The sequence below is a fragment of the Paraburkholderia saeva genome (genome assembly GCF_907164555.1).
In the GTDB taxonomy this organism is placed as follows: domain Bacteria; phylum Pseudomonadota; class Gammaproteobacteria; order Burkholderiales; family Burkholderiaceae; genus Paraburkholderia; species Paraburkholderia saeva.
In genome coordinates, this window is the sequence record NZ_CAJQZC010000016.1 from 55152 (window position 1) to 105659 (window position 50508).

54 protein-coding genes (1 of these 54 cut by a window edge) are annotated in these 50508 nt (G+C 62.3%); 23 read left to right on the forward strand and 31 right to left on the reverse strand.

All coding sequences use genetic code 11. The features are described from left to right. Nucleotides 1-185, forward strand: the 3' end of a protein-coding gene (locus LPA36_RS27775) for an Hsp20/alpha crystallin family protein (protein ID WP_228883715.1). Its footprint begins 223 nt before the window's first position; only the last 185 of its 408 coding nucleotides appear in the window; the start codon falls outside the window, past its left edge; its stop codon occupies nucleotides 183-185. 396 nt (nucleotides 186-581) lie between these two features. Then, nucleotides 582-1145, forward strand: coding sequence for an Hsp20/alpha crystallin family protein (locus LPA36_RS27780; protein WP_228883716.1), 564 nt, complete (start codon nucleotides 582-584; stop codon nucleotides 1143-1145). Nucleotides 1146-1225: 80 nt separating this feature from the next. On the opposite strand, the gene LPA36_RS27785 is transcribed toward LPA36_RS27780, so the two are convergent. Next, nucleotides 1226-1531 (reverse strand): hypothetical protein, encoded by a 306-nt coding sequence (locus LPA36_RS27785; RefSeq protein ID WP_228883717.1) that lies wholly within the window; start codon nucleotides 1529-1531, stop codon nucleotides 1226-1228. Between the two features lie 232 nt (nucleotides 1532-1763). On the opposite strand from LPA36_RS27785, the gene LPA36_RS27790 reads away from it, so the two are divergent. After that, nucleotides 1764-2930 carry a GGDEF domain-containing protein gene (locus tag LPA36_RS27790; protein ID WP_228883718.1) on the forward strand — a complete coding sequence of 389 codons (1167 nt, stop codon included), beginning with the start codon at nucleotides 1764-1766 and terminating at the stop codon, nucleotides 2928-2930. A gap of 7 nt (nucleotides 2931-2937) precedes the next feature. Here LPA36_RS27790 and LPA36_RS27795 read toward each other — a convergent pair whose 3' ends face one another. Both LPA36_RS27795 and LPA36_RS27800 read right to left on the reverse strand, forming a co-directional pair. Beyond that, the gene (locus LPA36_RS27795; RefSeq protein ID WP_228883719.1) at nucleotides 2938-4083 is read right to left on the reverse strand and encodes a succinylglutamate desuccinylase/aspartoacylase family protein; all 1146 of its coding nucleotides are present in this window, start codon (nucleotides 4081-4083) and stop codon (nucleotides 2938-2940) included. 28 nt (nucleotides 4084-4111) lie between these two features. Next, nucleotides 4112-4882: a transporter substrate-binding domain-containing protein gene (locus LPA36_RS27800; protein ID WP_228883765.1), complete on the reverse strand. Its 771-nt coding sequence runs from the start codon at nucleotides 4880-4882 to the stop codon at nucleotides 4112-4114. Between the two features lie 148 nt (nucleotides 4883-5030). On the opposite strand from LPA36_RS27800, the gene LPA36_RS27805 reads away from it, so the two are divergent. Further along, nucleotides 5031-5987, forward strand: coding sequence for a LysR substrate-binding domain-containing protein (locus LPA36_RS27805; protein ID WP_228883720.1), 957 nt, complete (start codon nucleotides 5031-5033; stop codon nucleotides 5985-5987). A 1-nt stretch (nucleotide 5988) separates the two neighbouring features. Here the strand turns inward: LPA36_RS27805 and LPA36_RS27810 are convergent, their stop codons facing one another. The 6 genes from LPA36_RS27810 to LPA36_RS27835 form a co-directional block, all read right to left on the reverse strand. Next, on the reverse strand, nucleotides 5989-7239 hold the full coding sequence (locus tag LPA36_RS27810; RefSeq protein WP_228883721.1) for an MFS transporter: 1251 nt from the start codon (nucleotides 7237-7239) through the stop codon (nucleotides 5989-5991). Between the two features lie 94 nt (nucleotides 7240-7333). Beyond that, nucleotides 7334-8266: a LysR substrate-binding domain-containing protein gene (locus tag LPA36_RS27815; protein ID WP_228883722.1), complete on the reverse strand. Its 933-nt coding sequence runs from the start codon at nucleotides 8264-8266 to the stop codon at nucleotides 7334-7336. 175 nt (nucleotides 8267-8441) lie between these two features. Continuing rightward, the gene (locus LPA36_RS27820; protein WP_228883723.1) at nucleotides 8442-10028 is read right to left on the reverse strand and encodes an alpha/beta hydrolase family protein; all 1587 of its coding nucleotides are present in this window, start codon (nucleotides 10026-10028) and stop codon (nucleotides 8442-8444) included. Between the two features lie 200 nt (nucleotides 10029-10228). Then, nucleotides 10229-11347 carry a diguanylate cyclase gene (locus LPA36_RS27825; protein WP_407674348.1) on the reverse strand — a complete coding sequence of 373 codons (1119 nt, stop codon included), beginning with the start codon at nucleotides 11345-11347 and terminating at the stop codon, nucleotides 10229-10231. A gap of 93 nt (nucleotides 11348-11440) precedes the next feature. Beyond that, complete coding sequence (locus LPA36_RS27830) at nucleotides 11441-12340, reverse strand: YihY/virulence factor BrkB family protein (protein WP_228883725.1); 900 nt, start codon at nucleotides 12338-12340, stop codon at nucleotides 11441-11443. Nucleotides 12341-12453: 113 nt separating this feature from the next. Continuing rightward, entirely contained in the window at nucleotides 12454-13323 is an 870-nt protein-coding gene (locus LPA36_RS27835) for a LysR family transcriptional regulator (RefSeq protein WP_228883726.1), read from the reverse strand. 97 nt (nucleotides 13324-13420) lie between these two features. Here LPA36_RS27835 and LPA36_RS27840 point away from each other — a divergent pair, with 97 nt between their 5' ends. Then, nucleotides 13421-14407, forward strand: coding sequence for a zinc-dependent alcohol dehydrogenase family protein (locus tag LPA36_RS27840; protein WP_228883727.1), 987 nt, complete (start codon nucleotides 13421-13423; stop codon nucleotides 14405-14407). Here LPA36_RS27840 and LPA36_RS29640 read toward each other — a convergent pair. Beyond that, complete coding sequence (locus LPA36_RS29640; protein WP_407674353.1) at nucleotides 14350-14979, reverse strand: [protein-PII] uridylyltransferase family protein; 630 nt, start codon at nucleotides 14977-14979, stop codon at nucleotides 14350-14352. The two genes, LPA36_RS27840 and LPA36_RS29640, sit on opposite strands and share 58 nt — an antisense overlap. Before the next feature lie 163 nt (nucleotides 14980-15142). Between LPA36_RS29640 and LPA36_RS27850 the strand changes: the two genes are divergently transcribed. From LPA36_RS27850 to LPA36_RS27865, 4 genes are all read left to right on the forward strand, one after another. Next, entirely contained in the window at nucleotides 15143-16315 is a 1173-nt protein-coding gene (locus LPA36_RS27850) for a 4-hydroxybenzoate 3-monooxygenase (protein WP_228883729.1), read from the forward strand. Nucleotides 16316-16356: 41 nt separating this feature from the next. Continuing rightward, nucleotides 16357-17190, forward strand: coding sequence for a sugar phosphate isomerase/epimerase family protein (locus LPA36_RS27855; protein WP_228883730.1), 834 nt, complete (start codon nucleotides 16357-16359; stop codon nucleotides 17188-17190). A 290-nt stretch (nucleotides 17191-17480) separates the two neighbouring features. Then, nucleotides 17481-18095, forward strand: a complete 615-nt coding sequence (locus LPA36_RS27860; protein ID WP_228883731.1) for a hypothetical protein — start codon at nucleotides 17481-17483, stop codon at nucleotides 18093-18095. A gap of 306 nt (nucleotides 18096-18401) precedes the next feature. After that, nucleotides 18402-19076 carry a TetR/AcrR family transcriptional regulator gene (locus LPA36_RS27865; protein WP_228883732.1) on the forward strand — a complete coding sequence of 225 codons (675 nt, stop codon included), beginning with the start codon at nucleotides 18402-18404 and terminating at the stop codon, nucleotides 19074-19076. Nucleotides 19077-19131: 55 nt separating this feature from the next. Here LPA36_RS27865 and LPA36_RS27870 read toward each other — a convergent pair whose 3' ends face one another. From LPA36_RS27870 to LPA36_RS27890, 6 genes are all read right to left on the reverse strand, one after another. Next, the gene (locus tag LPA36_RS27870) at nucleotides 19132-19854 is read right to left on the reverse strand and encodes a DUF899 family protein (protein WP_228883733.1); all 723 of its coding nucleotides are present in this window, start codon (nucleotides 19852-19854) and stop codon (nucleotides 19132-19134) included. A 137-nt stretch (nucleotides 19855-19991) separates the two neighbouring features. Next, nucleotides 19992-20357, reverse strand: coding sequence for a hypothetical protein (locus LPA36_RS27875; RefSeq protein WP_228883734.1), 366 nt, complete (start codon nucleotides 20355-20357; stop codon nucleotides 19992-19994). A gap of 184 nt (nucleotides 20358-20541) precedes the next feature. Next, nucleotides 20542-21858 (reverse strand): HAMP domain-containing sensor histidine kinase, encoded by a 1317-nt coding sequence (locus tag LPA36_RS27880; RefSeq protein WP_228883735.1) that lies wholly within the window; start codon nucleotides 21856-21858, stop codon nucleotides 20542-20544. Further along, the gene (locus LPA36_RS27885) at nucleotides 21855-22595 is read right to left on the reverse strand and encodes a response regulator (protein WP_228883736.1); all 741 of its coding nucleotides are present in this window, start codon (nucleotides 22593-22595) and stop codon (nucleotides 21855-21857) included. The genes LPA36_RS27880 and LPA36_RS27885 overlap by 4 nt, the downstream gene beginning before the upstream one ends. Before the next feature lie 8 nt (nucleotides 22596-22603). Next, entirely contained in the window at nucleotides 22604-22726 is a 123-nt protein-coding gene (locus LPA36_RS29480; RefSeq protein ID WP_267478612.1) for a hypothetical protein, read from the reverse strand. Then, nucleotides 22723-23094, reverse strand: a complete 372-nt coding sequence (locus tag LPA36_RS27890) for a GFA family protein (RefSeq protein WP_228883737.1) — start codon at nucleotides 23092-23094, stop codon at nucleotides 22723-22725. Before LPA36_RS27890 ends, LPA36_RS29480 begins: the two co-directional genes overlap by 4 nt. 221 nt (nucleotides 23095-23315) lie before the next feature. Here LPA36_RS27890 and LPA36_RS27895 point away from each other — a divergent pair, with 221 nt between their 5' ends. Continuing rightward, nucleotides 23316-25139, forward strand: a complete 1824-nt coding sequence (locus LPA36_RS27895; protein ID WP_228883738.1) for a cytochrome c biogenesis protein DipZ — start codon at nucleotides 23316-23318, stop codon at nucleotides 25137-25139. Nucleotides 25140-25340: 201 nt separating this feature from the next. Next, entirely contained in the window at nucleotides 25341-25556 is a 216-nt protein-coding gene (locus LPA36_RS27900) for a DUF4148 domain-containing protein (protein WP_228883739.1), read from the forward strand. Nucleotides 25557-25610: 54 nt separating this feature from the next. Here LPA36_RS27900 and LPA36_RS27905 read toward each other — a convergent pair whose 3' ends face one another. Further along, a complete protein-coding gene (locus tag LPA36_RS27905; RefSeq protein ID WP_407674349.1) occupies nucleotides 25611-25934 on the reverse strand; it encodes a transposase in 324 nt (107 codons plus the stop codon). Between the two features lie 17 nt (nucleotides 25935-25951). Here LPA36_RS27905 and LPA36_RS27910 point away from each other — a divergent pair, with 17 nt between their 5' ends. Together LPA36_RS27910 and LPA36_RS27915 are read left to right on the forward strand one after the other, a co-directional pair. Continuing rightward, nucleotides 25952-26371, forward strand: coding sequence for a hypothetical protein (locus tag LPA36_RS27910; protein ID WP_228883768.1), 420 nt, complete (start codon nucleotides 25952-25954; stop codon nucleotides 26369-26371). Nucleotides 26372-26419: 48 nt separating this feature from the next. Next, a complete protein-coding gene (locus tag LPA36_RS27915; RefSeq protein ID WP_228883740.1) occupies nucleotides 26420-27379 on the forward strand; it encodes a porin in 960 nt (319 codons plus the stop codon). A 120-nt stretch (nucleotides 27380-27499) separates the two neighbouring features. Here the strand turns inward: LPA36_RS27915 and LPA36_RS27920 are convergent. After that, nucleotides 27500-28214, reverse strand: a protein-coding gene (locus tag LPA36_RS27920; protein ID WP_228883766.1) for an IS6 family transposase whose coding sequence is annotated in 2 segments (ribosomal slippage) — nucleotides 27500-28028 and nucleotides 28027-28214 — 717 coding nt in all. Because the reading frame shifts where the segments join, the coding sequence is not laid out codon by codon here. A 330-nt stretch (nucleotides 28215-28544) separates the two neighbouring features. On the opposite strand from LPA36_RS27920, the gene LPA36_RS27925 reads away from it, so the two are divergent. Then, complete coding sequence (locus LPA36_RS27925; protein WP_228883741.1) at nucleotides 28545-29006, forward strand: VOC family protein; 462 nt, start codon at nucleotides 28545-28547, stop codon at nucleotides 29004-29006. A 68-nt stretch (nucleotides 29007-29074) separates the two neighbouring features. On the opposite strand, the gene LPA36_RS27930 is transcribed toward LPA36_RS27925, so the two are convergent. The 5 genes from LPA36_RS27930 to LPA36_RS27950 form a co-directional block, all read right to left on the reverse strand. Then, entirely contained in the window at nucleotides 29075-29692 is a 618-nt protein-coding gene (locus LPA36_RS27930) for a LysE family translocator (protein ID WP_228883742.1), read from the reverse strand. A 49-nt stretch (nucleotides 29693-29741) separates the two neighbouring features. Further along, nucleotides 29742-30389: a VTT domain-containing protein gene (locus LPA36_RS27935; RefSeq protein ID WP_228883743.1), complete on the reverse strand. Its 648-nt coding sequence runs from the start codon at nucleotides 30387-30389 to the stop codon at nucleotides 29742-29744. Between the two features lie 190 nt (nucleotides 30390-30579). After that, a complete protein-coding gene (locus LPA36_RS27940) occupies nucleotides 30580-31644 on the reverse strand; it encodes an alkene reductase (protein WP_228883744.1) in 1065 nt (354 codons plus the stop codon). Between the two features lie 85 nt (nucleotides 31645-31729). After that, entirely contained in the window at nucleotides 31730-32053 is a 324-nt protein-coding gene (locus LPA36_RS27945) for an ArsR/SmtB family transcription factor (protein ID WP_228883745.1), read from the reverse strand. A 251-nt stretch (nucleotides 32054-32304) separates the two neighbouring features. Then, the gene (locus LPA36_RS27950; RefSeq protein ID WP_228883746.1) at nucleotides 32305-33111 is read right to left on the reverse strand and encodes a LytTR family DNA-binding domain-containing protein; all 807 of its coding nucleotides are present in this window, start codon (nucleotides 33109-33111) and stop codon (nucleotides 32305-32307) included. 364 nt (nucleotides 33112-33475) lie between these two features. Between LPA36_RS27950 and LPA36_RS27955 the strand changes: the two genes are divergently transcribed. The 8 genes from LPA36_RS27955 (at nucleotide 33476) to LPA36_RS27990 (ending at nucleotide 41834) form a co-directional block, all read left to right on the forward strand. Next, on the forward strand, nucleotides 33476-34342 hold the full coding sequence (locus LPA36_RS27955; protein WP_228883747.1) for an FAD binding domain-containing protein: 867 nt from the start codon (nucleotides 33476-33478) through the stop codon (nucleotides 34340-34342). A 32-nt stretch (nucleotides 34343-34374) separates the two neighbouring features. Continuing rightward, the gene (locus LPA36_RS27960; RefSeq protein WP_228883748.1) at nucleotides 34375-34896 is read left to right on the forward strand and encodes a (2Fe-2S)-binding protein; all 522 of its coding nucleotides are present in this window, start codon (nucleotides 34375-34377) and stop codon (nucleotides 34894-34896) included. Between the two features lie 17 nt (nucleotides 34897-34913). Next, nucleotides 34914-37322 (forward strand): aerobic carbon-monoxide dehydrogenase large subunit, encoded by a 2409-nt coding sequence (locus tag LPA36_RS27965; protein ID WP_228883749.1) that lies wholly within the window; start codon nucleotides 34914-34916, stop codon nucleotides 37320-37322. A 61-nt stretch (nucleotides 37323-37383) separates the two neighbouring features. Further along, entirely contained in the window at nucleotides 37384-38001 is a 618-nt protein-coding gene (locus tag LPA36_RS27970) for an SRPBCC family protein (RefSeq protein WP_267478603.1), read from the forward strand. Nucleotides 38002-38015: 14 nt separating this feature from the next. Continuing rightward, entirely contained in the window at nucleotides 38016-38909 is an 894-nt protein-coding gene (locus LPA36_RS27975) for an AAA family ATPase (protein ID WP_407674350.1), read from the forward strand. After that, a complete protein-coding gene (locus tag LPA36_RS27980) occupies nucleotides 38903-40105 on the forward strand; it encodes a vWA domain-containing protein (protein WP_228883752.1) in 1203 nt (400 codons plus the stop codon). Before LPA36_RS27975 ends, LPA36_RS27980 begins: the two co-directional genes overlap by 7 nt. Further along, entirely contained in the window at nucleotides 40102-41148 is a 1047-nt protein-coding gene (locus LPA36_RS27985) for an XdhC family protein (RefSeq protein WP_228883753.1), read from the forward strand. Before LPA36_RS27980 ends, LPA36_RS27985 begins: the two co-directional genes overlap by 4 nt. Then, complete coding sequence (locus LPA36_RS27990; RefSeq protein ID WP_228883754.1) at nucleotides 41145-41834, forward strand: nucleotidyltransferase family protein; 690 nt, start codon at nucleotides 41145-41147, stop codon at nucleotides 41832-41834. Before LPA36_RS27985 ends, LPA36_RS27990 begins: the two co-directional genes overlap by 4 nt. 138 nt (nucleotides 41835-41972) lie before the next feature. On the opposite strand, the gene LPA36_RS27995 is transcribed toward LPA36_RS27990, so the two are convergent. From LPA36_RS27995 to LPA36_RS28005, 3 genes are read right to left on the reverse strand one after another with little or no spacing between them, the layout of a single operon-like run. Further along, complete coding sequence (locus LPA36_RS27995; protein WP_228883755.1) at nucleotides 41973-42743, reverse strand: ATP-binding cassette domain-containing protein; 771 nt, start codon at nucleotides 42741-42743, stop codon at nucleotides 41973-41975. Next, nucleotides 42743-43732 (reverse strand): ABC transporter permease, encoded by a 990-nt coding sequence (locus tag LPA36_RS28000; protein ID WP_228883756.1) that lies wholly within the window; start codon nucleotides 43730-43732, stop codon nucleotides 42743-42745. Before LPA36_RS28000 ends, LPA36_RS27995 begins: the two co-directional genes overlap by 1 nt. A gap of 8 nt (nucleotides 43733-43740) precedes the next feature. Further along, on the reverse strand, nucleotides 43741-44829 hold the full coding sequence (locus tag LPA36_RS28005) for a sugar ABC transporter substrate-binding protein (protein ID WP_228883757.1): 1089 nt from the start codon (nucleotides 44827-44829) through the stop codon (nucleotides 43741-43743). Nucleotides 44830-45170: 341 nt separating this feature from the next. Here LPA36_RS28005 and LPA36_RS28010 point away from each other — a divergent pair, with 341 nt between their 5' ends. Next, entirely contained in the window at nucleotides 45171-46913 is a 1743-nt protein-coding gene (locus LPA36_RS28010; RefSeq protein WP_228883758.1) for an IlvD/Edd family dehydratase, read from the forward strand. Between the two features lie 36 nt (nucleotides 46914-46949). Here LPA36_RS28010 and LPA36_RS28015 read toward each other — a convergent pair whose 3' ends face one another. The 5 genes from LPA36_RS28015 to LPA36_RS28035 all read right to left on the reverse strand — a co-directional run bounded on the left by LPA36_RS28015 (nucleotide 46950) and on the right by LPA36_RS28035 (nucleotide 50393). Next, complete coding sequence (locus LPA36_RS28015; RefSeq protein ID WP_228883767.1) at nucleotides 46950-47678, reverse strand: FadR/GntR family transcriptional regulator; 729 nt, start codon at nucleotides 47676-47678, stop codon at nucleotides 46950-46952. A 204-nt stretch (nucleotides 47679-47882) separates the two neighbouring features. Continuing rightward, nucleotides 47883-48254: a nucleotide pyrophosphohydrolase gene (locus LPA36_RS28020; RefSeq protein ID WP_228883759.1), complete on the reverse strand. Its 372-nt coding sequence runs from the start codon at nucleotides 48252-48254 to the stop codon at nucleotides 47883-47885. Between the two features lie 93 nt (nucleotides 48255-48347). Beyond that, complete coding sequence (locus LPA36_RS28025) at nucleotides 48348-48647, reverse strand: MFS transporter (RefSeq protein ID WP_407674351.1); 300 nt, start codon at nucleotides 48645-48647, stop codon at nucleotides 48348-48350. Nucleotides 48648-48990: 343 nt separating this feature from the next. Beyond that, nucleotides 48991-49995, reverse strand: a complete 1005-nt coding sequence (locus LPA36_RS28030) for an aldo/keto reductase (protein WP_228883760.1) — start codon at nucleotides 49993-49995, stop codon at nucleotides 48991-48993. 71 nt (nucleotides 49996-50066) lie between these two features. Then, nucleotides 50067-50393 (reverse strand): carboxymuconolactone decarboxylase family protein, encoded by a 327-nt coding sequence (locus LPA36_RS28035; RefSeq protein WP_228883761.1) that lies wholly within the window; start codon nucleotides 50391-50393, stop codon nucleotides 50067-50069. Between the last annotated feature and the right edge of the window lie 115 nt (nucleotides 50394-50508).

Genomic DNA, 50508 nt, shown 5'->3' on the forward strand with positions numbered 1-50508 from the left:
CGCCCGCCGGTCTGCGGTTGCAGCACGCCGAGATCCGGGAACCGCATTTCGCGCGCGCGTTTTCGCTGAGCCCGGACTTCGACACATCGAAAATCGATGCAAACCTGCAGGACGGCGTGCTGAAGCTGACGATTCCGCGTCGCGACGAAGCACGCCCGCGCCGGATCGAGGTGCAGACGAACTGAGCCCGGCAGAGCCGCAACGACGACAGGAGACAAAACCGGTGGCGACCGCGAGGTCGCCACCGCCCGTTCGCGGAGGTGTGGATACAGAACGTCATGGAGGCAGGGTGATGCGGATAAACGATCAGCACATGGGCCGTGCCGGTGCGTCCAGTTCGCAAGCGGCCTGGCCCTCGCGGATGGTGGATATATCGGCCTGGTCACGAGCGGGTGCGATGCCCGTCTGTTTACCGATTGGCATCTGTCGCGTCACGCCCGGGCGGCAGGCGCAGCGCGACGCCCCGCCGCACGCCGTCAGTCTGACTGCAGACGGTGTGTCCAGGGAAGTCGGCAGAAACGTCGCAGTGTGAACGCAAGATGCACATCCGGTTCTCCTGTTAGACCATCGAGGAGCATACGATGAACACCGACCTGAAAAAGTGGAACCCTTTCAAATTTCTCCGCGGTTCAGGACGCAAGCCCGAGGCGGACAGTGCGCAAAGGCCGGCCGACAGCGAACCGTCACGTGTTCCGTGGTCCGACATTGCGCGACTTTTCCCCCGTGATTCGTGGCGTGCGATGGAGGAATTCTTTCATGATCCGTTCGCGGCGCGCGGCGCGCTCGAACGATGGTTTGGCGACTTCAGTTCATCGCGTTTCCAGCCGCGCATCGACGTGGTTGACGAGGGAAAGATACTGCGTGTGACCGTCGAACTGCCAGGCATGGAGCGGGAGGACTTGACCGTTAGCGTCGAGGACGGAGCGTTGGTATTGCGTGGCGAAAAGAAGCAGGATGTGCACAGTGAGGAGGACGGCTGCTATCGGCTCGAGCGCGCATATGGAGCCTTCATGCGCACAATCCCGATGCCGGAAAATGCCGATCCCGACCACGCTCTCGCAAAGTTTGACAAGGGCGTCCTGACGTTGACGGTGCCGAAACAGGAGCAGCAGCGATCCACGAGCCGCACGATCGATATTGGCTAACGTTGGCCGGCGACCTGGCGATTGCGGGCTGAATCAATGGGAGTAGCCCGGGTGGTTAGCGCAGCTGGAAACTACGCATCTCAAAATGCGCGCCGGCCGCCGGTTCGCCAGGCGTGGCATCCGGCCAGAAGATCGGTCAGGTCGCGAATCGTGTCGTCCAGTTCAACGATGTTCTGCAAACTTGCCACGAGAGCATCGCCTTCTTGCCGGCTAGATTGAGAGCCGTGAAATTGCCACGTGCCATCCTCGTCGTCAATCCAGTCGCGTCCGCAAAGGACACCCTTGCTTGCGATAGCTGCGGCGTTTGGTGGGAGCGTGTACGAGGTGCGCGGCCTGCACACTGCGTTTGTATACATATGTTGCCAATAAAAAATAAAACGCAACATATGTTAAATATCGGGTTGCTCCAGTCGAACCCGGGGCGAAGCGCGAAAACGCCGCCCGGGCAAGGCGAAAGGAATTTGATACGGTGCGGGAAACCTTGGCCGTGTCGTAGACTGTCGGTCAACCGGGTGGAAGAGGGCTGTGGCGTCGGGGAAATTGCGCCGCAGCATGGAGCGAAATGCCCGGATAATTCAGACTGGTTTTCAGGTTCAGACTCACATTCAGGTCGAGACGATGTTGAATCCGGTAGCGATTCTTGGCGTGACGGTGCTGTCGGGCGTGATGGCGATGGCTGTGCTCGGCTCACTGCTGAGCGCAGGAATTCCTGGCGTGGGATGCTGGGTGGTCGCGAATGCGCTCTCCGTCGTGGCGCTGATCTTGTTTGCCTTGCAGGGCCACGCGCCCGCGCTGTTTTCAATCCTCGCGGCGAACGTGCTGCTGGCGGCAACCGTGCTGACCGGTCTCGAAGGATTTCGCCGGTTCTTTGGCCATACCGGATTTCCTGCAGCCGGTCTCGCCGGTCTCGTCGCGGTGGGCGCGGGCATTGCGTACTGGACCTGGGTGACGCTGGATTTCAACGCGCGCGTGGCGCTCGTTTCGGCCTTTCATGCGGGTATCGATGCGTCGGTTGCCGTCATCGTGTTGCGTGAGCGGTCGCGTGTTCGCGCGAAATACAGCTGCAACTTCGTCGCGGTGGCGGCAGCGCTCTTTGCGATGGGCCACGCGGCGCGCGGCATGACCTATGGGCTCGGGCTGCTGTCGCAGACAACGCTGCTGCAGGTGTCCGCGATCAATGTCGCGTTTCTGGCGCTCGGCATTCTCGCGTTGCCGACGATGTCGATCGGCATGGTGATGCTGGCTCACGACCAGCTGGCTGAGCGTCTGCGCAAGCTGGCGAGCGTCGACGATCTCACGGGCGCGTTCGCCCGCCGCGAATTTCTGACGCGGGCGGACGCGCTCCTCAGGAGCGCGGAGCGCACGGGTACGCCTCTGACGCTCGCGGCCATCGATATCGATCATTTCAAGTCGATCAACGACCAGCACGGCCACGCAGCGGGCGACAGGGTGCTGATGCACTTCGCCGCGCTCGTGATGGAAGACGTCCGGACCGGCGATGTGTTCGGACGGCTCGGCGGCGAGGAATTTGGCGTGGTTTGCCCAGCGACGACCGCCACGGAAGCCGTCGTCCTCCTGAACCGCTTGCGCGCCCGGCTGGCGGCGTCAGGGTACCGGCTGGGCTCGGGCGCGGTGCTGCACTATACGTTTAGCGTGGGCGTCGACCAGTATCGCGCCGGCGAACCGCTCCCTGCGCTGATGGCGCGTGCCGACGCCGCGCTGTATCTGGCGAAGGCATCGGGTCGCAACCGCGTCGTCGAGGCGGCTCAGGTGGCGGACACGTAAGCCCGCACTATGCCCCGAGCAGCACACCCGTGCGCACTGCGCGCGTACCGGTCACGCGCCCGAGCGGCGCGCCCGCGGTCACGAAGCGGATCGCACGACGCATATAGAAGACGCCGTCCGTATTGCTCCTGATCGTGGTCGTTTCATCGGTCAGCGGATCGACGATGTCGAAGAGTGCATCGCCCGCCCGGATCGTGTCGCCAATCTTCGCGCGATGCACGAGGATGCCGCTAACCGGTGCGTAAAACTGCTCGCTGCCCGCAAGCGGCGTGGCCGGCATGCGCAGTGGCGGCAATCCTTTGGGCTCGCCGCGAATCGCGCCGCGCGACACGAGGTAATCGACAATTGCATCGGCGTCCTGCTGCGCGATTTCATATGACACATCGCGCTGGCCACGGCATTCCACTGTGACCGCCAGCGTGCCGTCTGGCACCGGTTTGCTCGCCGGCATCTGTTGTTGTAGATGCCACCAGATGAGGCTGTGCGCTTCGTCGAACGCCTGGGCGCCGGAGTTGGTTGCGAGCAGCGACGCTTCGGCGCCGAGATAGCGGGCAAGCGGTTCGATCGAAGGCCACGCGGCTTCCGTGGTGTACACGTGCATCACGGCTTCGAGCGAGCAATGCAGATCGATGACGAGATCGGCATCGAACGAATGCTTGAAGAGCGCGAGTTGCAGCGATTCGAATTCCGTCAGCGGCTTTTGCTGCGCCAGTTCTTCGCGCAGCAGATCGCGGATGATGTCGCGATTGCGGTTTGCATCGGCGCCAAGCAGATCCCTGGCGCGTTCAGCGAGCGTTGGAAACTGCATGAAATGGCGGTTGAAGTTCCTGCCGCTCGCAAGATCGAAGCGGCCGACGAACTGCCCCACCACGTATTGACCGAGACCCACCGGATTCGCGACGGGCACGAGCACGATTTCGGCGGCGAGCGCGCCGCGCGCTTCGAGTTCGAGCAATCGCCGTTTGAGCAGAACCGCCGTGAGCATCGCGGGCGTTTCGTCCGCGTGCAGCGAAGACTGGATGTAGATCTTCTGGCTAGCCGAAGAACCGGATTGTGCCGAAGTCGACGCCGAACCCGGCGCAAAGTGAAAACTCACCAGCTCGCGTTGCGTGCCGACGGCGGGTGAAAGAAGGGACGTGGTCTGCTTGTGCATGCGTGTTCCGGTCAGGAAAAGACGGCGCTCAATCGCCGTACGGGTCGAAGTCGAAATAACGGCGAGCGATCTGCGCGTACGTGCCGTCCTTGCGCATCGATGCGATCGCGCCATCCACCGCGGCCTTCAGCGCTGTGTCATCCTTGCGCATGCCGATGCCTACGCCGTGGTCACCCATCGAAAGCGGCTCGCCGATGAACGCGAAGCCCTTGCCCGCGGGTGTACGCAGAAATCCGAAATCGGCTTCGACGGAGCCGAGCAGCGCGGCGTCGAGCCGGCCATTGACCAGATCCTGAAACACTTCATCCTGGCTCTTGTAGGCCGTCACACGCACGCCTTGCGTCGCCCAGTGCGCGAGCGCGTAAGTCTCGAACTGCGTGCCCGACTGCACGCCGATCTGCTTGCCCGCAAGGCTCACTGGCGTGCCGTTGAACGGCGCACCCTGACGCGCGATGAGACGCGACCTGAACTGGAAGAGCTTCGACGAAAACGCGATCTGCTGCGAGCGTTTTTCGGTGATCGCCATCGAAGAAAGGATCGCGTCGATCTTGCGCGCCTGCAGCGCGGGAATCATGCCGGAGAACTCCAGTTCGACCCACTGGCAGTGCGCGTGGATACGCCGGCAGATTTCGTTGCCGAGATCGACGTCGAAGCCCTTGACGCTGCCGTCGGGCGCCTTGGCGTCCATCGGCGGATAGCTCGGGTCGATGCCGAGGCGGATCGAATCGATGTCGCGTGCGTGCGCGCCACTGACGAGCGTCAGCGCGGCAACGAAAAGCGCGAGGGAGGTTTTCTTCATGGCGACCTTGCTGTTGTTCACGGTGAGCCACGACAGGCATTTCATGGCTCCTGAGGGGCGTGAACGCATCGTATGACGCGCGGGTGAATCACAAAAGGCCACTTCGGACTATCATGATCACTTTATGTGATCACGGAACTCCCAGGCAATGGCGCTGACACTGTCCCAGCTACGTGTGTTTTCCGCGGTGGCGCAGCACGGCAGCATCCGGGCGGCCTCGCGCGCGCTGGGGATTGCGCAGAGCGGCGTGACGCACCAGGTGCAGAATCTCGAAATGATGCTCGGCGCGACGCTCTTCACGCGGACCAATCGCGGGATTGCGCTGACGGCGCTCGGGCAGCGACTGCTGCAGCGCGCCGCAACGATACTCGGCGAATGCGAGCGCGCCGAGCAGGAGATGCAGCAGTTGAGCGGCGATTACAGCGGCGAAGTGTCGTTCGGCATGTCCACCGAACCGCTGATCGATGCGCTTGCGCCCGTGCTCGCCGAATATTACGCGCGTTTCGACAAGGTTGCATTGCGTCTGCGAACCGGCACCTCGCGCATGATGATTTCGCGCATTCGCGAAGGCACGCTCGACTTCGCCGTCGCACTTGTTTCGAAGCAGAGCGACACGTCCGATCTTTCCGTCACGACGCTCTATCCGTCCGATCCGGTGATCGTCTGCCGGCGCGGTCATCCGAAAGCGTCGGCGACTTCGCTGGCGGAACTCGCGGACTGCACGTGGGTGGCGACGCCTTCGCCGGGCCAGGCGGGCGATGCGCCGTCGAACCGGCTCGCCGATCTGTTCATCGCACGCGGCCTTAAGCCGCCGAAGGTCATCGCGACGGTTGAGGGCCTGTTCGAGGCGCTGCATCTCGTCACGCAGACCGACTGCCTTTCGCTGGAACCCGCGATCCTGACGCAGCGCGGGCTGTTCGCACACGCGCTTGTCACGATTCCGGTTCGCGAACGCGCGACGCCGCAGGACGTTTGCCTGCTGCAGCGCGCATCGATGCCGCTGACGCCGGCGGCGCAGCAACTCGCGACGATGCTCGTGTCGTACGCGCGCACGCTGCATGCGTCGGGCGAGCCTGGTACGTCGGAAGGTTTGTCGTTCGCGTGATTTACGCGCGGGCCGCGCCGGGCAATCCGGCAGAACGGTCCACGACGGTGTCGTCGATCGGAAAATGCAGCAGCGCGGCGAAGAGACCCGCGATCGCCGTCGCGCCCCAGATCAGCGAATACGAACCCGTCATATCGAAGACGAAGCCGCCAAGCCACGCGCCGAGAAACGAGCCGAGTTGATGGCTGAGAAAGCAGATCCCGAAGAGCGTCCCGAGATGACGCGTGCCGAACACCTTCGCGACGAGCCCACTCGTAAGCGGCACCGTGCCGAGCCACGTGAGACCCATGACGGCGGCAAAGACGGCAACCGAGGCGGTCGTCTTCGGCAGAAGAAAGAACACTGCAATCGCTACGCCCCGGATCAGATAAAGCCACCCGAGCACGTACTGCTGCCGGAAGCGTCCGCCAAGCCAGCCGCACGCCCAGCTGCCGACCATGTTGAAGAGCCCGATCAGCGCCAGCGCGGTCGCGCCTGCACCGACCGGCATGTGGCAGAGAAACAGATATCCAGGCAGATGCGTGGCGATAAACGCGAGCTGGAAGCCGCAGGTAAAGAAGCCGATGGTGAGCAGTCGGTAACCACGATGCCGGCACGCCTCCTTGACGACCGTCCGCAACGAGGTCGTGGCCGCTCCCGATAACGGCACGGCACCTGCATTGCGCCGGTCGAGCAGAAACCCGAGCGGCGCGGCCACCAGCAGCACGAACGCAAGCACGAGCAGCGATGTCGCAATCCCCGACGACTGCCGGACGCTTTGCGCGAGGGGAACCATCAGCACCTGCCCGAGCGAGCCGCCGGCGCTCGCGATTCCCATTGCCACACTGCGCGATTCCGCCGTCGCCGACCGGCCGACGGCCGTGAGCACCACGCCAAAGCTTGTGCAACTGATGCCGATGCCGACGAGCACGCCCATCCCCACCACGAGGAGGGCGGGCGAGGTCGTGAGCGCGGCCAGCGCGAGACCCGCCGCGAACGCCACGGCGCCGAATGCGACCACGCGCGTGCAGCCGTAGCGGTCTGCCGCCGCGCCCGCGAAAGGCTGCGCGACACCCCACACGAGGTTATGCAGCGCGATGGCGAACGCGATGAGCGTGACGGGCACGCCGCGATCGAACGAAAACGGCCCGATAAAAAGGCCGAAGGTTTGCCGCACACCCATCGCGGCGCTCAGGATCAGCGCGGCCGCGACGATCACGAGCGTGGTCTGCGTTTTCAGGGATGCGGCGTTGCTGCGAAATACGGTCGACATCGTTCAGTCCTCCTCGCGCCAATACTGGCAGCGGGCGGCCGACGCATCAAAGGAAAAGATTTCGCCGACACATGAGCCGCGCTCACCTGTCGCGTCACGTGGCGTGCGACGTCCGACCCGGCGTGCAGAGGTTGTCTTCCACCGTTGCGGCTTCTTCGAGGAGCCACGCCCTGAACGCGAAAAGATCGGCGCGCTGGTCTGTGGCCTTTGTGCTCACGAGCCAGTAGGCGGTACCCGCGACGATCACGTCCTTGCTGATCTCGACGAGCGCGCCCGAAGCCAGCTCGCGGTCGACCAGCGGCCGTCTGCCGATCGCGACGCCCATGTCCATCGCGGCCGCTTCATACGCGAGCTGGACGGTATCGAAGCGCAGGCCACCCGACGCGTCGATGCCCTCCGTGTGCGTGCCGTCGAGCCATGCCTGCCAGTCCTCGCTGGCGGAGTCGACGTGAAGGAGCGTCGCGCGTCGCAGATCGATGTTGCCGTCGCCGTCGATGAGCCGTGTACGGTACGTCTCGCTGCACACGGGCACGAGCTGCTCGCCGAAGAGGCGATGCCACGTCGCGCCCGTCGCGGGTTTGCGGCTGAGCCGGATCGCGAAGTCGAAACCATCGCCCGGAAAATTGACGAGGCGTCGCGACGTATCGACGGCCACGTTTGCGTTGGGCCAGCGGCTGCGAAACGCGTGCAGTCGCGGCAGGAGCCAGCGCGATGCGAGCGTGGGTGCGCAGCTCACGGCAATCGTGCGGGGCGTGCGCGCGTCGGGCAGGCGCGCGGTGCCGGTTGCGATCAGCGCAAACGCCTGGGCGATGTAGGGCAGATAGTCGGCCCCTTCAGGTGTGAGCGACAGCCGGCGTGGCTCGCGCACGAAGAGTGCAACGCCGAGCGCTTCTTCGAGACCGACGATCGCGTGGCTGACCGCGCCCGGCGTCACATTGAGCTCGGCCGCCGCGAGCTTGAAACTCTGATGCCGCGCGGCGGTTTCGAAAAACCGGAGCGACGAAAGCGGGGGAAGACGAAGCGGCATTGCATCTCCATCGAGGCGGGATTGAGGCGCGGTGGCGCGCGCATCGCGAACTGACACGACGGGGTGGAGTTTACCGCCGTACATGCCTGCGGCATACGCGGGAGCACCTCTGACTATGCCTCAGATCGACGGGAGACGTGCACGACGCAGCGGGCTCTTCCTCGTTAAAGGCAGTTCAGAACTGCGCGAAGAATGCGCGGGCAGCGACCGTGCAGAACGATGCGACCAGCGAACCGTGATACGCCTGAAGCACGGCCGTTGCGCCGCCATCGGTCGCACCGGCTGCCACGGCCTGCGAGGCGACGATTGCTTTCGCGAGCGCGAAACCCTGCTTGATCGGCGTGTAGACATCACCCGGGCCGGCTATCGGCGAGTCGACATCAAGCACCGTCACGAGTGCCGCGGGCACGTTGGCGTTCGACCAGTAAGCCTGCTCGATGCGCGCGTTGAAGAAGAACACCGTGGGATCCGCCTGGCCTCCGCAAAGCTGGACCGGCACGTGCGGCTGCCAGTTTCGCAGATCGTTTCGTTTGAACGCCTGACGCAACGGTTCTTCGGGCGATGCGGCAGGCAGCATTGCCGTTGTCGCGTTCGGGAACGCGCCATCAGGATGGATCGCGGCATCTTCCAGAACGCGCAGTCGATACGCATTGCGCACGAGGTTGCCCGGCCCGAACCCCGCGGCGAAGAGGCCAGTCAGCACAGGCGGCGCGAGCGGCGGTGCCAGCGGTGGCGTCATCGCATCGAACTGTGAAGCGGGCGACGTGCTGCTGAAGAGGTGCGTAGGCGGCAATTTGCCCGTCGTGAAGAGCGTGTTGAGCGGCTTCACATTCGGCAGCAGGTTCTCGATGCCCGGCGCGTAGTTCGCCTCGTAGAACTCGGATGGCCTGCGATAGATGTTGCCGTAAGCGCGCTGGTAGCTCGTGACGACGAGCGTCGTGAAGAGCGTGGAGCCGAGATTCACTTCGCCTTCGATGAGCGCATCCGCGGTGGCGGCCATCGCGTACGGACCGGAACCTGTCGATGCCGCCGTCACGCGCATGCCCGCAGCCTGCATCGCGCGATGCGTCGCCATCGCGACGTAGCCGCCCTGCGAGTAGCCAGACAGAAAGACCTTGCCGTTTTCGCGCGTCGTCCTGCCCGCCGCCGACGTCGCGAGCACGGTGCGTGCCGCGCGCAGCGAGTCGATCATGTCGGCTGCCTGCTGGTCGCCGTTCAGGTATGGGTGATAGGAGAGCGTCGAGCCTGCGTAGCCCGCGTAATTGCTCGCGACGACGATATAGCCCTGGGCCGCGTACATCGCGGCAATCGCGAGGCCTTCGCCCGCGCCGTCGCCATTGCCGGGATCGGTCTGCGTGATGTCGGCGATGTTGTAGTTACGATACGCCGTGGTGCCGTGCGCGTACATCATGAGCGGGCGCGGTCCGCTACAGGCCGGACTGCCGCCAGGGATCATCAGCGCGGCGCTCGCGATGGTGGGCTCACCTGCGCCGCCAACCGTCAGATAGCGAAGGTAGACCATATCCACGTTACAGACGGGCGTGCCCGCGAGTGCCGCAAGCTGCTGACCGGACGCGTTCGAGGCAAGGAGCGATGAAAACGCTGGCGCGCTCAGGCGCAACGTGGTGTGCTGTTCGACAAGCTGCCCACGGAATACGCAACTGAGCCCGCTACATGCCGGGCCTGCCTGAACATGAATACTGGCGCCGAGCGCCAAAGCGCTCACCAGTGCCAGACTTGCGTTGCGCATTGTCGTCGGCATTCCGGTCCCCGTCTTGTTGGTATTCCTTATCGCCTCAGGAGTATAGGAAACGGACAGACGGTAAGCCAGAAGCCGCGGTCAACGATTGAAGGCGGAAATCGGTCGGGGAGATACGGAAGCGCCTCGCTGACAACGGGCTTTCGGGCGAAGGCTGAAGCGCCGGAGTGATGGATCGACCCGCTGGCGCGCGGTCACCGCGCCTACAACGACAGGCGGCTGTCGGCGCGCGCCATGGATTCCTGTGCGCCGGGCTTCGACATGAAGGTGCCGCGTTCGCCCGCCATGACCACGCAGTCGCGGCCTTTTGCTTTTGCGGCGTACAGGCAACGGTCGGTTTCCATCATCCACGCGGTGAAGTCGGTCATGTCGGGCCGGTAACACGTGAGGCCCGCGCTCGCCGTGCAGCGCAGCGCGCGATCGGGGTTGCCGGTGCGCATGCGCAGGTCGAGCAGCAGCAGCTCGACCATCGGGTGCGCATCGACGAGCTTCAGTCCCGGCAGGATCACGGCGAATTCCTCGCCGCCATAGCGTCCGACGATGTCGCCGGGCCGCAGTGTCATCTGCAGGAAGTGCGCGAAGCTGCGCAGCGCGGCGTCGCCGGCAGCGTGGCCTTCAGTGTCGTTGACGCGCTTGAAGTGATCGAGATCGAGCAGCAGCAGGCAGCACGGCGCGCCATCCGTGCGGCAGCGTTCGAATTCGACGGCGAGGAGGTCTTCCCAGTGGCGGCGATTCCACAGACCCGTCAGCCCGTCGGTGCGGCTCAGGCGCTCCGATTCGCGCGCGTGCAGCGCGAGCTTCTGTGACATACGGTAGGTCGCCCAGCCGAGCGCAAGCGGATACAGCACGAGAAACGGCATGCATGCGATGAGTGTCGGCATCTGCGATTGCATCTCGAACGTGACGCCGAGTGTCGCTGCGCCGATTGCAAAACCGGCGAGATGCGCGACGAGGCCGCGCAGAAAAAGCCGCATGCCCCCGGCAGCGATGTTGTCCATGCTGAGCATCGCGAGAATCAGCACGCACGGCAGCAGATTGAAACGCATCGCGACGACCCACAAGCCGCCGAACATGGAATCGACCATCAGGTTGCAGCGTTCGCCTTGATATGGGACTTGCCAGGCAAGTGCCGCGCGATACGCGAGATGCGGCCAGACAAAACCGTGGAAGACGAGGAGCGCCCACAGCCAGGGGCTCGCGTGCAGCAGGTAAAACACAGACGCAACGCAGAAAAAGCCGATGCCAAGGCCGATTACGCGCAGGCGATATATGCGCCCCGCGAAACGCTTCCCTTTGCCTGCATATCGATTCGTGCTCAACACTGTTCCCGATGTGGGCGGTAGGTTGGGTGTCGCCCGAACGTGGCGCACGTCGATGATTGTATCTGATGCAAGCTTTGTCGGGCGACGATGTTGCTATGTCCGGAACGGCTTTGCTTCGGGCGGCGAAACGGGTGCGCCGAAGCGCTCGTATTCGGCGATCACCTGTGCGCCGAACAGCAGCAGCGTGGCCAGCATCTCGAGGCTGAAGAGCACGACGATCGCGCTCGTCAGCGAACCATAGACGACGCTCACCTGCGAGAGTGTGGCGAAGTACCAGACGAGGACGCGCCGCGTGATTTCCCAGAGCAGCGCCGCTGTGACCGCGCCAATGAGCGCGTGCCTGAGTGTCGGCCGGCCGACCGGCATCACGAGATAGATCGACGTCAGCACGAAAATCTCGCCCGCGAGGCCGAGCAGATAAAGGATCACGCGCGACACGCCTTGCAGCGAAACCGCCTCGCCGCCGATCTGGATATGGTCGGCACCCATCGCCTGCAGGCCGCTGGAGACGAACGTGACGATCAGGAGTCCGACACCGAGGAACAGGATATAGCTGTAAGGCAGGAGTGCCGACCAGAGGAAATGCCGTCGCCGGATGACGACCCGGTGCACGAAGATCACCGACATCGCATTTTCCAGCACGGTGAAGGCAAGCGAGCTGAAGAAAATCATCGTGACGACGAGAAACCAGCCGACGACCGTGCGGTGCACAAGAAAATTCGACAGCTCGCGGACCACGTTGTGCGCCTGTCCCGGCACCAGCCATTCGAGGAGACGCGCTACGGTATCGAGCAACATCTGGCGCTCGAACACGTGTGAGAGCGCGATCACGATCAGAATGAAGAGCGGCACGATGGAAAGCAGCGCGTAGTACGCCACGGCGCCCGCGAGCAGCATGCCCTGATTGGCGCGAAAAGCCTTGAGCGTCTGCCAGACGAACGCAAGCGGATGGCGCGCGATGTGTCTGACGGGATGGCCGGTAGCGTGCTGCATGGCGGCGCGGTGCCTTTTCGGGTGAACGGATTCTCGCTGTCAGGCGTGCAAGGAACGGGCCCGCGCCGTGCCGTGCCGCACGACGACGTCTCCGTGTTATCGCTACCTGCGCCTTAAACGTTTGCGAGATTCCCGACGGTCATGTCGACGAGCGCGCGAAGCCGCGCCACACGGCGCAGATCGCGGTGATAGCCGAACCACACGTCGCGCCCCGGTGGCGCTTCGCCCAGATCGATACGCGCGAGGCCCGGCGTGGTGTCGCCGAGCGGGCACGGCAGCACGGCGAATCCGCCACCTTCCGCGCACATACGCGCCTGCGCGCCCCGGTTATTGCTGCCGAACGCGATCGTCGCGTTCGGCAGCATGCGTTTCATCCACACGACGTCGGGCAGCGCGTCGAACGCGCTGTCCATGCTGATGAGCGCATGACCTGTGCCATCGCCGGCGGCGGGCGGCACGAGATCGCCGCGCCCATATAACGCGTAGTCCATGTGCATCAGCTTGCGCTGGACGACGTCGGGTTCGTCGAACGGCGTGATGCGAAACGCGAGATCGGCTTCCCGCCGGGCAAGGTTGTAGGGACGCGAGTCCGTCACAAGCTCCAGCGACACGCCCGGGTGCCGCGCCAGAAACCGCGCGAACACGGGCGTCAGCACGTGAACCCCGAACCAGTCGGACGACGCGATCCGCAGCGGCCCCGTCAGGCGGGCGTCACTGCCGGCCAGTGCGCGCGTGAAGCCGAGTGCTTCTTCTTCCATGCGCTCGGCGTAGGCGAGGACGGCCGCGCCTTCGTCGGTCAGCACGAAACCGTCGCGGGTGCGCTGAAACAGCATGTGGCCGAGCGTCGTTTCGAGCGCGCGCAGCCGCCGGCCCATGGTCGGCTGGGTCTGCCCCACCTGCCTCGCGGCGGCGCCGAGCGTGCCGGTTCGCGCAATCGCGAGGAAGATACGTACGTCACTCCATTCCGGATAAGGTCCAGTCATTTCTGTATGGCAGACGTGCAGAATCGTTGATTTACATGCGGTAAGGCATGAACGAGTATGGAGACATCTTCTTTGTCCTTCAACAGGAAAAAACATCATGTCCATGCAGGCGCTCGTACTCAATCGTTACAACGGTCCGCTCGAAATGACGACGCTTTCGCGCCCCGAACCCGCGCGCGGCCAGGTGCTCGTGCGCATCGCGGCGAGCGGCCTGAACCCGCTCGACACGAAAATCCGTGCGGGCAGCGCCGCGCACGCGAAACATCCGTTGCCGCTGGTGTTGGGCATCGACCTGGCCGGCACGGTGGAAGCCGTGGGCGAAGGTGTGAGCGCATTCAAGGCGGGTGATGAGGTGTACGGCATGACGGGCGGCGTGGGCGGCATCCAGGGATCGCTCGCGCAGTACGCGGCGGTCGATGCCGACCTGCTCGCGCTCAAACCGGCCACACTGACGATGTGCGAAGCGGCCGCGTTGCCGCTCGTGTTCATTACCGCGTATTCGGGCATCGTCGACCGTGCGCGCGTTCAGGCGGGTCAGACGGTATTGGTGCAGGGCGGCGCGGGCGGCGTCGGGCACGTTTCCGTGCAACTCGCGGCGGCGCTCGGCGCGAAGGTCTATGCGACTGCGAGTTCGCGTGACCTCGATCTGGTGGCGCGTCTCGGCGCCACGCCGATCGACTATCGCGAGCAGACGGTCGAGCAATACGTCGCGACGCACACGCAGGGCGCGGGTTTCGATGTGGTGGCCGATAACGTCGGCGGCGCGACGCTCGATGCGTCGTTTGCAGCGGTCAGGCATTTTGGGCACGTGGTGAGCGCGCTCGGCTGGGGCACGCATGCACTCGCGCCGCTCTCATTCCGTGAAGCGAGCTATTCGGGCGTGTTCACGTTGTATCCGCTGCTGAGCGGCCAGAATCGCGCGCATCACGGAGCGATGCTGCGCGAAGCCACGCGTCTCGTGGAAGCAGGCAAACTCACGCCGCGACTCGATCCGCGCCGCTTCGACATGGCCTCGGCGGAACGTGCCTACGAAGCCATCACGGGCGGTACGGCGCGCGGCAAGATCGTGGTCGATATCGCATGACGACTCCCGGGCTGCGGCGGGCGAAATGGGGAGACGCCACGTTGCACCTTGTGCGCGCATTTCCGGCTGCACGTGTACATTGCAATTGCCTTCCGTAGCGCTAACAGGAAGGCAGGGGAAGGCACCAACCGGGATGTCCCTGCTGCAGGGTTTCCCGGTGTCATCTTTATCGAACGATTGTTCCTGGCGCGGAGGCCAACATGACGATGTCCTGCACGAAAAGCGTGACGCTCCTCTTTGTACTGGCAGCACTGGGTTCCGGATTCGCCGCTCCGGCGATGGCCCAGAGCGCGAGCGATGCGGCCGCAACGATGGCTGCTCCGTCCGCCGCGCAGACGAAGGCGGAAAAGAAGGCTGCGAAGCAGCAGGCGCGCGCGAACAAGAGCGCGGAGCTGAAGGCGCTGGAGGATGCCGGCTACAACCCGTCGCGGCGCGACCCGAACTATCCGGACGATCTGCAGAAGGCGCAGAACAAGGTCAACGCCCAAAAGGCCGCAGGTCAATAAGTCTGGCGATGGTGTTGCGGGCGTGTCGCTACAACGCCCGCGGCGCAATCGCGTCAATCGCAACATGACGGGGGAAGTCGCACGCAAGCAAGCGCCTTGCAGGACGAGAGCCTGATCACATCGGCGTCTATCTCAAAATCGGATAGTGCTTATCCCTGATATCGCGTTGCGCGATACGGGTTGCGTTCGTCACACTGGGTGCAAATCAATACCCATTCAGGAGACAGACATGCGCACTCAGGTTGGCATCATCGGTGCCGGGCCAGCAGGCCTCCTTCTTTCCCATCTTCTTCATCTTCGCGGCATCGAGTCGGTTGTGTTCGAAACACGCAGCCGCGAGCAGATCGAATCGACGATTCGCGCTGGCGTGCTCGAACAGGGCACCATGGACCTGCTCGTCGAATCCGGCGTGGGGGCGCGCATGCAGGCGGAAGGCGCGCTGCATCACGGCTTCGAACTCGCGTTCGAAGGCAAACACCGGCGCATCGATCTTACCGGGCTGACCGGACATTCGATCACGGTCTACGCGCAGCACGAAGTCATCAAGGATCTCGTCGCGGCGCGCGTGGCAGCGGGTGGCGAGTTGCGCTTCAATGTGTCCGATACCTCGTTGCACGATCTCGATACCGCGACCCCGTCGATCCGCTATCGCCACAACGGCGAACCGTGCGAGCTGCAGTGCGATTTCGTGATCGGTTGCGATGGCTCGCAGGGCGTATCGCGTGCGGCGATTCCGCAGGCCTTGCGTCAGGACTATGAACGCGTCTATCCGTTCGGCTGGTTCGGCATTCTGTGCGAAGGCAAGCCTTCTTCGGATGAGTTGATCTACGCGCGCCACGAACGCGGCTTTGCACTCGTGAGTACGCGCTCGGCCAACGTGCAGCGGATGTACTTCCAGTGCGATCCAAAGGACTCGGTCGACAACTGGTCGGATGACCGTATCTGGGCCGAACTGCACGCCCGGGTCGATTCGGATGACGGCCGGAAAGTGGTGGACGGAAAGATCTTCCAGAAGAACATCGTCGGCATGCGCAGCTTCGTATCGACAACGATGCAGTACGGCCGGCTTTTTCTGGCGGGCGACGCCGCGCACATCGTGCCGCCGACCGGGGCGAAGGGCATGAACCTCGCCGTCGCCGACGTGCGGGTGTTGACTGACGCGCTGCGCGCATACTACGACGAGGATCGCAACGACCTGCTCGCGAGCTATAGCGAGACTGCGTTAAAGCGTATCTGGCGCGCCGAACATTTCTCGTACTGGATGACGCGCATGATGCACCGTCTCGACGATGCTTCGCCGTTCGAGCAGCGTCTGCAGGTTGCAGAACTGGAATACGTCACCACGTCGCGCGTCGCGGCGACTGCGATGGCGGAAAACTATGTCGGTGTTGCGCCGGTGTAATCGCAGCGGCGCGTTCCGTCATGCGACTGGAGAGAGGCGACATGACTCGACATGCGCCGCGCGCGCTTTCACTGGCCGCGCTGACCGTGCTTGAACTCAACCCGCCTGCGATGGTGGAATGCGCTTACGCAGCCGGCTACGACTTCGTTGGGCTGAGGCTGATACCGGCAACGGACCACGAGGTGCGGCACGCGATTCTCGGCGATACACCGCTCAGGCGCGAAACGCTCGCACGCCTGAAAGACACGGGCATACGCGTGCTCGACGCGGAGATTCTCCGGCTGAGGCCCGATACGGATGTCCTGGCCTGCAAGCCGATGCTCGACACAGCAGCGGAACTGGGTGCGCGCTACGTGCTGGTCGCGGGCAACGATCCCGATGAAACGCGCACCGCCGAGCGTTTCGCGCAACTGTGCGATCTTGCGTTGCCGCTCGGCCTCGCGCCATCGATCGAACCGATGCCGTGGACCGACGTAAAAAACATCACCCAGGGCGCGCGCATATTGAAAGCGGCGGCACGTCCCAACGCGGGTCTGATTGTCGATCCGATTCACTTCGACCGCGCCGCTTCATCGACGGATGAACTGCGCGCGTTGCCGCGTGAATACTTCGGCTATCTGCAGTTCTGCGACGCGCCCGCCAAACGTCCTGCGGACCTCGACACGCTGCTGTATCAGGCGCGCTGCGAACGCATGGTGCCGGGCGAGGGCGGCATCGATCTCGCGGGCATTCTGCGTGCGCTGCCCGATCACCTTCCCGTCAGCATCGAGGTGCCCACGGCACACTGGGCGAAGACGACGCCAGCCGTCGAACGTGCTCGCAGACTTCGCGAGGCGACGCAGGGTGTCATCGAGCGGGCGTGCACATCACACTGATGTGCGTTCGTCGCGTCGCGGCCAGCATCTCGCATACGGGGTGCACGAGAGCCGCCGCACGTGAACGCGGCCAGTCAGGCTTCTGTAAGCGCGACGTTATTTTTTAAGCGACGGAATAATTCGCGACGCCACGACGTTTGCCAGGCAGGTGTATCGGGTTGACGCTTCCCGATACCGTTCCCGCGCGCCAACGCACCGGAATGTATGGGACTGCCCGTCGTGTAGCCCGACGATCGCACGCGACATGCACGCCAGGCAGGCGCGCGCCTTCATATTTTTCGGAGACGTCCATGTCTATCCGCATGAAACTCGGTGTCACGCTTGTGACGCTATCTTTTGCCGGCGCCGCATTTGCACAGGCACCGGCTGTCAAACCCTCGCGCATTCGCGGCGAAATCGTCTCGGTCGATGGCGACGTGATGAAAGTTCATCGCCGCAGCGGCGATACGGTCTCGATTGATGTCAAGCCCGACGTCGGCGTCAACGCCGTGAAGGCGATGCAGCTCTCCGATATCAAGCCTGGCTCGTATGTGGGGACCGCTGCAACGACCGGCACAGATGGAAAGCTGACCGCCACCGAAGTTGTGGTGTTTCCCGAGTCCGCGCGCGGTACAGGCGAAGGACACTACGCGTGGGACCTGAGCCCCAACAGTTCGATGACGAATGCGAACGTCGACACGGTTGTCGAAGGCACAAGCGGTCGCGATCTGAAGCTTTCGTACAAGGGCGGCACAAACGTCGTGACCGTGCCCGCCAACGTACCCGTGGTTACGTTTACGCCGGCAACCCGTACCGATCTGATGCCGGGTAAAAAGGTCTTCGTCGTGGCGACACCTGCGTCGCAGGGCACGTTCGTCGCCCAGCGTGTGGTCGTCGAAAAGAACGGCGTTGCGCCGCCGATGTAACCAGCCGGTCGTCATCGCATTGCTGGACGGGCTTTATACGCAGCCCGGCCAGCGCCCTATTTCAAGGCAGGTTCACGTCCCCGGGCGCGCCGGTGAGGCCTGCGTGCGGCCGTTCGACTGTTTCTGGCGGAACTTCAATATTGTCTTGAAAGGGGAAACCGAAATCGGGAAAATGGTTTCTTGCCTGCCGGCTGATCGATTATCGGCGCGCCACCGCGCGGGACGATCCGCTTTCCGGCGCTGACCCTGACCTTGATTACGCGCGCTCCACAGGCCGCACACTGCATGACAACCCGAGCGCCACGTGTGAAGAATCGAGCGGACGCCGCGCACGCGCCGGCAGGCCAGCCCGCGTTCGCGCTGCCTCACGTCGATTTCGATGAAGATACGTCAGGACGCATCCTGGCGGCCGCGCGTGAAATCCTGCTGCGCGACGGCTACAGCGGACTCACGATGGACGGACTCGTCGCCGCGCTCGGCATGAGCAAGAAAACGCTCTACGTCCACTTTTCGTCGAAGGACGCGATGGTAAAGGCGATACTCGCCGCGACCGGCGCGACCGTGCTGCGAGAAGTCGGCGAGATTCTCCAGCGTCCGGGTGGATTCGTGGAAAAACTCGATGGCGTGCTGCGTGTCGTCGCCGCGCACATCGGTTCAATCGGCTCCCACGTGCTTGCAGATCTGCAACGCTGCGCGCCGCATCTCTACGACGAGATCGATGCGATCAAGGTGCGCAACATTCCGTTGAGCCTCACCCGGGTACTGGATCTGGGCGTGGAGCAGGGCATGGTGCGCGCGGATATCGATACGGGTTTTCTCATCGAGTACTGGCTGCTCGTCGCGAGAGGCCTGCACGATCCCGCGATGCTGGCGCGCACGCAACTGACGCACGAAGAAGCGTTCAGCAAGGCGCTCGACCTGTTTTTTGCGGGAGCGCTGACCCCTTCCGGCCGCACGCGCGTCAAGGCCCGCGGCGGGTAGCCGCAGGCTGCGCTGCGCCGAGCGGACGCATACGCCCGTCTCTTCGCAGAAGCCCTTATTTCACGGCATATTCCAGTTTCGGGTACCAGTCGGCGCCACGACCTCCCGGCGTCATGTCGAGAATCGTCCACAGGGGCATGGGATCTGGCGCGCCGCGCGGATCGTCGCCAGGGTCGGCCGTGAGTGGTCCCATTTCGTCGCCCCAGAAGTGGCGCACGGTGTCGCCGGAACGGAAAAATACGTTGAACGCGGGATTGTCGTCGCCTTCGGGGTCTTCGTCGGCGTAATCGCGATTGAAGGTGTTGCCGCCGGACGAATACAGACGCAGATGCCGCCAGCCCCGTTCCTTTTTAAACGCGGTGAGGCGCTCAAGCGGCGATCTGGCGATCACAGCGAACGCCACGCGTTGCAGGATGTCGGCCATTTCTCCGTCCAGCGCAGTGAGCAACGACGTGCACATAGGGCAGGGCCGGGACCGCTTCGGGCCGAACATCCAGTTGTAGGTGACGAGCGTGTCGTGCTCGCCGAACATCTGGCGCAGCGTCGTGGGTCCGTACTCGCCTTCGAAGCGATAATTCTCCGGCACGTCGCCACCGGGTGGCAGCGCGCGCCGCCGGGCGGCCACGCGCTCGATATGGCGTCGCAACTCGATTTCTTCCGCGAGCAGCGCGTTGCGTGCTCTCCTGTAAAGCGCGCTTTCGCCGGGAAACCGGCGCGTCGATTGCGCCAGATCCACGGCTGGCTTTAACGTCCTTGCAGAATCCGCTGTTGAAGTCATGAGCGATCCCCTCGTCGGTTAAGGAAATGGGGGCGCGAGGCAGCGGATCGTACCGCTCGCCTCCGTCACCGCCTTCTTTCACGACGAACGGGACATCAGGAATTCGACAACAGATGATCCGGTCCGGTAAAAACGGGTTAATCCGCGATCCGTTTGTCTGCGAGCGCGCGCTGGCAGTCGGCAAGCACGTTGCGGACCAGTCGGGACTGGAAATCGAGGTCGTCGGTATTGAGGATTTCCTCGACGGCGTCGCGTGCCCAGTCGGCGTCGACAAAAGATGCGTGCTGCCGGGCAATATCGACGGCGAGTGCCGACAGTCGGGCGATGCTGAGCCAGTCGGCGGTACGCATGTGCCGGTCGAGCCACTTGTGCGCCGCCTGGACCTGGAAAGACGGCTCGGGCCACGCCTCGTTGAGATACCACGCGCCGAGATTTCCGCAGGCAAGCCAGCAGAGCAACTCGACGCGGTCGCGTGGGCTTAACTGGTGTCGTACATCACTCATGGCGACGCTCGCGGATCTGAATACGGCTCGCGGGTACGCGAACCCTTACCAAAACAATAACACGGCGTAATCCAGTTATGGAGACGCTTTTCCATCCTGTCGTCGGGGTAAACACGCTTTTTGAATGTGTGCTTGCCGACGTTGTGGAGCGTGTTCGACCGGGCCCTCCAGCGCGCTTGCAGCGTTATTGTCGCGGCAGCGTCAGACGCGCCTCAAGACCTCCGCCTGCGCGATTTTGAAGCGAGAGGATGGCGTTCATCGCGAGCGCCAGTTGACGCGCGATGGCAAGACCGAGACCCGTCCCGCCGGAATCGCGGTTGCGCGAAGCCTCGACCCGATAGAACGGTTGAAAGACTGCTTCGATTTCATCGTCGGGTATGCCCGGCCCGCGATCCAGAACCGAAATCGTGACTTCGTCCGGGCGGGACGCGTCGATCACGATGTCGCTTGCGCCCGAATATTTCAGCGCGTTGTCGACGAGATTGCCAAGGATGCGGTGCAGTGCCTGCGGCCGGGCGAGCAGCGATGTGCCGATCCGGCCTTGCAGCGTCACAGTCTGGCCGGCATCCAGATAGTCGGACACCATGCTTTCGAGCAGCGCGTCGGGATCGATGCGGCGCGGCGCTTCCGCGGCGCCATGCAAGGTCCGCGCATAGGTGACGCCTTCGCGCACGAGCGCTTCCATCTCTTTCAGGTCCTGCTGGAATTTGCCCTGTTGCTCGGTGTCGTCCATCAGGTCGGCGCGCAGACGCATGCGGGTAATCGGCGTCTGCAGGTCGTGCGAGATCGCGGCCAGTATCTGGATCCGCTCGGTCATGTAGGTCGAAATACGGTCCTGCATTGCGTTAAAGGCCTTGGCCGCGTGCGCGACTTCGGTCGGGCCGCCTTCGGCGAGGCGCGTCGTTTTCATATCGGGCCCAAGCGTGTCTGCCGCCTGCGCCAGGTCCTTGAGCGGCCGCGTTGCGATGCGCACGGCGAGCCACGTGCACACGCCGAGCGCAATCCATTGGCCCAGCATCGACAAGGGCAACCAGGGCGAAACGGGTATCGCGGGTTGTGGCCGGATGTCGATCGTCAGCGGTGAACCGTCGCTTAAGCGCAGATGCATCTGCAGATGCTCCTGACGGTCGGGCACGGCGTTGACCGTCAACGGATAGCGCTGTTCCAGGCCTCGCGTGATCGCCGCGGCGACGTTCGTGGCCCGCCCGTCTGTGGGCGGCGGTCCGCTGACGCCTGGCCCCAGGATAAAGCTATAGGAGCGGCGCGCAAGCTGCGCCAGCCACTGCGCACGTTCACTGGCAGGCAGGTGATCCAGGAAGGCGACGGAAATGGAGACCTCATGATCGACGTATCCCGTCATCATCGTGGAGAACGCGTCGTCGCGTTCGTAAAGCGTCAGCGAAAACGACAGCGCCTGCGCAACCAGCAGGCCAAGAAAAAGGATCAGGGTCAGCTGCGCAAAAAGGGAGCGCGGCCACCGCGTCCAGCGTGCAGACATCATTCGGTGGACCCCTGCGTGGTCACCGCCACCGACAGCACGTAGCCTTCGCTGCGCAATGTCTTGATGTAGCGCGGTTCACGGGCGCCGTCGCCAAGACGTTGACGCAGCCGGCTGACGAGCAGGTCGATCGAGCGATCGAACGGATCGGGGCGGCGCCCCTGCGTGAGGTTGAGCAACTGGTCGCGCGTGAGCACTCTTTGCGGATGATCGAGGAACACGCGCAGCAGGCGATATTCGCCGCCGCTTAGCGCGACCATCGTGCCGTTCGCATCGAGCAGATGGCGCGCCGTGGTATCCAGCCGCCATTCTCCGAAGTGCAGGAACTGCGCCGACTCGCCAGCCTGCATGTTGGGCGGCAACATACGCGCGCGCCGCAATACGGCCCGCACGCGGGCCAGAAGCTCACGCGCGGCGAACGGCTTGACGAGGTAATCGTCGGCGCCCATCTCGAGACCTACGATGCGGTCGGCTTCTTCGCCGAGCGCGGTCAGCATCAGGACAGGCACCGTACGGAACGGTCCCGCGCGCAGTTCGCGGCAGATCACGAGACCGTCTTCGCCCGGCAACATCAGGTCGAGCACGATGAGATCAGGTGTTTCCTCTTCGAGCAGCGCACGCATCTGCCGGCCACTGGATGCAAGTGATGCACGCAGGCCATTCTTTGTCAGATAGCTGCCGAGCAGCTCGCGGATCTCGCGGTCGTCGTCGACGATCAGAATATGGTCGGGCTTTTCCATTGTCTGGATCAGTAGGTCCGGCGTTTTTCAGTCGGACGGCTGGTGTGGATCAGTGAGCAGCTAAAGGGCGTGCTTAATTCGAACCCGATGCCGCCCGTCAGAAACACGAGCATGGCGACGATACGTTTCATGCGGCCTCCACAACGGAGAGACTCGCTCCGTCGCCAACGGACGATTCGAGCGCGTACACATCGACGCCCTCGATGCAGCCCAGATTCACTCTCCACAGCGTGGGGTTCGTGCGCGTTTGATGAAACGTGTAGATGCCGCAGTGTTTGCAGAAGTAATGCTTCGCCACTTTCGTGTTGAACTGATAGAGCGTCAGCGCTTCCTTGCCGCTGGTGATTTCGAGCGCGTCCGCGGCGAACGAAGGCGACATCAGCGCACCCTTGCGGCGACACAGGCTGCAGTTGCATCGCATGGCCGGCGTCACCGGTGTCTGCACTTCGAATTTCACCGTGCCGCAATGACACGATCCCTTGAGCTTTTCAGATGACATAAGGCGCTCCTCGACGTTTGGAGTCTGCTTTATAGCCGGAAAAACGGCGATGTTTGTATCGCAATGTATCTGTGGTTGAACACGATACACAACATTGCATTTTTCCCCCCGCGCGACACAAGCCCGATACGTCGGCGCGGTCCAATCGGGTCATCGACGCTTTGGGCCGGCCCGTGACCGGCAACGTATCAAGGCGGACCGTCAGCAAAGGAGATCATCACATGTTACTGACTATCCTGGCTTTTTCAGGGGGCGCGCTCACCATTTTGAGCCCTTGTATCTTACCCGTGCTTCCGCTCGTGTTTTCGCGCTCCGATCAGTCGTTTGTACGCAGCGGTTTGCCGCTTCTGGCCGGGATGGCCTTGACGTTCGCAGCCGTTGCAAGCCTCGCCGCGACTGGCGGCAACTGGGCAACCCAGGTGAATCAGTCCGGGCGCTGGGTCGCGCTCGCCCTCTTTGGCGTATTCGGATTGACGCTGTTACTGCCTGCGCTCGCCGACCGTTTGATGCGTCCGCTGGTGAGCGCGGGAAGCCGGCTGACGCTCATTGCAGAGGGACAGGGCGGCAAGCCCCGTATCGTTTCGTCCGTGTTGCTCGGCGTGGCGACGGGGTTACTCTGGGCGCCGTGCGCGGGCCCGATCCTCGGTCTCGTGCTCACCGGCGCCGCGCTGCATGGCGCAAACGCCGGTACGACGTGGCTGCTGCTGAGCTATGCGGCGGGCGCGGCCACTTCGCTCGCGATTGCGCTTTTTGTCGGCGGCCGCGTGCTCGCGGCAATGAAGCGCTCGCTCGGTGTGGGCGAATGGATCCGCCGCGCAATCGGCGCGACGATTCTGTGCGGCGTGGCGGCCATTGCGACAGGTGCCGGCACGACCGTCCTCGCGGGCCTTTCGCAGTCTCCTGCTGGTGGTCTCGAAGCGAAGCTCGTCGAACGATTTTCGGGCGGCGCGGCTCCGGCGAAGGGCGCGGATGGCGTACGCGACGGCGCACAGAAACTCGCGGGCGCGATGCACGCGTTCAGTGCGACGCGCGGCGGTTTCATCCGGCGTATTGCCGCGTCGACCCACGACGTGCCGTTGCCCGTCGAAGGGCGCCTGCCGTCACTGTCCGGCGCGGTCGAATGGATCAATTCGCCGCCACTGACTGCCGAACAGCTGCGCGGCAAGGTTGTCGTCGTTGATGTGTGGACCTATTCCTGCATCAACTGCCTGCGCACATTGCCTTACGTGAAGGCGTGGTCGAAGCAGTATCGCGACAGGGGTCTCGTGGTGATCGGTGTCCATGCGCCTGAGTTCGCGTTCGAACGCGATATCGGCAACGTCAAACGCGCGACGCACGATCTCGGTGTCGACTATCCGGTGGCGGTCGACAACAATTTCGCGATCTGGCGTAGCCTCGGCAACCAGTACTGGCCGGCGCTCTATATCGTCGACGGGGAAGGGCGCATCCGGTATCACCAGTTTGGAGAGGGCGGATACGGCAGGTCCGAACAGGTGATCCAGCAACTGCTGCCCGGAGGCGGACAGACGAAGCCCGTGACCGCGCAGCTAAAAATCGAAGGAAGCGGTACACAGATGGCGTCGGACATGAAGGACGTGCGCTCGGGCGAAACCTATATCGGTTTTAGCCAGGCAGAAGGCTTCGTGTCGCCTGAAGGCGTGCTCGAAAACAGTCCGCGAACCTACTCCACGCCTTCAAACATTGCGCTCAACAACTGGGGTCTCGCCGGCAGCTGGAACATCGGCGCCGAGTACGCAACGCTCGGGGCTGCTCACGGAAAGATCGTGTACCGCTTTCACGCGCGTGACCTGCACCTCGTGCTCGGAACGCAACCCGGCGCGAGGCCGGTGCGGTTTCGCGTGACGATCGACGGCGCGCCGCCGGGAGCCGCGCATGGCTCCGACGTCGCGGCGGATGGCAGCGGCACGATCGACGGTCAGCGTCTCTATCAACTCGTACGCCAGCCGGGTGATATCCAGGACCGGACGTTCGCCATTGAATTTCTCGATCCGGGCGTCAACGCATACGCGTTCACGTTCGGCTGACGCGGCGCTGCGGCCGGGGATTTGTATCGCAATGTACCGGCCGCGCGGCGCGATACACAACCTTGCAAATCCCGCGTTTCGAGACACAGGCCGGATACATCGGCGCGTTTTAATGCATCAACGCCGGATCGAACCCGCACCGCTTTTGGAATGTTTGATACCGGATGTTCTCTCTTAATCATCTCGTTTCAGGAGAGCATCATGAAGACCTTCATCATCGCAGTCGCCCTTGCTGTTTCCGCTGCTTACGCCGCTGATTCCAGCGTGGCCGGCATGGCAAACCCAGCCACGATCCGCGTGGATCAGGCCCCAACGCATTCGCGCACGCGTGCCGAAGTGAAGGCCGAACTCGTACAGGCCGAAAAGAGCGGTCAGCTGGCGTACCTGGACGGCACGCTGTATCGCGGTGGCAACTGACCTGCGCTGGTTTGCGCGCGTTTCCATTCCATCGCAATGCTGCAGGCAAGTCACCTAGTGTTCCGTCCCAGAAATAACTTTGCATAGCCGGGCCACTTTCTGGAGAATGGAATCGGCTGTTGCGGTCCATACGAACGGCCGCTTGTGCTGGTTGTACTGCTCGGTATAACGCTCGATACTGGCAATGAGCTGGCGCACGTTTCTGAATGACCCGCGGCGGATCGCCTGCTGCGTAATCAGGCCAAACCAGCGTTCAACCTGATTCAGCCAGCTCGAGTAGGTCGGCGTGAAGTGCATGTGGTAGCGCGTATGCCTGGCGAGCCACGCCCTGACCCTCGGATGCTTGTGTGTCGCGTAGTTGTTGACGACCAGATGCACGTCGAGATTGGAGCAAGATGATTGACTATCTGTCCTTCGGACTCGCTGTAGTTCTTGCGGTGCCTTGCACGGCAAAAGTAAAATTGCCAGTGAGCATCGCTCGGCCAGAAATATTGCCCAATATAGGTGGGAGATTCGCTATGGCGATCTTTTGGACTTTGAACAATATTCCGGAACTCCGGGATCTGCCGGCGCGGGAGCGACGTAAAGTCTGGAGGCGTGCCTATCACCGGACGTTTAATCACTGGCAGACTTCGGTTGGACTACTCGCCTGCGCTTTACGCGGTGGTTTGGGTAATCGGTTCGGGGCCGTTGTTGAGCATCAGTTCTTCGGGGCGATGATCGGCGGCGGGCTCGGCGGATTCGGATTCTCGCAAGTTGTGATCTATATCGCGCGCTTGCACTATAGAGACGTTTTACTCAGCGTCGTTAAGTAGGCCCGAGTCGAGAAGAACACCGTAACAGTCCTTAAATAAACTGGCGCTATGGTCATAAAAAAACGCAGTCGTCCAAAACTCGTTTGGCTCGTCTTCCTTTATTACCTCGTGCGTATCACCGTCGGCGCCGGCGGCCTTCTTTTGGTATTACATACGGCTTCCGTTTCGCCGCATGCGCGCGCTGCGGTCGAGGGACTAACGTCACTCGGATGGGTGTTGACCGGACTGATTCTGGCACTCCGCTTATCCGGCGCGTTCTCGTTGTTTGCGTTGCGACGGTCTGCGCTCCCGCTGTTTGTCGCGGGAATGTGTCTTAGTATCGTTCACGCGCTAACGCATCTCACTAGTTTCCTCACACAGCCAAGCCGTTCCAGTAGCTTGACTTTGGTAATTGGCTGGACCATCAACCTGTCAGTTTGTCTGTACGTGTATGCTTCGCCGAACTTCGGCGGCGTCACCGCCAGCCTGGAATTCGCACCGGGTGGCGTGGCGGGTCAGGCGCAAGGCGGAACGCGCGAGTCCGCCGTATTGCAGTACGACAACTACGGACTGAAACTCGGCGCCGCCTATTACAACGGACACGACACTAATCCGACTCCAACCAGCGTAGCGACGGGGCTGAACAACAATCGGTTCTACTACGCTGGCGCGCTATACACCATCAACGGCTTTTCTTTTAGCACGTCGTTTAGCAACGGCCGCAATCCTGCCCATTCGAAGACCACCAATTTCGACATGATCTCGGGCGGCTTCGGCTATCGCTTCACGCCGGCTTTCGAACTGACAAGCGGCGTGTACTACATCAAGGATGAGAACAACTCGGCAAACAAATCGACCGAATTTGTGCTTGGCACAGACTACAGTCTTTCCAAGTCCACCACCTTGTATGCGCAGGTAGGCTATGTGGATAACAAGGGAAAGATGAACCAGTCGATCGAGTACGGGCAGCCTGTTGCGCCAGGTGTCGATACGACCGCTGCCATGATTGGCATCCGAAAGCGGTTCTGACACCGACCACTTATGTACCCCGGGGCGGGCGGCGCGCCGACGAGGACAAGGGAGCAGGCGGGCTTTGTGGGCGGGCGTCGCAAGGTATTGTCGCGATAAGGATTACGGAGTGAAGATGATCTAAATAATAAGGAATGCGTATGAAGACAGCGAGTAGAATTGGTCGGCGCGAGTCTGGTCAATAGCGCCGTCTTCCATTTGACCTTTGGCGATCATGTGCATCATCTCGATGCCGGCGAGCAAAATTCGGGCGCAGCGAAATGACTTGAAGCCTGGCATCGGTCGAGTGCGACGCTTGATTGCGCGGTGATCCTGCTCAATCACATTGTTCAGATACTTGTTCTGGCAGATTTTGATTGGCTCTTCACGCCCGGCGTTGAGAGCTTCGAGGGCGGCCAGATTGGCGCCGCTCCTGTCGATCGTGACGGTGTCGGGTTCGCCGTTCCGGGCGATCGATCTCTCGAGGTAGCGCAGGGCGGCAGCCTTGTCACGATGGGCGCGTAGCAGGAAATCGATGGTCTTGCCCGCCTTGTCGACGGCGCGGTACAAATACTTCCATTGCCCTTTGACCTTGATGTACGTTTCGTCGACGCGCCAGCTCTTTCCTACTGGGCGTTTGCGGCGGTGGAACGCTTTCTCCAGTACCGGGCAGTTTGATGGCCCAGCGGTGTACGGTCGAGTGATCGACCGAAATGCCGCGCTCAGCCATCATTTCTTCGAGGTGCCGCAGACTCAACGGATAGGCCACGTACCAGCGCACGCACGTGATGATCACATCGAGCGGATAATGCAGGCGTTTGAGCACTCGGGCCATCGCCGGATTCAAAGTCGTCATCGGGGTTCTGTCGTTCAGCTTGTCCAGCACATCATAGCCGACCGCGTTAGTGCGACAAAACCCGTCAAACAAACCTCAAAAGAGAACTCCTGTCAGGCGGAAGTCATTTGGGGAACCGTCATATTCCCCTTGTGGTTCACCGCGAAGAACTCGCCGGTAAGAGTAGTATTGGTACAGCCTCGGCAGGCGACGTGTCGCGCTACTAATTAATAGACGGATAGCGCAAGCTTACAAAGAGTTTTCATTTTTTTTTTGTTTCTATTGGCCACCCCTGGCCGTATCTTTTCGAGTCTTTTGCGCGTTTTTTTGGAGTCTATTGTGCAGGGACACATGGATGATCCGTTTCGCCGTCCTTCACTGGGCGCGGCGCTCTTCTACAAGGATCCTTTGGTTGCGCTCGAACGGCTGGAGAAGGCGTTTGGATTTGAGCGCAAGATGGTCATCACGGACAACGAAGGGCGCCTCGCGCATTCGGAAATGCGCTTTGGCGACAGCTATCTGATGATCGGCAGCGAATGGGCCGATTACACATCGAGCCCTGCATCGACTGGCGGCAAGAACACGCAATGCCTGCATGTGCACCTGGAGTCCGGCCTCGACGCGCATTGCGAACGGGCACGGTCAGCCGGCGCGGTGATCGTGCGCGAACCGGAGGACCAGTTTTACGGCGACCGCGTGTATGCCGCGCGCGATCCGGAAGGGCATGTATGGAGCTTCGGGCAGACCGTACGCAAGGTCACGCGTGAGGACGCGGAGCAGGCGAGCGGGCTGAAGATCGACGGCTGGGTGTGACGCGTGGAGTGGGCGAGGCCTTTCTGTCAAGCAAGGCTGGCCCCGAACGCACGCACGCTTGCGATCTGTCATGCCTGACGGGTTGCGATAACTGCGGCGGCGCCGGCCATCATCGCCGCGCTGCTGCGATTTGCGATGCCCACGGCGCGCGGGCTCGTCAGGAGCCGGCGCGCACGCACGGCGAGGAGCGCCCACACCAGGTCGGCGGTTACGAGAACGACCAGCATCGTCATCGTCAGCTCGAACCAGGCAAGGACGCCGACGCGCGAAAGGTCGACGATCGTCGGCAATAGCGCGAGATAGAAAACCATGATCTTCGGGTTACCGAGGGTGACCATCAATCCCGCGATGAACATGCGCCACGGTGACCGGTTACCCGGCAGCGCATCCTGCTGCACGTCGGCAGGCGCAAACCACATCTTCCATGCAAGAAAAAGCAGGTAGATGACGCCGACAAATTTCAGCGCGATAAACAGCATGCCGAATGTGTGCGCAACCACCGCGAGGCCCGCGACCGCGCACGTGAGCCACAATGCTTCGCCAATCCACATCGCGGCCAGAAACGGCAACACATCGCGAAAGCCGTTCGTGAGCACGCGCGCAACGAGCGCCGCAACGCTTGGTCCGGGTGAACTCGCCACGACCATCAGCGTGATTCCGAAAACGAGCAGGCCTGAGAGCGCCATGCGATACCTCCACGTGTTTCGTCATGCGTGAAAGACAACGTAGAACCGCTTAAACGCGTTGCCGTTTGCCGTTTACAAACCGCCACAGCGCGCCCAGTAACAGCGAACCTGTGCCAAGAGCAACGCCAAGCAGGACGATCGAACTCATATGATCGCGCACGAGCGGCACATTGCCAAATACGTAACCCGCCGCGACCAGCGAGACGATCCAGATCGCCGCGCCCGGCACGACGAAGGCGACGAACCGCGCGAACGTCATGCGCGCCACGCCGCCGACGAACGGCGCGAAGGTACGTACCACCGCAATATACGGCGATAGCAGAAACGTGATGCCGCCGCGTGCTTCATAGAACAGGTGCGCCTTACGCAGCGCGTTCCTGTCGATCCAGCGAATGTTCGCGGTATAGACCTTCTCGCCGATTGCGCGGCCCGTTGCATAGTTGACGATGCTGCCGGCGACCGTCGCTGCAAATAGCACCGGTATCACGATCCATACATTCAGCGCGTGTGTCGCCGCGAACGCGCCGCAGATAAAGATCAACGGATCGCCGGGCAGAAAGAAGAGCGGCAAAAACCCGATCTCAACGAAAACAATCGCAAACAGCATGGCATACACAGCAGTGCCGTACTGCTCGATCAAGCCGCCCAACTGCTGGTCGAAGTGCAGCGCGAGCTGTAGCAGATGCATCAGGTCCATGTCGGTCAGGCGGAATTCAGATTCCAGCAGTGTAGTCCCGCGCGCGGTGCGCGTACGGTTTTCTGGCTCCGCCGCGCTGGTGAGGGGCGGGCGATAAAAGCAGACGACAAAAAAAGCGCGGAGTGCACGGCCGTGTGATCCCGCCCGCGCACTCCGCGCCTGTTACTGCAAACCTGCCTTGATGCGCAGACTAACCGTTCACGGCTTCGAGTGCGGGATAGTCTGTGTAACCGGCTTCGCCTTCAGCGTAGAAGGTTTCCGGCACCGGCATGTTCAGCGGCGCGTCGAGCGCAAAACGGCGTGGCAGATCCGGGTTCGCGATGAAAAGCTGACCCCATGCAACGGCATCCGCTTCGCCTGCATCCAGTACCTGTTGCGCGCTTTCCTTCGTGAACCGTTCGTTTGCGACGTACGTACCGCCAAATTCCTTCTTCAGTTGCGGGCCGAGGCGGTCGTCGCCCAGCGCCTCGCGCGAAGCGATAAATGCAATCTTGCGCCTGCCGAGTTCGCGGGCCACGTAGCCGAACGTGCCGGCCGGATCGGAATCGCCCATCGAGTGCGAGTCGCGACGCGGCGCAAGGTGAACGCCGACGCGGTTCGCGCCCCATACAGCAATACATGCGTCCGTCACTTCGAGGAGGAGGCGTGCACGATTCTCGATCGAGCCGCCGTAGGCGTCCGTGCGCTGGTTTGTGCTGTCCTGCAGGAACTGGTCGAGCAGATAGCCGTTCGCACCGTGCACTTCGACCCCGTCAAAGCCAGCGGCTTTCGCGTTCTCCGCGCCCTTGCGATACGCTTCGACGATGCCGGGAATTTCCGCGAGATCGAGCGCACGCGGCGTGACGTATTCGCGCTTCGGCCGCACGAGGCTCACATGGCCTTTCGGCGCGATCGCGCTTGGTGCAACGGGCAGATCGCCGTCGAGGAACACCGGGTCCGACACACGCCCCACGTGCCACAGTTGCAGGAAAATCGTGCCGCCAGCCTTGTGGACGGCCTCGGTGACGAGCTTCCAGCCCTCGACCTGTTCCTGCGACCAGATGCCGGGTGTCGCGGCGTAACCGAGACCCTGCGGCGTGACGGACGTCGCTTCGCTCAGGATCAGGCCAGCCGACGCGCGCTCGGCGTAATACTTCGCCATCAGTGCGTTCGGAACGCGGATGTCGCCTGCACGCGAACGCGTCAGCGGTGCCATGAAGATGCGGTTGCGCAGTGTGAGATCGCCAATCTGGATCGGATCGAAAAGAGTCGGCATAAGTGTTCACCTTTCCTGGCGGGCCGGCGCCCGCCGATAAGAGACAGCATGAAAAATAGAAACGCGGCGACGTATATGCGCGGCGTCAGAACTCGGCGTTCAGGTGTTCGATAAACGCCTGAATGACCGCTTCATTGCGTTTGAAGAACACCCATTGACCCACGCGCTTCGACGTGACGAGCCCGGCGCGCTGCAAGGCGGCAAGGTGCACGGATACAGTCGACTGGGACAGGCCGCAACGTCCTTCGAACTTGCCCGCGCAGACGCCGTAATCGAGCGGAAAATCCTGATCCGAAAAGTGCTCGGACGGATTTTTCAGCCAGCCGAGAATCTCCCGGCGCAACGGATTGGCGAGCGCCTTGTGGATTGCATCGACATCGATCTTTTGCGGGGCGGTGTGGGTCTTCATCAACGTTTGTTCCGACGCGGCATGTGGGCATGCCGGCAGTTGCATCGCTACGGAACGAATCATATATCGTGATTATACGATATTCAAGAAGTCCATGCTGACGATGGGGGTGATAGCTTTTCGACGCACAAAAAAGCCCGCACTTTTTCGCCGCCGCGTTTTGCGCACAAAAAGGAGCGTACGGCGGCGGGTCCTTACCCATGCGTCGGCGGATTGCGATCCGCACACGCAGACCGCGAGGCGGCACTCGCTCAAACCACCCCAAGCAATTCCTTCAGCTGAGCCGTTCTCGCCCGGCTGACTGGCACCTGCGTCTGCTCTGCGTCATCCATGACAAGATTGACGCTTTCGTCCGATTTGACCAGTTCAACCGCGTAGGGAAGGCTCACGATGTGGCTGCGATGCACGCGGAGATAGATGCTGTTATCGAGCCGCAATTCGAGGTCGGCCAGGGAGAGATTGGACAGGTAGCGATCATCCTTCGTGACGATCGTCGTGTAGTGACCGTCGCCCTGGAAGCGCACGACGTCCTTCAGGTCGATCAGGATCACGCGATTCTTCCGGTAAACCGGGATCTTGAAGAGACGGCGCGGCTGCACGACATGTTCGCTGGTCTGTTTACCGGATGGCTCGGTGGTGAGGTCGGTCACGTCGTAGAAAATCATGCACGTCCCGCAAGCACCACCCGTCCCGGACATCTTCGAGACCTTGATCATCAGGATACGGTCGGGGATGTTGATCATCATCGCCACCGGTGGCGGTGACCTTACAGGGCAGCCATCTGCATCGTGCGATTGCAGCAGGAAGCGCAACTTGTCGCGGCTCTTTTCCGGATGCAGCTGAACGACGTCGATGCCGAACAGTTTGTCCTGGGTGACGCCAAGCGACTGTTCGCCGGCAGGCCCGAGAATCTGCAGGGCGACGTCATTGAACGCAGTCACGAGACCCTGGGCGTCGAGCCAGACCATTCCCGGATTGAACTGTTCCAGCTTGTGCTGGAATGTTTCGTTACGTAGCGGTTCCGATGCCGCCGGAGCGGCGGTCTCTAACGGTTTCATCCGGGTCTCCTGACCTTATTGGGCCGTCCACGCTCTTAGGCGATTTGTCTCCTCTTTGTATGTCGTTTCCAGATTTCGCGCAAGCTTTCGGACGGTTCACGCATGTTTTCCCGCCATTCGTGAAAGAGGTTTGCAAATGCTGCGCCGCGTCGTGAAATTGTCTTCCCATACGGGCGGTGTCTGGCGAGCTCTCCGTTCCCGCCGTATCCGGTGCTTGACCACTTTCGTGTCCGTTTTCCGGTACTTGACGCTCGTGCGCCACCGTTCGGGAAATCACATTGAATTGTTGCGCCGGATTGTGAAATGCTCATTCACGAACGGATGACGCCTCTGCGCCATCGGATGACAAAAAAAGGAGACCCATGTGATCCCTCGTCCATTCGAATATCACGTTCCGCGCACGTTGTCCGACGCCATCGGTCTGCTGAACGAGCACGGCGACTCGGCGAAGCTTCTTGCGGGCGGCCATAGCCTGCTGCCGATGATGAAGTTGCGTTTTGCGGAGCCGGATCATCTGATCGATCTGGGCAAGCTGACGGAATTGAAGGGTATCCGCGAAGCGGGCAAGGAAATTCGCATCGGGTCCATGACGACCGAGAACGAACTGATCTGGTCTACGTTGCTGCAAACCCGATGCCCGCTGGTTGTGGAAGGCGCGCGGCAGATTTCAGACCCGCAGGTACGCTACCGCGGCACGATCGGCGGCGACATTTCACACGGCGATCCGGGTAACGATCATCCCGCGTTGATGATCGCGCTCAACGCGGTTTTCGTCCTGCAGGGTGAACACGGGGAGCGCGTGGTGCCCGCTGACGGTTTCTTTCTCGGCACCTATATGACCACGCTTGACCCTGGCGAGATCATGACGGAAATCCGTATTCCGATACCGGAAGCCGGCGCCGGTTCCTGTTACGCGAAACTGAAGCGCAAAACCGGTGATTTCGCCACAGCCGCCGCGGCCGTGACGTTGCGCATGAGCGGCGGGACGGTTAGCGACGTTCGCATTGCATTGACCAACGTCGCGCAGACGGCGGTGAGGGCAACGGACGCCGAGCAGGCGCTACGCGGCAAGCCGCTCGACGAGTCGGCCATTGCCGAAGCGGCGCGTCTTGCGATGGCGGTTTGCGATCCCGTGGCCGACCTGCGCGGCGACGTGGAGTACAAGACGGCGATGGCGGGTGAAATGACACGACGGGCGCTGGCGACTGCATATTCGCGGGCAGCTCACTGAGGGTCTCGAAGCGGATTCCGGGAGAACACGGCATGAGCAAAAAGATCATGGTGTCGTTCAGGCTGAACGGCAAGGAAACGGATGTGGTCGTCGAGCCGCGCGAGTTGCTGATCCATACGCTGCGCGAAAAGTGCCTGCATACCGGTCCGCATATTGGCTGCGAGACCTCTCATTGTGGCGCGTGCACGGTCGATTTCGACGGTATGTCTGTCAAATCCTGCACGATGTTGACGGTCCAGGCCGAAGGTGCGGAGGTGCTGACCGTCGAAGGTCTCGCCCAGGGTGGCGAGCTTCACGCGCTACAGGAAGGCTTCATGCAGGAGCACGGTCTGCAGTGCGGCTTCTGTACGCCCGGCATGCTGATGCGTGCCTCGCGTCTGCTGCAGGAAAATCCGGATCCGGACGAGGAGGAAATCCGCTACTGGATGGCGGGCAATCTGTGTCGATGCACCGGGTATCAGAACATTGTGAAGGCGGTGCAGTACGCGGCGCGCAAGCTGCGCGGCGAGGCCGTGGAAACATCGCATCCGTTGATGACAGCGGATACACACTGACGCCCGGGAGAAACGTGATGGGAAATCTCGACACCAGTCTCGATCGTCTCGCCGCGCTGGAGGGGATGGGATGCTCCCGCAAACGCCGCGAGGATCCCCGCTTCATTCAGGGCAAGGGCACCTATGTCGACGACGTCAAGATGCCCGGCATGTTGTTCGGCGTGATGGTGCGCAGTCCCTACGCGCACGCCCGCGTGAAGCGCATCGACAAGTCCCGCGCACTCGCGCATCCGGGCGTGCATGCCGTCCTGACCGCCGATGACCTGAAGCCGCTCAAGCTGCACTGGATGCCGACGCTTGCGGGCGACGTACAGGCGGTGCTCGCCGATGAAAAAGTCTGCTTCCAGAATCAGGAGGTCGCCTTTGTCGTCGCCGACGACCGCTACGTGGCCGCCGACGCCGCGGAGCTCGTGGAAGTGGAGTACGAGGAATTGCCGGCGGTGATCGATCCGTTCGCGGCCCTGGCGCCCGATGCGCCCGTGATCCGCGAAGACATTCGCGACAGGCAGACGGGCGCGCATGGTGCGCGAAAACATCCCAATCACATCTTCACCTGGAATATCGGCGACAAGGACAGGACGGATCGTGTCTTCGACAACGCCGAGGTCACCGTTGTACAGCAGATGCTGTATCCGCGTGTGCATCCGTGTCCGCTCGAAACCTGTGGATGCGTCGCATCGTTCGACAAGGCACGCGGCGATCTGACGGTCTATATCACGTCGCAGGCCCCGCATGTCGTGCGGACGGTGGTCGGGTTGCTGTCGGCGATTCCGGAGTCGAAGATCCGCATCATTTCGCCGGACATTGGCGGCGGCTTCGGCAACAAGGTCGGCGTATATCCGGGCTATGTCACGGCGATTGTGGCTTCGATCGTGCTGGGGCGGCCCGTCAAGTGGATCGAGTCGCGTTCCGAGAATCTGAGTTCCACGGCATTCGCGCGCGACTATCACATGACAGGCGAACTGGCGGCCGATCGCGATGGGCGCATCAAGGCACTACGCGTACACGTCACGGCCGATCACGGTGCGTTTGATGCGTGCGCTGACCCGACCAAATGGCCAGCGGGCATGTTTCATGTCTGTACAGGATCCTATGCGATACCGAACGCCTTTGTGTCGGTCGACGGTGTGTACACCAACAAGTTTCCCGGTGGCGTGGCGTACCGCTGCTCGTTCAGGGTGACTGAAGCGGTCTATCTGATCGAGCGGATGGTCGACGTGCTGGCGCAGAAGCTCGGCATCGACAAGGCCGAAATACGCCTGCGCAATTTCATCCGCAAGGAGCAGTTCCCGTACACGACCCCGCTTGGACTCGAATACGATTCGGGCGACTATGAGCCTGCCCTGAAGAAAGTGCTCGCCGCGGTCGATTATCCGGCCCTGCGCGCAGAGCAGGCCGCGCGGCGGGCAGACCCGAACGCCGAGTGGCTGATGGGCATCGGCGTCGTGAACTTTACGGAAATCGTCGGCGCGGGACCTTCGAAGATGTGCGACATCCTGGGCATCGGCATGTTCGATTCATGCGAGATTCGCGTGCATCCCGACGGCTCCGCGATCGCGCGCATGGGAACGATCACGCAGGGGCAGGGGCATCAGACGACATACGCCCAGATCATTGCGTCGGAAGCAGGTATCCCGGCTTCGAAAATAACCGTCGAGGAGGGCGACACCTCCACGGCGCCGTACGGGCTCGGGACTTATGGGTCGCGTTCTACCCCTGTGGCGGGTGCGGCGGTCGCGCGCGCGTCGCGCAAGATTCGCGAGAAGGCCCGGCAGATTGCCGCGCATCTTCTCGAAGCCAGCCCGAACGACGTCGAATTCGACCTCGACCGTTTCGTGCTGAAGGGTTCGCCAGCGCAGTTCAAAACGCTCAAGGAAGTCGCGTGGGCCGCATACAACAACGTGCCCGAAGGCATGGAGATGGGGCTGGAAGCGGTCGACTACTACGATCCGCCCAACTTCACATTCCCGTTTGGCGCTTACGTCTGCGTGCTCGATGTGAATCGCTTTACGGGCGAAACGCGCGTGCGCCGCTTTTATGCGCTTGACGATTGCGGTACGCGGATCAATCCGATGATCATCGAAGGACAGATTCACGGCGGCCTCACGGAAGGTTTCGCCGTCGCGATGGGACAGGAAATGCCTTACGACGAATCCGGCAATCTGCTGGGCGCCACGTTGCTGGATTACTTCGTGCCGACGGCAGCGGAGACCCCGCATTGGGAGACTGATTTCACGGTCACGCCATCGCCGCATCATCCGATCGGCGCGAAGGGTGTGGCCGAATCGCCGCACGTCGGCTCGATTCCATGTTTCACATCGGCGATGGTCGATGCGTTTGCGCATCTCGGTGTGACGCACATGAACATGCCGCATAACGCCTACCGCGTGTGGCAGCAAAGCCGCTCGCTTGGGTTGACGAGGTAATAGCGCGCCATAGACCGCTGTCTGGGCGCACATCGTCCAGGCACACGCCAGGGATGATTCGATGAAAGTCGTACTGGAAAAAGTGTTTCCTCTCGCTGCCACGGCGGATAGCGCCTGGCAGCTTATGCAAGACATTGAGGCGGTTGCCGGCTGCATGCCGGGCGCACAGATTACCGGACGCATTGACGCGACCCATTACAAGGGGACGATTATCGTGCGGCTCGGACCCGCCACGATGTCGTTCAAGGGCGACATCGAGGTGGTGAATCTCGATGCTGTTGCACGCAGCCTGCATCTGGTGGGCAAGGGCGCGGATCTGACGGGCAGCTCGGCGGCATCGATGGATCTTGTCGCCGCGGTGCAGGCCGCCGGCGAGACGTGCGAGCTGACCGGCAGGAGCGAGGTGACGATGAGCGGCAAGGCGGCCGCGCTTGGCGGACGTTTGATGGGGCCCGTCGCGGACCAGATGCTCAAGCAGTTCGTGGCGAACTTCGCGGCGCGGCTGCAGACGCTGCAGGTGCCACAGACGGAGCAGACCGCGATGCCGTCGTCCGATCCCGGCGTTGCGCCCGCGGCGACCGGGCGCGACAAGTCGCAAGCCGAACTGAACGGTCTGGCGTTTGCCTGGGCTGTGTTGCGCGACTGGCTGCGGGACATTTTTTCCCGCAAGACGGCCTGAACGTCGAGGCACCCATGGCGACCGACCGGATGAACGACGTTCTTGGCCTGCAGCAGCAACTGCAGCGGCATGGTTTCATCGCGCGGCCCAGCTTCGCTGCCACCTTGCTGCTGACGATGGAGATGCGTCGCCCGCTGCTGCTGGAAGGCGAGGCCGGAGTCGGCAAGACGGAAGTGGCCAAGGCGCTTGCGCGGCTTTTAGGCACGCGTCTGATCCGGCTGCAATGCTATGAAGGTCTCGATGTGCATTCCGCACTGTATGAATGGAACTATCAGCACCAGTTGCTGGCCATCAAATTGCTGGAACAGGACGAGCGGCCGGTACGCGACAAGGAGCAGGATATTTTTTCCGAACGCTATCTGCTCAAACGACCTCTGCTCGAAGCGATCACGACGACGCCCGCGCCGGTTTTGCTGATCGATGAAATCGACCGTACCGATGAGGCGTTCGAAGCCTATCTGCTGGAACTTCTCTCCGATTTCCAGTTGTCGATTCCGGAACTGGGCGTGATCCGGGCCGTCGAGCGGCCTTTCGTGATTCTGACGTCCAACGCAACGCGCGAGATTTCCGATGCGCTGCGTCGCCGCTGTCTGTACCAGTATGTTGACTATCCGGACTTCGAAGTGGAGTTGCTGATCGTGCGCACCCAGGTGCCCGACGTGCCGGAGAAGCTGGCACGGCAGATTGTCGAATTCGTGCAGTCGGTGCGACAGATGGACATGCAAAAAAGGCCCGGACTCGCTGAAACGCTCGACTGGGTAGCCGCGCTCCTGCGTCTTGGCGTGAGCGCGATTGATGCCGATGGCGTCGAACAGATCATGAATTCACTGTCGGCGCTCATCAAGACGCGTGAAGATCAGGCCGGCTTGAGCCGGCCGGTTGTCGAGAAACTGGTGGCGGCATGTTGACCGGTATCCAGTGCGCCGCGGATCGCGCATCTCCATTGAGCCTCGAAGCGGTCCTGATCGCCCGCTATACCGGCTTTGCCGAATGGCTGCGCGCCAACGATTTTCGCGTGACCAGCGCCGACGTGGCCGCCTCGATGGAGGTTGCGCAGCGCATGGGTCAGCTGGACAGCGAACTGCTGCGCTGGAGCCTGCGAGCGGTGCTGTGTTCACGCGCGGAAGAATGGCGGCGTTTCGACGCACTGTTCGACGCCTGGTTCCAGCGGCCCAATCGCCGCAAAATGGTCGAAACGCGCACCGGCGGCAGGGGCCTTATCGAGCGGAATATGGCGGACGGACAACGTGACGCGAGCGAGGGTATGCCGTTGTCGCTGACCACGGGCGGCGATGATCCGGCGTCCTCGAATGGCGATGCCGCCGAACAGGGTGCATCAGGCGACGTTTCGCTGGCCCATGCGGACTTCCGGCATCTCAACCAGCCTGACGACCTCGTTTCGATTGACGCAGCGATCCGTCGTTTCGCCCAGCGCCTGCAGGGTATTCAGGTGCGCCGTGAACGTCGTGCGAACACCGGCCGCGTCGTCGACATGGCGTGGACGATTCGGCGCAGCGTATCGACCGGCGGTCAGCCACTCGACCTGGCATGGCGGCAGAAGCGCCGCCTGCGGCCGCGCATCGTGCTGCTGCTGGATGTGAGCCGCTCAATGAGTATGTACAGCTTTTTCTATTTGAGGCTTGCGCGTGTGTTGACTGCACGGGTTTCCGACGTGCATTGCTTTATCTTCCATACGCGGCTGGTGGGTGTCGAGCAGGCGCTACGCGATCCTGATCCGTGGCGTTCACAGGAGCGCCTTCAACTGCTGTCGGCGGGATGGGCAGGTGGCACGCGAATCGGTGACAGTCTCGACGAATTCAACCAGCAGCATGCCACGCGACTGCTGCATTCGCGCACGGCCGTGGTGGTCGTCAGCGACGGCTACGACGCCGGCGAACCTGGACGCCTGCAGCAGGCGCTTGCCAGAATCCGGCGCCGCTGTCGGTGCGTGGTCTGGCTGAATCCGCTCGCGACCCGGTCCGACTTCACACCGTCAAGCGTTGGCATGCAGGTGGCGATGCCCTATATCGATCTGCTGGCCGGCGCACGCGATCTCGCAAGTCTTGAGCGCGTGCTGCCACAAGTGCTGTCCGTCTTGCAATGAACGACGATACCCTTCTGCAACTCGAGCAACGGCTGATTGAGCAGGCTGAGCCGTTTGCGGTGGTGACGGTGATTCGCGCGGCGCCACCCACTTCCACGTGGGTCGGTGCACAGGCACTCGTTGAGCGCGACGGCGAACTGCACGGCTGGATCGGTGGCGGTTGCTCGCGAATGATTGTGATCCAGGCGGCGCAGCAGGCGATCCGCGCGGGGTTGCCGAAACGCGTGCGCATCAGCAACGAGCAGGCGGCACCGGAGGCCGATGTCGAGGCACACGCCATGCCGTGCGCGAGCAACGGCGCGATGGAGCTCTTCATTCAACCGGTGGTGCCCGCGCCGCCGGTAATCGTTCTTGGCTCGACGCCCACGGCTCTGGAAGCCTGCGTACTGGCGCAGCGCGTCGGGTTTCGCGTCTACGCCGCGGCCAGCGTGACAGCGCCCCTGGTTGCGCTCGGTTTGCCACGGGTGATCCACGGCTTCGACGCAAGCGTGTTCGACACGGTCGCGCCGCAACTCATCCTGGTGGCGACCCAGGGCGACAGCGATGAGGATGCACTCGAAGCCGCGTTGCGCAGCACGGCAGCGGCCGTGCTGCTGGTTGCCAGCAGGCGCAAGGCAGAGACGTTGCACGAAGCAATGCGCGCGCGCGGGATTGGGCCCGCGCGGCTTGCGGCACTCCATGCACCCGCCGGGCCCGCGATCCACGCACACACTCCGCAGGAGATTGCGCTGGGTGCTGTGGCAGGGCTGGTGACCCTTCGGCGCGAACTGGAGCATGCGGTGTCCGCGTCGCTTGTCACAGAGGCCGAAGCGGTGCCCGTTCTGCCGCCATGCGAGGCGATGGCATCGGCCGAGCTGTCGCCGGCACGCTATCGCAATCCCGTGTGCGGCATGTGGGTCGATATCGCTTCAGCAAGACATGTGATTGATTGTGATGGGGAGCGCGTCTACTTTTGCTGCGACGGTTGCAAAGTCGAATTCGAACGCGAACCGGGCAAATATCTGGCGATAGCCCGTGGTGTGCAGCCCGGGGAGAAGATATGAACGACGCGTGGACAGTCGCCACATCCCGGCATGTACCCACGTTCTCGGCGGTCGTGCTGGCTGCCGGACTGTCATCCCGGATGCAGGGCCAGCACAAGTTGCTGCTCCCGGTCGGCGGACAGCCTGCCATCCGGCGCACGGTGAGCGCAATCGCCGGAGCCCAACCCGAGGAGATCGTGGTCGTGACGGGGTTCAGGGGACGTGCCGTGATGGACGCGCTCGATGGCATGCGGGTTACGTTCCAGAGCAATCCGCGCTACGAAGAAGGACAGATGACGTCGGTTGCGGCCGGGGTCGCGGCACTCGGTGCGCCCTGCGACGTAGTGATGGTATGCCTCGCGGATCAGGTGCTGCTCGACGCAGCGGACTATCGCGAAGTGATCGACGCATTTGCCGCGATGCCGCGCGGATCGATTCTGGTTCCATTTTTCAGGGGGCAGCGCGGGAATCCGGTGGCTTTCTCCGCGAGCTACGCGGCCGAGGTCATCAGTGGACACGTCAATCCGGGGTGTCGAAAACTGATTGACGAGCATCCCGATGACGTCATTGCGCATGAAGCCACGCATGACCGGTTCACGATCGATATGGACACCCCTGAAGATTACGCGCGTATTCTGGCGCGCCTGGGTGTGTCGGCAGCGGTGGCGTCAGGTCTGGGCGGCCCCGGGCAAGCCGTGCCGACATGATCGCCAGTTCGCACACTGTGATGACTGGCGATTCGGAAGCGCGAATTGCTGATAGAGAGGCGGAAAGGTATTGCGGCGTGCAACGGCAGGGAGGATGTTGCTCCGTTCCGCTCAGCGCAGACGTAAAACGGATTTCAGTCAGTCTGTCGTCGCGCGCATTGCCCGATACTCGCGGCGCACGATATCCATCAACTCCGCAACAGACGTACTCGCGGCTTCCCGCTGATAGGTCACGCGGCCACGCTGCATCAGCATCACACGATCGGCGATATCGAGCGTCTGTGCGTAGTTGTGCATGATCATGATGATCGACAGCCCACCTTTTTCCTTCAGCCGAAGGATCAGGTCGATGATCAGTGCTGCTTCGCGCGCGCCCATTGCGGCGAGCGGTTCGTCGAGCAACAGTATCTTCGCGTTCGAATTGACCGCGCGCGCAACGGCGATTGCCTGCCGCTGTCCTCCGGAAAGCTGCTCGACCGGCAGATCGACCGAAGGAACATTCACACCAATTTCTTCGAGACATTCCGCGGCGCGGGCGCGCATGGCGCGGTTGTTCAACAGCCTGAACGGACCGCGACGGATGATCTCGCGGTTCAGGAACATGTTGTGATAGATGCTCAGGGAGTTGGCGAGCGCGAGGTCCTGGTACACGCATTCGATGCCAAGCGAGCGTGCATGATCGACGGAGCGCAGCAGCGTTTCCGCGCCGGCCACAAAGAGCCTGCCGGAGGTCTGTTGATGAAACCCCGTGAGTATCTTGATCAGTGTCGATTTGCCCGCGCCGTTGTCGCCGAGCACGCCGAGAATCTCGCCCTGTCTTAGCGTGAGCGAAACGCCATCGAGCGCGGTGACCGCGCCGAAACGCTTGACGATATCTTCGCCGCGCAGCGCCTCGATCGCGTCGACCATCACAACTCTCCCTTGCGCGCGAGACGAACGACGTGAATGTTGAAGATCATCGCGCCGAGGATCGCGGCACCCAGAATCATGTTGAACGTGAACGCGTTGATGCCGATGAGCGTGAAGCCGTCGTTCAGGATGCCAAGCACCGCGGCGCCAATCAGGCCGCCGATGATCGTGCCCGAGCCGCCGGCTAGCGGTGTGCCGCCGATCACGGCCGCGGCAACCGCGAGGAACATGATCTGGTTGCCGCCTGCCTGCGGATCGATCGACGTAATGCGAAAGCCTTCCAGAATGCCGGTAAAACCCGCAAGCAATGCGGCAATGATGAAATTGCCGAGCTTGAGACGCCGCACATGTATGCCGGCTTCACTTGCACCTAGCGGGTTGGCGCCAGACGCGATCGTATGCAATCCCCAGCGCGTGTGACGAAGCAGCACGTGCATCATCGCGGCAATTCCGATTGTCCAGATGATTTCGCTATAGCCCCAGCCACCCATGAATGCGGCAAAGGCGGCATCCTCTGGCGGCGAAGCCGGCGTGCCGCGCGAAATCGTCAGCGTGAGACCGTTGACAAAGAACAGCGTGCCTAGCGTCGTGACAAAAGACGGAATGCGAAGATACACCGTGACCGCGCCGTTTATCAGGCCGACCACGCCCGCGGCAAACACGCCCGTCATTAACGAAAGCCAGGCGGGCACACCTTCTTCGTGCGTGAAGTGCATGATGAACGGTGCAAATGCAAACACCATCCCGGCGGAGAGATCGATCTCGCCTCCGATCATCAGCATGATTTCGCCAAACGCGATGATCGCGACAGGCGCAATGAACTGCGAGAGATTCTGCAGACTTGCGCTCGTCAGCAGAAAGTCGTGATTGAGGGTTTCAAAGTAAATGCAAAGGATGAGCGCAACCGCGAAGATGCGAATTTCGCTGGAACGCCCGAGCGCGCCTGACCAGCGCCTCGGGCGTTTGGCGGATGAAGTGGGATCCGTCACGGATGACGTCACCCCTTGATCGCACCTGTGCGTGGCACGATCTGGGCTTTAGTGCTTTTGCCCTCGTAGCGCGTCGAAGTGGTGAGGTAAGGATCCACCGAACCCTTCGTGACGAACTTCAGACCCGTGTTGATATTGGCAGGCCCGACGAGTCCACCGGACGCGAGGAAGACGAACGCCTCAAGCACGGTATAGAAACCCTGAACATAAGGCTGCTGGTCGATTGTGAAATCGAGGAAGCCGTCATGGATCAGGTCGACCGTGCGTGGCAGCAGATCGAAGCCGCCGCCATGCACACCCTTCGCCGGCAGACCGGATTCCTTCATGACCTCGGCAACGCCCTGCGTGCTGCCCGCATCGACGGCGAACATGCCCTTGAGATCCTGATGGCCGAGATAGAACGATTTGATCTTCGACAGTTCTTCGTTGACGGTCGCGCCGGTTGCGATCGTCTGCACGTCGATTTTCTTGCCGGACTTCTTGATTGCGGCAACCGCGCCGTCAAGCCGCGGCTGGATGTTGAGCTGGCCAGGCGTAGCGATGAAGAGCGCAACCAGACCGCTATCGATGAGGCTCACGATACGCTCGCCCATCTGATAGCCCGACAGATACAGGTCCTGTCCGATGTAGGCGAGGCGCGGATTCGTCGAGCCGGAAGGCGCATCGGCGTTATAGGCAAACACTGGAATGCCGGCATCGAGCGCGGCCTGGATTGGTTTGTCGAATGCCTTGGGATCGACGATCGGCACGGCGATCGCGTCAGCCTTGGCGGCAACGGCGGCGTTGACCGCATTCACCATTTCGGCGATGTCGGCGTTAGCGGAACCGGTCCACTGATAATCCATGCCGAACATGGCCGTCGCGTCCTGAATGCCATATTGCGTCGGCACGAAAAACGGATTCGTCGTGACGTGGTTGACGAAAACGATCTTCCACTTTTTATGCGCGGGAAAGGAGCCGCCTTCAGCCGCCTGCGCCGGCGTAATCGCGCCACCTACGCCGCCCAGCAGTGCAAGTGCAGCAGAGAGCCCCGCACCCTGCAGCAGCCCGCGACGCATCCCCTGGACTTCATCGTTGTCTTCCTTTTCGTGCGCCATCTCAGTCTCCTGTCTTTCAGTTTTTAGACACTTCACTGTGCATGACGGCGCAGGCCGGAAAAGCACCGTAGCCGGGCATCACTTCCAGAATGAACCCCGCGGGCACGCGAGCACGCATGACGGCGTTGCCAAAAATCCTATATCACGCCCTTTTACCTATTAATCGATGTATACCCTTAACTAGTCGGACTAATTAACGCGGACATCCCGTACACAGTTCCAGGGCGCTAAAGGCGGTGCAGCGCAGCACGTTTATGACGCTGCGCCGCGTCGGAATGATCTTCACGATGTGCCACTTAAATAGTATTACTATCGAGGTAGCTTCGAGGAGGAGAGGGGGCATGAATAAAGGAAAGCGTCCACTACGCTCTGCCCAATGGTTCGGTACAGCCGACAAAAACGGCTTTATGTACCGGAGCTGGATGAAAAACCAGGGCATTCCCGATCATGAGTTTGGCGGAAAGCCAATTATTGGGATCTGCAATACGTGGTCCGAGCTGACGCCCTGTAATGCGCATTTCCGCAAGCTCGCCGAACACGTCAAGCGCGGCGTGCTCGAAGCAGGCGGTTTTCCGGTCGAGTTCCCCGTGTTTTCCAACGGCGAATCGAACCTGCGTCCCACCGCCATGTTGACGCGCAATCTCGCGAGCATGGATGTCGAGGAGTCGATACGCGGTAATCCGGTCGACGCGGTCGTGCTGCTGGTCGGCTGCGACAAGACCACGCCGGCGCTTTTAATGGGCGCGGCAAGCTGCGATGTGCCAGCGATTGTCGTGACTGGCGGCCCCATGCTCAACGGCAAGCATCAGGGCCGCGATATCGGTTCGGGCACGATCGTCTGGCAATTGAGCGAGCAGGTGAAGGCGGGCAAGATCTCGCTGCACGACTTCATGTCGGCTGAAGCCGGCATGTCGCGCTCGGCAGGCACGTGCAACACGATGGGAACGGCTTCGACGATGGCGTGCATGGCCGAAGCGCTCGGCGTTTCGTTGCCGCATAACGCGGCGATTCCCGCTGTGGATGCCCGTCGCTATGTGCTTGCGCACATGTCTGGCATGCGTATCGTCGAGATGGCGCTCGACGACCTGCGGCTCTCGAAACTGCTTACGCGTGCAGCGTTCGAAAACGCGATTCGTGTGAACGCCGCGATTGGCGGCTCGACGAACGCGGCGATCCATCTGAAGGCGATTGCGGGGCGCATCGGCGTGAGCCTCGAACTCGACGACTGGACACGCATCGGCCGCGGCACGCCCACGCTTGTCGACCTGCAGCCGTCGGGGCGCTATCTGATGGAGGAGTTCTATTACGCGGGCGGCCTGCCGGCGGTGGTGCGCAGGCTTGGCGAGGCAGCCCTGTTGCCGAATCCGGATGCGCTGACGGCAAACGGGCGGTCGCTCTGGGACAACTGCAAGGACGCGCCGCTTTACAACGACGCCGTGATCCGCCCGCTCGACCAGCCCGTGTTTCCGGATGGCGGGCTGTACGTGCTGCGCGGCAATCTAGCGCCGAACGGCGCGGTGCTCAAGCCTTCCGCATCGACACCAGCGCTACTCAAACATCGTGGGCGCGCTGTCGTGTTCGAGAACTTCGAGGACTACAAGGCGCGCATCGGCGCACCCGACCTCGACGTGACGGCCGATTCCGTGCTGGTGTTGAAGAACTGCGGCCCGAAGGGATATCCCGGCATGGCCGAAGTGGGCAACATGGGATTGCCGCCCAAACTGCTCGCAGCGGGCGTGACCGACATGGTGCGCATTTCCGATGCACGGATGAGCGGTACTGCGTATGGAACGGTGGTGCTGCACGTGGCGCCCGAAGCGCGCGCAGGCGGCCCGCTTGCCGTGGTTCAGAACGGCGACTGGATCGAAGTGGACTGCGATGCGGGGCAGTTGCATCTCGACATCAGCGACGAAGAACTGGCGGCGCGACTCGCGGCATGGACCACGACGCGCAAGGACGATCCCGCCGATGCCAGCGGCTACCGGCATCTGTACGTCCAACACGTTCTGCAGGCTGATCAGGGATGCGACTTCGATTTTCTGGTGGGTTGCCGGGGCGCCGACGTGCCGCGCCATTCGCATTGATCTGACTGATATCGTGCAGCCGGCGCTGAGCGTGAATCAGGCGGTGTGGTGGCTGGCGATTTCCAGAATGCTCTCCGCGTCGGCGCGTGCGTTGTCGAGCTGGACGAGACTCGCGTGACGCGCACCGAGCGCATCGCGGCTCTGGATCGCGGTGAGGATTGCCTTGTGGCGGGGCAGTGAGAGCGCGTGTGTGTCGGGATGCCGGCTTGTCAGCTTGATCGATTCCGATAGCGCAAGGGAAAGCATGTTGCCGATATAGGCCAGCAGATCGTTGTGCGTGGCGGCCATGATCGCGCGATGAAACTCGAGATCCGGGACCAGTAACGCGCTGGGGGTCTCGGCATTTTCCATCTGCGCGTAGGCGGACGCGATGCGCGCGAGGTCTTCGCCTGTCGCCGAGGTTGCGGCAAGCGCAGCGGCAGCGGGTTCGATGATGCGGCGCACTGTCAGCAGTGAACTGAAGAATTCGCCTTCCGGCACGCTGTTGATCGTCCAGTACAGCACATCGGGATCGAGCATGTGCCATTCCGCGCGCGGCTTGACGACGCTACCGACACGCGGCTTCGAGACAACCAGCCCTTTCGCAACGAGCACACGTGTCGCTTCGCGCAACACGGGGCGGCTCACGCCATAGCGTTCGCACAACGTCGTTTCGGCGGGCAACCGCTGGCCTGGCTGCACCTTGCCGCCCACGATATCCATGCCGAGGTCCTGCACGATGCGGCCATGCAGACTCTTGCCCTGCTGCAGATGACGATAGTCCATGGTTGGCAATTGCGCTTTTGGCTGGCCTGTTCCCGCGACGACCTGTACAGCGTTTGACGTCATATCCGACGCACGGTCGACGCGCTTCGGGGTCCGTTTCGCGAAGCTTCGTTGCACGATCAAGCATAGCACGCGACTTTCGGGCCGGGCTTCGTCGCCATGCATGTGTGATGTCCAGCAATGGCACGAGACTGTGCGCGGGCGTTATCCGTGGTCGTCGTACTCGGAGTATTTGCGGGCGTCGCCACGCACCTTGTCGGCGGGATATTTTGTGCGGTTGATCGCCATCTTTTCCAGCACGGCGGCGAAGAGATCGACGTCGAGCCTGTCTGCGAGACGCACGAGATACACGAGCACGTCCGCCATTTCATGACGGATGGCCGTGAGCTTCGCATCGCTCAACTCGCTTCTCTCGCCCGATACGAGCCACTGGAATGGCTCCAGCAATTCGCTCGCCTCGACACTGAGCGCCGTCGCGAGATTCTTGGGTGTGTGGAATTTGTCCCAGTCGCGTTCGCTCACAAACTCGCGAATCAGTTCGCGCAGTTCCATCAGGTCATTGTGCATGTCGGCCATTTTTCACACTGCTTCCTGTTGCATGTCTGGAGTGGTCGCCCGTGCATGGCGACACCGTCTTCAATGTTACAGCGAGTGCGTGTGATGCCGGTCTCAGCTGGTAACCGTGACTTCGCGGGTGGTCGCAGGAGAAACCAGTACAAGGCACAGCGCACAAAGCAGGCTGCCGATGCAGGAAAGCGCAATGACCCAACCCATCGGCCAGGGCGTGCCGTCCGCGAAGATGCCGACCATTGCGGAGCCCACGATGCCCGTGCCGTACTGGATTGCACCGATCCATGCCGACACTGCGCCTGCACGTTCGGGATAACTCGACAGCGCGCCGGCAATCGAGTTGGCCACGATAAAGCCCGCGGCGGATACGAAGAGAAAGAGTGGAATCACGAGGCCCATGAGGCCGCCCAGCTGGTTCTCGCGTCGAACGCGAGCAGCATGCGAACGCCATCAAGACGCTCAGGATCGCGAGTATCCGCAGGCTGTGCACGTCGTCAACGCGAGGGCCGGCGTCAATGGTTCTCGGGTGGTTCATTGGCACGGTGAAAATATCCTGCTGCGGGTGCGGATCAAATTGAGGCGGCCGGCACGAAGCATGTCGCGCCGGCCCGCGAAACGCACCCGGTAAATCAGCGATCGACGCGCTGCTGGATGTGCGCTGGATAGCTATCGCCGACCATCTTGATCTCCTGCAGGGCGGTTTCGATGGCGACGAGGGCGACATTCCACCCCCGTCGCCCGGCTAGACCACCCGCCGTCCTTCGACCGGATAGCCCGGATCGGTGTAGCCAGGCGTCGACGCATGACCCGGCGTCACGAGGCTGTCGACGAGTTTTTCGTCGTCGGGGCCGAGTTGCAGCTTCAGCGCCTCGACGTAGCTGTCCCACTGCGCTTCAGTGCGCGGACCCGCGATCGTCGCGCTGATGAGCCGGTTTCTGAGCACCCAGGCGAGTGCGAACGCAATCGAGGTCGTGCCGCGCTGTACCGCGTGAGCGGCGATGGTTTGCGCGATCGAGAGCGATTCCGGGCGCCATTCCGTCTGCTGGATGCGCCGGTCGCCGCGACCTGCGCGCGAGTCCGCGGGAGGCGACGCGTCGGCCGCATATTTGCCGCTCAGCACACCGCGCGCGAGCGGGCTGTAAGACACGACGCCAAGGCCGTAATGCGAGGCCGCCGGCAACTGCTCGACTTCCGCGGTGCGATCGACGATGTTGTAGAGCGGCTCGCTCGCGACGGGCCGGTCGATGCCGAGCTGATCGGCGATGCGCGCGATTTCGGCGATACGCCAGCCCTTGAAGTTCGACACGCCGAAATAGCGGATCTTGCCCTGACGGATCAGATCGCCGACGGCGCGCACGCCTTCTTCGAGCGGCGCTTCGGTGAGCGCGCGGTGAAAGTACAGGATATCGATGTAGTCCGTACCAAGGCGCTTCAGGCTCGCTTCGACGGACTGGATGATCCACTTGCGCGATTGCCCGTGTTCATTGGGACCCTGCGATGTGGGATAGCCGAATTTCGTGGCGACGACCCAGTTGTCGCGCCGCTCGGCAATTGCGCGTCCGACGATTTCCTCGGAGCGGCCAGCGTGATAGACGTCGGCCGTATCGATGAAATTGACGCCCTGATCGTATGCCTTGTCGATGATGCGCTTCGATGTGACCTCGTCGGTCTCGCCGCCGAACATCATCGCGCCGAGACACAGCGGCGAAACCTTGAGCGCACTGCGACCCAGATAGCGGTAATCCATTCTTGATGCTCCATGCAGGCTGTACCTGCGCCAGAAAGTGTTGCGGAAGTTCCCGGGTGGGCGCTGACGTCTCAGGCCGCGCGTTCTTCGAAAACGCGCCGCGCGATGCCGAGCGCAGTACTGGCCGTGGGCCAGCCCGAGTAAAACGCGAGGTGGGTGATCGTCTCGATCAGCTCGTCACGCGTGATGCCGTTATCGAGCGCACGCCCGAGGTGATAAGGCAGTTCGTTGGTGCGATAAAGCGCGACGAGGCTCGCGACGGTGACGAGGCTGCGCTCGCGCGGCGAAAGGCCGGGGCGCTGCCAGACGTCGTCGAAGAGGACCCGGTCGGTGTAATCCGCGAGCGCGGGTGCCAGATCGCCGAACGCAGTGCGCGCGACAGTGGATTGCTGCGTCATGTCAGTTCATCTCCAGCACAGTTCGTGTTGCGGCGGGGGGCCCCCCCCACCCCCCGCCGGGGGGCGCCCCCGGGTGGGGAGGCGTAGACATAATAGTGTGGGGGGGGGGGGTGGA

Coding starts and splice junctions, on each gene's coding strand:
- LPA36_RS27780 (WP_228883716.1), top strand. CDS start 582: ATGAACACCGACCTGAAAAAGTGGAACCCTTTCAAATTTCTCCGCGGT.
- LPA36_RS27785 (WP_228883717.1), bottom strand. CDS start 1,531: ATGTTGCGTTTTATTTTTTATTGGCAACATATGTATACAAACGCAGTG.
- LPA36_RS27790 (WP_228883718.1), top strand. CDS start 1,764: ATGTTGAATCCGGTAGCGATTCTTGGCGTGACGGTGCTGTCGGGCGTG.
- LPA36_RS27795 (WP_228883719.1), bottom strand. CDS start 4,083: ATGCACAAGCAGACCACGTCCCTTCTTTCACCCGCCGTCGGCACGCAA.
- LPA36_RS27800 (WP_228883765.1), bottom strand. CDS start 4,882: ATGAAGAAAACCTCCCTCGCGCTTTTCGTTGCCGCGCTGACGCTCGTC.
- LPA36_RS27805 (WP_228883720.1), top strand. CDS start 5,031: ATGGCGCTGACACTGTCCCAGCTACGTGTGTTTTCCGCGGTGGCGCAG.
- LPA36_RS27810 (WP_228883721.1), bottom strand. CDS start 7,239: ATGTCGACCGTATTTCGCAGCAACGCCGCATCCCTGAAAACGCAGACC.
- LPA36_RS27815 (WP_228883722.1), bottom strand. CDS start 8,266: ATGCCGCTTCGTCTTCCCCCGCTTTCGTCGCTCCGGTTTTTCGAAACC.
- LPA36_RS27820 (WP_228883723.1), bottom strand. CDS start 10,028: ATGCCGACGACAATGCGCAACGCAAGTCTGGCACTGGTGAGCGCTTTG.
- LPA36_RS27830 (WP_228883725.1), bottom strand. CDS start 12,340: ATGCAGCACGCTACCGGCCATCCCGTCAGACACATCGCGCGCCATCCG.
- LPA36_RS27835 (WP_228883726.1), bottom strand. CDS start 13,323: ATGACTGGACCTTATCCGGAATGGAGTGACGTACGTATCTTCCTCGCG.
- LPA36_RS27840 (WP_228883727.1), top strand. CDS start 13,421: ATGTCCATGCAGGCGCTCGTACTCAATCGTTACAACGGTCCGCTCGAA.
- LPA36_RS29640 (WP_407674353.1), bottom strand. CDS start 14,979: ATGTTGCGATTGACGCGATTGCGCCGCGGGCGTTGTAGCGACACGCCC.
- LPA36_RS27850 (WP_228883729.1), top strand. CDS start 15,143: ATGCGCACTCAGGTTGGCATCATCGGTGCCGGGCCAGCAGGCCTCCTT.
- LPA36_RS27855 (WP_228883730.1), top strand. CDS start 16,357: ATGACTCGACATGCGCCGCGCGCGCTTTCACTGGCCGCGCTGACCGTG.
- LPA36_RS27860 (WP_228883731.1), top strand. CDS start 17,481: ATGTCTATCCGCATGAAACTCGGTGTCACGCTTGTGACGCTATCTTTT.
- LPA36_RS27870 (WP_228883733.1), bottom strand. CDS start 19,854: ATGACTTCAACAGCGGATTCTGCAAGGACGTTAAAGCCAGCCGTGGAT.
- LPA36_RS27875 (WP_228883734.1), bottom strand. CDS start 20,357: ATGAGTGATGTACGACACCAGTTAAGCCCACGCGACCGCGTCGAGTTG.
- LPA36_RS27880 (WP_228883735.1), bottom strand. CDS start 21,858: ATGATGTCTGCACGCTGGACGCGGTGGCCGCGCTCCCTTTTTGCGCAG.
- LPA36_RS27885 (WP_228883736.1), bottom strand. CDS start 22,595: ATGGAAAAGCCCGACCATATTCTGATCGTCGACGACGACCGCGAGATC.
- LPA36_RS29480 (WP_267478612.1), bottom strand. CDS start 22,726: ATGAAACGTATCGTCGCCATGCTCGTGTTTCTGACGGGCGGCATCGGG.
- LPA36_RS27890 (WP_228883737.1), bottom strand. CDS start 23,094: ATGTCATCTGAAAAGCTCAAGGGATCGTGTCATTGCGGCACGGTGAAA.
- LPA36_RS27895 (WP_228883738.1), top strand. CDS start 23,316: ATGTTACTGACTATCCTGGCTTTTTCAGGGGGCGCGCTCACCATTTTG.
- LPA36_RS27900 (WP_228883739.1), top strand. CDS start 25,341: ATGAAGACCTTCATCATCGCAGTCGCCCTTGCTGTTTCCGCTGCTTAC.
- LPA36_RS27910 (WP_228883768.1), top strand. CDS start 25,952: ATGATTGACTATCTGTCCTTCGGACTCGCTGTAGTTCTTGCGGTGCCT.
- LPA36_RS27915 (WP_228883740.1), top strand. CDS start 26,420: ATGGTCATAAAAAAACGCAGTCGTCCAAAACTCGTTTGGCTCGTCTTC.
- LPA36_RS27925 (WP_228883741.1), top strand. CDS start 28,545: ATGGATGATCCGTTTCGCCGTCCTTCACTGGGCGCGGCGCTCTTCTAC.
- LPA36_RS27930 (WP_228883742.1), bottom strand. CDS start 29,692: ATGGCGCTCTCAGGCCTGCTCGTTTTCGGAATCACGCTGATGGTCGTG.
- LPA36_RS27935 (WP_228883743.1), bottom strand. CDS start 30,389: ATGGACCTGATGCATCTGCTACAGCTCGCGCTGCACTTCGACCAGCAG.
- LPA36_RS27940 (WP_228883744.1), bottom strand. CDS start 31,644: ATGCCGACTCTTTTCGATCCGATCCAGATTGGCGATCTCACACTGCGC.
- LPA36_RS27945 (WP_228883745.1), bottom strand. CDS start 32,053: ATGAAGACCCACACCGCCCCGCAAAAGATCGATGTCGATGCAATCCAC.
- LPA36_RS27950 (WP_228883746.1), bottom strand. CDS start 33,111: ATGAAACCGTTAGAGACCGCCGCTCCGGCGGCATCGGAACCGCTACGT.
- LPA36_RS27960 (WP_228883748.1), top strand. CDS start 34,375: ATGAGCAAAAAGATCATGGTGTCGTTCAGGCTGAACGGCAAGGAAACG.
- LPA36_RS27965 (WP_228883749.1), top strand. CDS start 34,914: ATGGGAAATCTCGACACCAGTCTCGATCGTCTCGCCGCGCTGGAGGGG.
- LPA36_RS27970 (WP_267478603.1), top strand. CDS start 37,384: ATGAAAGTCGTACTGGAAAAAGTGTTTCCTCTCGCTGCCACGGCGGAT.
- LPA36_RS27975 (WP_407674350.1), top strand. CDS start 38,016: ATGGCGACCGACCGGATGAACGACGTTCTTGGCCTGCAGCAGCAACTG.
- LPA36_RS27980 (WP_228883752.1), top strand. CDS start 38,903: ATGTTGACCGGTATCCAGTGCGCCGCGGATCGCGCATCTCCATTGAGC.
- LPA36_RS27985 (WP_228883753.1), top strand. CDS start 40,102: ATGAACGACGATACCCTTCTGCAACTCGAGCAACGGCTGATTGAGCAG.
- LPA36_RS27990 (WP_228883754.1), top strand. CDS start 41,145: ATGAACGACGCGTGGACAGTCGCCACATCCCGGCATGTACCCACGTTC.
- LPA36_RS27995 (WP_228883755.1), bottom strand. CDS start 42,743: ATGGTCGACGCGATCGAGGCGCTGCGCGGCGAAGATATCGTCAAGCGT.
- LPA36_RS28005 (WP_228883757.1), bottom strand. CDS start 44,829: ATGGCGCACGAAAAGGAAGACAACGATGAAGTCCAGGGGATGCGTCGC.
- LPA36_RS28010 (WP_228883758.1), top strand. CDS start 45,171: ATGAATAAAGGAAAGCGTCCACTACGCTCTGCCCAATGGTTCGGTACA.
- LPA36_RS28015 (WP_228883767.1), bottom strand. CDS start 47,678: ATGGACTATCGTCATCTGCAGCAGGGCAAGAGTCTGCATGGCCGCATC.
- LPA36_RS28020 (WP_228883759.1), bottom strand. CDS start 48,254: ATGGCCGACATGCACAATGACCTGATGGAACTGCGCGAACTGATTCGC.
- LPA36_RS28025 (WP_407674351.1), bottom strand. CDS start 48,647: ATGGGCCTCGTGATTCCACTCTTTCTCTTCGTATCCGCCGCGGGCTTT.
- LPA36_RS28030 (WP_228883760.1), bottom strand. CDS start 49,995: ATGGATTACCGCTATCTGGGTCGCAGTGCGCTCAAGGTTTCGCCGCTG.
- LPA36_RS28035 (WP_228883761.1), bottom strand. CDS start 50,393: ATGACGCAGCAATCCACTGTCGCGCGCACTGCGTTCGGCGATCTGGCA.